Here is a 56,661-nt window from a genome sequence, read left to right on the forward strand (position 1 = left end):
AGCGCCAGGCGATCAGCATATGGATATCGTAGGTTATCGCGCACATCGCTGAGGAGAAAATAAACAGCAGCAGGGAGAGCGCCAGCGGCTTTTTACGACCAATGCGGTCGCTCAGCGGGCCGAAAAACAGCTGCCCAAGGCCGAGGCCGATCAGCGCCGCGGTCAGCGAGAGCTGGGTCTGCGTGCCGGTAGCGCTAAGCTGCTGGGTAATTTCCGGCAGCGCGGGCAGATAGAAGTCGGTACACAGCGGCCCAATGGCGCTGAGCAAACCGAGAACCACAACCCAGGAAAGGGAGATTCGGGGCATACAAGCGGGCTCCTTGTCATCAAACCGGGCGCTGTCGCCCGGTAAAGGTGTTAGCTGGCGCCGCCTCCCAGCGACTGCCAGAGGGTGATGCGGTTTTCCAGGTCCGTTTGCTGGAGGGAGATCAGCGTGGCCTGCGCCGACCACAGCGTTCGCTGGGCGGTCAGCACCGACAGATAATCTCCGACCCCGGCCTGATAGCTCTTCAGCGCGATATTCAGCGATTTCTGCTCCGCCGCGACGTATTTATTCTGCGCGTCCAGCTGTTCACTGAGCGTTTCCCGCCGCGCCAGCGCGTCGGCGACATCTTTGAAAGCGCTCTGAATCGTCTTCTCATAGGTGGCGATCAGCCCCTTTTTCTCCGCTTCAGCGTAGCGCAGCTGCGCCAGGTTGCTGCCGCCGGTAAACAGCGGCAGGCTGATGGACGGCGCGAATGACCATACCTGCATGCCGTGGCTGAACAGCGACGAGAGCGAGTCGCTGCCGACCCCGGCGCTGGCGGTCAGCGAGATGGACGGGAAGAAGTTGGCCCGCGCCGCGCCGATATCGGCGTTAGCGCTCTTCAGGTTATGCTCCGCTTCCTGGATATCCGGGCGGCGCAGCAGTACCGATGAAGAGACGCCCGCCGGCACCAGGGTGATACTGCGATCGCCAAGGCTTTCCAGCGTGCCGGGCAGCAGGCTATCTGGCACGGTTTCCCCGGCCAGCAGGTTGAGCGCGTTTTTATCCTGCGCCACCAGCGTGCGGTAGCTGGCGACGCTGGCGCGCGCCTGCTGGTACACGCTTTCGGCATCGCTCAGGTCGCCAGCCGAGGCGGTGCCGACTTCCATCTGGCGGGTGACGATGCGGCGCGAGTTCTCGGCGCTGGCCATGGTTTCCTGCGCCAGCGCCAGATTGCTGTTATCCGCGGCGAGGGTTATCCACGCGGTGGTCAGATCGGCGATCATCGTCAGACGCGTATTCTGGGCGGTGAATTCGCTGGCAAGCCAGGTTTCCCGCGCGGCGCGCGTCAGGCTTTGGTTCTTGCCAAACAGATCCAGTTCGAAGCTGGAGACCGCGCCGTCGGCTTCCGCTGACGACGACAGGCCGCTGGCCACCGTTTTACTGCGGGTATGGCTCAGCTCGGCGTCGAGGGTCGGAAACAGCGACGCGCGGGTTTCACCAAACTGGGCGCGCGCGGCTTCGATATCGGCCAGCGCTTTCTGCACGTCGCGGTTGCTGGTCAACGCGATACTCACCACTTTTTTGAGGCGGGCGTCATTCACCACCTGCTGCCAGTCGCTGACCACCGCGGTTGCCTCGCCGTGGCTGCCCGGCAGGGTCGCCGGGACCGGCGCGGCCGGACGCTCATAGTTCGGGTCGAGAGAGACGCAGCCCGCCGTCAGGAGCGCAACAAAAACTAAGGTAAAACGAAACATAACTTACTCCTGAGAAGAACGATGGCGGGTGAAGAAGCGTTTCACCAGCACAAAGAACAGCGGCACGAAGAACACCGCCAGCAGCGTCGCGGTCAGGGTTCCGCCGATAATCCCGGTACCGATCGCCACGCGGCTGTTGGCCCCGGCTCCGGTGGCGATCGCCAGCGGCAGCACCCCGGCAATAAACGCCAGCGAGGTCATCACAATAGGGCGTAGGCGGGTCTGCGCAGCGCGCATGGCGGCACGCGACAGGGAATAGCCCTCTTCCACCGCCGATTCGGCGAATTCGACGATCAGGATGGCGTTCTTCGACGACAGGCCGATGGTGGTTAATAGCGCTACCTGGAAGTAAACGTCATTGCTCAGACCGCGCATCCAGGCCGACAGCGCCGCGCCGAGCAGCCCAAGCGGGATCACCATGATCACCGAGAACGGCACCGACCAGCTCTCATACAGCGCCGCGAGGCACAGGAAGACCACCAGAATCGAGATGGCGTAGAGGCTCATCGCCTGGCCGCTGGCGAGTTTTTCCTGCAGCGACATGCCGCTCCACGCCCAGGTGGTGCCGGCCGGCAGGTCATTGGCCAGGGCTTCCATCTTGTCCATTGCCGCGCCGGAGCTGAAGCCGCTGGCGTTTTCGCCCTGGATTTCAAAGGCGGCGGAGCCGTTGTAGCGCACCAGGCTTTCCGGGCCGTATTGCCAGCGGGTGGTAGCGAAGGCGGAGAACGGCGTCATGCTGTCGTCGCTGCCGCGCACGAACCATTTACCGAGGTCGGACGGCACGGCGCGGGCGTCGCTTTCGCCCTGGATATAGACCTTCTTCACGCGACCGCGATCGATAAAGTCGTTAACGTAGGTACCGCCCCAGGCGCTGGAGAGGGTATCGGTGACATCGCTTAACGACAGCCCGAGCGACACGGCTTTGTTGTTATCAATATCCACCTGCAGCTGCGGCATTTGCGGCAGATCGTTGGCGCGTACGGACTGCAGCTCGGTACTTTGATTCGCCGCCGCCAGCAGCTGGCTGCGCATTTTCATCAGGCTATCGCGATCGGTGCCGCCGCTGGCCATCAGTTCGAAGGTGAAGCCATTGCTCTGCCCCAGGCCATCAACCGACGGCGGGGTCATGGCGAACAGGGTGGCGTCGCGAATGCTGCCGAGCTCTTTGGTGGCGCGCAGGGCGATGGCCTGAGCGGTATTTTCTTCGCCTTTACGTTCGGACCAGTTTTTCAGCGACACGAAGGCCATCCCGGCGTTTTGTCCGCTGCCGCTAAAGCTAAAGCCGTCGACGGTAAAGATCACGTCGGTATTGGCTTTCTCTTTCGTCAGGAACCAGTCGGTGACCTGGCGGCGAACCTCGGCGGTACGTACCGCCGTCGCCCCGGCGGGCAGCGTATACTGGACCATGATTTCGCCCTGATCCTCCGTCGGCAGGAAGCTGCCCGGCAGTTTCCACATCGCCAGCGCCATGCCGCCGCAAATCAGGACAAAAGCGCCCATCATCATCGCCGAGCGGCGCAGGCCGCCGACCACACGATGCTGATAGCCCTGCTCGGTGCGTCCCCACAGGCGGTTAAAGGCGCCGAAGAAGCCTTTGGTATGCGGTTTCGAATGGCTTAGCAGCGCGCCGCACAGCGCCGGGGTTAAGGTTAAGGCGACCACTACGGAGAGCATCATCGCCGAGATAATGGTCACCGAGAACTGGCGATAAATCACTCCGGTTGAGCCACCGAAGAAAGCCATCGGCAGGAACACCGCCGAGAGCACCAGGGCAATGGCGATCAGCGCGCCGGAGATTTCGCCCATCGATTTTTCGGTGGCTTCGCGGGCGGGCAGCCCCTCGTCGCGCATGATACGCTCGACGTTTTCCACCACCACGATGGCGTCATCCACCAGCAAGCCTATCGCCAGCACCATCGCGAACAGCGTCAGGGTGTTGATGGAGTAGCCGAACAGCGCCAGCACGCCGAAGGTGCCCAGCAGCACGACCGGAACCGCCACCGCCGGGATCAGCGTGGCGCGGAAGTTTTGCAGGAACAGATACATCACGCAGACCACGAGGATAATCGCCTCGAATAGCGTCTGAATCACATCCTCCACCGAGATTTTGATGAACTCGGTGCTGTCTTTCGGGTAGGCGATATCGTAGCCCTGCGGCATCTGGCGCTGGAACTCGGCAATCTTGTTTTTCACCAGCGTCGCGGTATTCAGGGCGTTAGCGCCCGGCGCCATCATCACCGCGATCCCCGCAGCCGGGTGGCCGTTGAGATTGGCGGAGGCGGTGTAATCTTCGCTGCCCATCTCCACGCGGGCGACGTCGCTCAGGCGCACCACCGACCCGTCGCTCTTGCTCTTGACGATAATCTCTTTGAACTGGGCGACGGTTTGCAGCCGCGACTGGGCACGGACGGTGGCGGTCAGCTGCTGCGCGTTGGTGGCGGGCAGGGCGCCGATTTTACCGGCGGACACCTGCACGTTCTGCGCTTCAATCGCCGATTGTACATCGGATGGCATCAGCGAATAGGAGGCCAGTTTGGTCGGGTCCATCCAGATGCGCATGGCGTACTCTGCGCCGAACACCTGCAGGCTGCCGACGCCCTCAATACGCGCCATTGGGTCCTGCATATTGCTGACCAGCCAGTCGGAGATATCGGAGCTGGTGGCTTTGTTGTTTTTGTCATACACCGCGAGGATCAGCAGGAAGCTGCTCTGCGATTTCTCCACCGTCACGCCGGACTGCTGAACTTCGCTCGGCAGGCGCGACTCCGCCTGCTGCACTTTGTTCTGCACCTGAACCTGGGCGGTATCCGGGTCGGTACCCTGCTCAAAGGTGACGGTAATGCTGACCGAGCCGTCGGAGCTGCTGGTGGACGTAAAGTAGAGCAGGTTGTCCAGTCCGGTGAGCTGCTGCTCGATAACCTGGGTCACGCTGTTTTCCAGGGTTTCCGCAGAAGCCCCGGTGTAGGTGGCGGAGATTTTTATCGCCGGCGGCGCGACGTCAGGGTACTGGGCGACCGGCAGGGTGCGGATAGCCAGAATCCCGGCGAGCATAATCAGAATGGCGATAACCCAGGCGAAGACCGGGCGTCGCACGAAGAAACGGGAGAACATCAGGCGTTGCCTCCGTCATTTTTGACTTCGGCGGCTTTGACCTGCTGGCCCGGCGCCACTTTGCCGGTTCCTTCAACAATCAACCTGTCGCCGCTCTTCAGGCCGTTGACGATCAGCCATTTGTCGCCGTAGGTTTCGCCAGTTTCCACGCTGCGCTGTTCAACCTTGTTATTAGCGTCAACCACCAGCGCGGTGGCATCGCCTTTGGCATCGCGAGTGATGCCCTGCTGCGGGGCGAGGATCGCATCGTTCATGATGCCTTCGTCTATGCGGGCGCGAACGAACATACCGGGCAGCAGCACGTGCTGCGGATTGGGAAAGACCGCGCGCAGCGTGACCGAACCGGTCGATTCATCTACCGCCACTTCGGTCAGCGCCAGGCGACCTTTTTCGCTGTAGGTGCTGCCATCTTCAAGAGTCAGGGTGACGTTAAGGGTATCGCTGTTGCTCGCCAGGCTTTGCTTACGCAGGCGCAGCAGATCGACGCTGGATCGGGTGAGATCGACGTACATCGTATCCAGGCCGCGGATCGTCGCCAGCGCGGTATCCTGATCGGCGGACACCAGCGCGCCCGGCGTGACGGAAGAGATCCCGATGCGCCCGGCAATCGGTGCGGTCACGGTGGTCCAGTTCAGGTTGATGCGCGCGCTTTCCAGCGCCGCTTTTTTCGACTCGACGCTGGCCTTATCCTGGTTACAGGTCGCTATCGCGTCATCGGCGTCCTGACGGGAGACGCCGTTATCTTTGACCAGCACCGCGTAGCGCTGGGCTTTTTGGCAATCGGCGATGACCAGCGCCTGGGCCTGTTTCAGCGAGGCGGCGGCTTCGTTAAACGTCGCGCGATAGCTTGACGGGTCGATTTGGTACAGCGCCTGTCCGGCTTTGACCATATCGCCCTCGGTAAACAGGCGTTTTTGCACGATCCCGCCAACCTGCGGGCGCACTTCTGCGCTAAGCGAGGCGGTGGTGCGTCCGGTCAGGCTGCTCACCACCGGGACAGGTTGGCCTTGTAGGGTTACGACGCCGACTTCCTGCGTCATCTGCTGCGGGGAAGCGTTTTGCGCATTATCGCACCCGCTAAGGAGAAATAATGCTGCTGCGATGGGGGCTAAAGTATATTTCATTATATTTTCTCAGGATGAACGACGTCCGCCCCGCAAATTCACTGGCGGGGTGATAGGCCGGGCGATGATGCATCTCCGGGCAAGCACAAATAACCAAAGGGGAAATAAATATTCCTGTTTGCAGTAAATGACTCTGCGAATACCGCTATTAATTAAGCGGTTTTTCCGACATTTCCCCGTGCGGCGAATACGGTATCAGACGGCGGTTACAGGCGCTGAACCGAGGGATGACGCCTGCTACAGGGCATTTCTCATGGGGTTCTCCATGGTTTGTGTTTTTGAGAATGATCGTTCTCATTTTTTCCCATTATACGTCTGAACCGAATGATGGGAAGATTTTTTACACAAAATTTAGTGCAGGGAATTTAGTCAGGAAATAATGGAGAAAAAAAGGATATTTTGTGAAAGTAGGCTGGTGAATGGTCTATGAAAAATAAAAGATGGAGATAATCAATGACATTAATAATAACAGAGAACATTAATCCCGCCGATCAAGAAGAGCTGCTGACGGGGCTGCGGGAATTCAATCTGCGCTTTCTTGACCCAGCCCAGTTCGGCGAGCTGGGCGTTTATTCACGCGATGCTGCTGGCGAGATGCGCGGGGGATTGATTGCCAAACGCAAGGGCAGCTGGCTGTGTATTGAGTATCTGTGGGTCAGCGAAGCGTCGCGCGGCAGCGGCCTCGGCAGCGAGCTGATGCATGAAGCGGAATCCCAGGCGCGGGAGCGCGGCTGCAGCCATATGCTGGTGGATACGTTCAGCTTCCAGGCGCTGCCGTTTTACCAGAAGCTGGGCTATCAGCTGCACATGTCGCTGCCGGACTTCCCGCACGTGGGTATGCAGCGCCATTATTTGTCGAAAGTATTGTAAAGCAGCCCCCAGGAGACCTCCCGGAGGCGGCGCTGTGCGCCTGTCCGGGCTACCCGAATGCAGGCGGCAGTGAACCGGATTGTATCCCCCGGATCGCAGACGGTTGTAAACCTGTAGCCCGGCTAAGCGCAGCGCGAGCCGGGGAGAATTAGCCGCCGATCCCGCTGCCTATCAGCGCCAGGGCATGGCTGACAATCATCTGCTTGTCCACCGATTGCAGCCGCGGATCGGTGTGGGTGCGGGAAAAAGGTACCAGCACCAGGCTTATCAGCGTGGTAAACAGCAGCTCTGGGGAGAGCGCCGGATTAAGCTTGCCCTGCTGCTGCCAGCGGCGCACCGTCTCCAGCATCTTATGGTACTTTTCATCGCCAAAACGCGCGTGCATCTGCTGGCGCAGCACCGGCATCTCGCCGATGATCTCCTGCATCCACAGCGGCGCGAACCACGCGTTTTTCTCCGCCATGGCCGCCAGGGTTTCAATTAGCAGCGTAAAAGCGGTGACCGGATCGTCGCCATGCGCGACAAAAATCTGCCCGATTTCGCTGCGCAGCGGCATAAAGCGCTCCTCGATCAGCTTTTCCACCAGCGCTTCGCGCGAGCTGAAGTAGTAGTGCAGCATCGCGGGCGTTACCCCCGCCTCTTTGGCGATGGCGTTCAGCGAAATGCGGGCGATCCCGTGGCGGGCAAACAGCGCCAGGGCAATATCCATCAGCTGTTCGCGGTTGGCGGGGCCGGATTTCTGCCCGCGCGGGCGACCGGGGCGACGCGGGGCTTCATTGTCTTTTTGTGCTGACATCCTGTGGCGATCCCTTGACCAGATTCATCATTTCCCTAAATATTAATTATGCATTTAATTAATTTCAAGCGAGTCATGCTATGACATCTGAAATCGCCAGCCAACCGGCGGTGCCCTCGATCCGCCTGCTCTTCAGCGCCCTGCTGCTGGTGATGCTGCTCTCGGCGCTGGATCAGACCATCGTCTCCACCGCGCTGCCGACCATTGTCGGCGAACTTGGCGGTCTGGATAAACTCTCGTGGGTGGTCACCGCCTATATCCTGAGTTCGACCATCGCGGTACCGCTGTACGGCAAATTCGGCGATCTCTTCGGGCGAAAAGTCGTTCTGCAGGTGGCGATTGTGCTGTTTCTTGCCGGTTCCGTTCTTTGCGGGCTGGCGCAAAATATGACCCAACTGGTGCTGATGCGCGGCCTGCAGGGGCTGGGCGGCGGCGGCCTGATGGTGATCAGCATGGCGGCGGTGGCTGACGTCATCCCGCCCGCGAATCGCGGCCGCTATCAGGGGTTATTCGGCGGCGTCTTTGGTCTGGCGACGGTGATCGGACCGTTAATCGGCGGTTTCCTGGTACAGCACGCCTCCTGGCGCTGGATTTTTTATATCAACCTGCCGCTGGGGCTGTTTGCGCTGCTGGTGATCGGCGCGGTCTTTCACAGCAGCAACAAGCGTAGCCAGCACCAGATCGACTGGCTGGGAGCGATCTACCTCAGCATGGCGCTGCTGTGCATCATCCTTTTTACCTCCGAGGGCGGCAGCGTCCGCGCGTGGAGCGACCCGCAGCTGTGGTGCATTCTGGCTTTTGGCCTGGTCGGGATTATCGGCTTTATTCATGAAGAGCGGCTGGCCAGCGAGCCGATTATTCCGCTCTCCTTGTTCCGCAACCGCAGCTTTTTGCTGTGCAGCCTGATTGGCTTTGTGATCGGCATGGCGCTGTTCGGCTCGGTGACCTTCCTGCCGCTCTATTTACAGGTGGTCAAAGAGGCGACGCCGACCGAGGCGGGCCTGCAGCTGATCCCGCTGATGGGCGGCCTGCTGCTGACGTCAATCATCAGCGGGCGCATTATCAGCCGTACCGGTAAGTATCGGGTGTTTCCGATTATCGGCACCCTGCTGGGGGTGGTCGGCATGGTGCTGCTGACGCGCATTACCATCCACTCAGCGATGTGGCAGCTGTATCTGTTTACCGGCGTGCTGGGGGCGGGCCTGGGGCTGGTGATGCAGGTGCTGGTGCTGGCGGTACAGAACGCGATGCCCGCGCAGATGTACGGCGTGGCGACCTCCGGGGTCACGCTGTTTCGATCGATTGGCGGTTCTATCGGCGTGGCGCTGTTCGGGGCGGTATTTACCCACGTGCTGCAAAGCAACCTGCTGCGCCTGCTACCGGAAGGGGCACAGCTGCCGAGGGCGCTGAACCCGGCGGCGGTACAGAATCTCCCGGCGGAGATCCGCCTCGATTATCTGGACGCCTTCGGGTCCGCTATCCATGCGGCGTTTCTGATGGCAGCCTGCATTATGGCGGTGGCGTTTGCGCTCTCCTGGCTACTGAAAGAAGCGCCGCTGAAAACCGGCGCACGCTAGACGGCGGCGGCGATACGCAACAGCGCCTGGCGCAGAGCCGGCGCGGCGAAATCGATGAATTTACGCAGCTTAAGCGGAGCCAGATCCCGGGAGGTGTACAGCAGGTGCACCGGCGCAGGCTCTGGTTCCATCGCCTGCAGGAAAAGCGTCAACTCGCCGCAGGCCAGACCGTCAATCGCCTGGTAGTGCAGCAGGCGCGCCACGCCTGCCCCCAGACGGGCGGCGTCGGCGGCGCTTTCGGGTGTAGTCAGCGACAGCACCGGCTGCAGCGCCACCAGCCGGTCCTCCGCCTCTTCGGCGTTAAAGCGCCAGCCGCGATAAGGCATCGGCGATTCAATACGAACGATCGGTAGCGCGGCCAGCTCGCGCGGGCGTTGCGGCATGCCGTGCTTTTCCAGCAGGGCCGGGTGCGCGCAGGTGACGATGCGCATTTCGCCCAGCCGGGTGGCCACCATCCCGCTGTCCGGTAGCGCGCCGATCCGTACCGCTAAATCAATATGATCGCCCACCAGATCGGCGTTGCGGTCGCTAAGCAGTAAACGGACGCGAATCTGCGGGTAGCGGGCGAGAAAATCCGTCACCACCGGTAAAACATGCTGACGGCCAAACATGGTCGGCGCCGAGAGAACCAGCTCGCCTTTTGGCTCCTGATATTCGCCCGCCGCCTGGCGCTCGGCGTTCTCCACCTCTTCGAGAATGCGCCGCGCGGCGGCGACATAATCGACGCCGGTATCGGTCAGCGTCAGCTTGCGGGTGGTGCGGATCATCAGGCGCACGCCGAGGGTATTTTCCAGTTCGCCAACCTGGCGGCTAACGGTGGTCAGGGGCATATTTAACGCCCGCGCCGCCGCCGACATGCTGCCGAGTTCGGCCACTTTCACCAGCAACGCCATCGCGCTGAGTCGGTCCATAATTATCCCGTTTTTCGGAAAGATGATTGTCATATTGCCACTATTATCTTTTCTGCCTGCACAGTCCATGATGAGTTACGCCGCAACGCATCGGGAGGACCTATGCCAGCAGAATTTCTTGATATCGCCATGACGCCGGACGTGATGGCTGTCCAGCATGAAATGGGCAGCGATGAGCTGTGGCAGTCGCCGCATCGCCAGCGCCGGGGTGAGCGCTTCGGCGCCAGCGAGGAGGCGATGATTGCCACCCGCGACAGCTTCTATCTGGCCACCCTTTCGCAAACCGGCTGGCCCTATATTCAGCATCGCGGCGGCCCGGCGGGCTTTCTGCATCTGCTGGATGACACCACCCTGGCGATGGCGGATTTTTCCGGTAATCGGCAGTACATCACCACCGGCAACCTGCGCGGCAGCGATCGGGCTTGTCTGTTTTTGATGGATTACCCGCGCCGTGCCAGGCTGAAAATCTACGCCACCGTAGAGGTGGTGGCGGCGGATGCCGACCCGCAGCTGCTGGCGCGGGTCGCGCCGGAGAACTATCGGGCCCGGATTGAGCGTATTTACCGTTTTCATTTGCAGGCTTTTGACTGGAACTGCCCCCAGCATATTACTCCCCGCTACACCGCTCAGCAGGTGGCGGAGTATAGCCAGACGCTGCAACAGCGTATTGACGAACTGGAGCGGGAAAATCAGCGCCTGCAGCAGCGTATTCATACAGGAGATTCATGATGACCGAACAACGTCCGCCTCTGCCGCCGTTCACCCGCGAGAGCGCCGCACAAAAAGTCCGTGCCGCTGAAGATGGCTGGAACAGCCGCGATGCCGCTAAGGTCGCGCTGGCCTATACCGTCGAGAGCGAATGGCGCAACCGCAGCGAATTTGTTCACGGCAGAACGCAGATTATCGACTTCCTGCAGCGCAAATGGCGTAGAGAACAGGAGTACCGGCTGATTAAGGAGCTGTGGGCGTGGAGCGATAACCGTATTGCGGTACGCTTTGCCTATGAGTGGCACGACGACAGCGGCAACTGGTTTCGCTCCTACGGCAACGAGAACTGGGAATTCGACGAGCACGGACTGATGCAGACGCGGTACGCCTGCATCAACGATCTGCCCATCACCGAGAGCGAGCGTCTGTTTCACTGGCCCCAGGGCCGTCGCCCGGACGATCACCCGGGGCTGAGCGAGCTGGGGCTGTAAGGCGCGTCCCCGTTCTGCGGAATGAACCTCACCGTTGAAGAGATCCCCGGAGGCGGCGCTGCGCACCTGTCCGGGCTACGCGATCGCAGCCGACGGTGAACCCGTAGCCCGGGCAGGCGCATTGCGCCGCCCCCGGGAGAAAGGCGGAAGATGATTTTATTTCCGGTTGCGGTTTTTGCGTTTAAAACCTCGCCCTAAAGTCGTTATAGTTTCAGACGAAAAATAATAACGATTTTCTATGGACTGACGGGGTTATAACAATGAAATTGCGTTTACGGACAGCCGCCGCCGTGGTGCTGGCGGGTCTGCTGCTGGCGGGCTGCGACCAGAAGGGCAGCGATGCGAAGCACATTAAAGTCGGCGTCATTAACGGCGCGGAACAGGATGTGGCGGAAGTGGCGAAGAAAGTGGCCAAAGAGAAATATGGCCTCGACGTCGAGCTGGTGGGCTTTAGCGGCTCGCTGCTGCCGAATGAGTCCACTAACGCTGGCGATCTGGACGCCAACGTCTTTCAGCATCGCCCGTTCCTCGAACAGGATAATAAAGCCCACAACTATCGTCTGGTGGCGGTGGGCAACACCTTCGTCTTCCCGATGGCGGGCTACTCGCGCAAAATAAAATCCGTCGCCGATCTGAAAGACGGCGCGACCATCGCCATTCCGAACGACCCGACCAATCTGGGCCGCGCGCTGCTTCTGCTGCAGCAGGAGAAGCTGATTACCCTTAAAGCGGGCACCGGCCTGCTGCCGACGGCGGTCGATATCACCGACAACCCGCATCACCTGAAAATTATGGAGCTGGAAGGAGCGCAGCTGCCGCGCGTCATCGACGACCCGAAGGTCGACGTGGCGATCATCAGCACCACCTACCTGCAGCAAACGGGCCTTTCCCCGGTGCGCGACGGTATCTTTATTGAAGATAAAAACTCGCCCTATGTGAATATCATCGTGACCCGCGAAGACAACAAAGACGCGGAAAACGTGAAAGCGTTTATCCACTCCTACCAGTCGCCGGAAGTGGCGAAGGCGGCGGAGACGATCTTCAACGGCGGCGCGGTGCCCGGCTGGTAATTTTTCACACAAGGAGACGTGGCGATGACCCGGCAACGCCAGGCTGATTTGCTGCTCATAGCCGCGACGGTTATCGCCGCCTGCGGATGGATTTTTTCCCGTGAAGCGATTGCTGGCATGCCGGTTTTCGCTTTCCTCGGCCTGCGCTTTTTCTTCGCCGCGCTGCTGCTGCTGCCTTTCTGTCGCGGCCTGCGCGTCGAGAGGCAGCACTGGCCGCGCATGATTATCAGCGGCCTGTGGTTTGCGCTCAACCTGTGCCTGTGGATCTACTCGGTATCGACGACCCCGTCGCTGGGCGAAGGGGCGTTCATTATGAGCCTGTCGATGCTGTTCGTGCCGCTTACCGCCTGGGTGATGATAAAGGCGCGGCCGGCGCGGGCCTACTGGGAGTGTCTGCCGATTGCGGTTGTCGGTCTCGGCTTACTCAGCCTGCATATGCCGATTGCGTTTCACCCCAGCCAGGGCTGGTTTCTGCTGACCGCGCTGGTGCAGTCGATCTGGTTTTGCTACACCAGCAAAAGCGCCCGCGAGGTGCCGCTGATCCCGCTGACCACCGTACAGCTCGGCATTACCGGCATTGTCGGACTGGGGATCTCCGCCGCCGTTGAAAGCTGGAGCCAGCCGTTTACCCTGCCGACTTTCGGCTGGCTGCTCGCCAGCATCGTTATCGCCACCAGCCTGCGCTTCGGCCTGCAAATGAAGGGGCAGAAGTACGCGGCGGTCGCCAGCGCGGCGATTATCATGGTGCTGGAACCGCTGCTGACGGTGATTGCCGCCGCGCTGTGGTACGGCGAACAGCTACCGCTGCAGAAAATTATCGGCGGCCTGCTGATCCTCGTCGCTCAGCTGTGGTTCCGCTGGCGGATGCTGAAGCCGCTACGCTAAACCGATGCGCCGCTGCGCCATCAGATGCAGCAGCGGTACCAGCGATAGCCCGTCCGGCATCTCGCCGCGGGCGATCAGCTGGCCTATCTCTTCGAGGGTAAACCAGCCCGTTTCCATCACTTCGTCCTGATCTTCATCCATTCCCACCCAGGTTAAATCGTGGGCCAGCCAGGTAATAAATAGCTGGTCGCTGCTGCCGTAGGAGGGGTTATAGCGGATAATTTCGTCGGCGCGCTGCGCCTGCCAGCCGGTCTCTTCCCGCAGCTCGCGCACGGCCGCCTCGCGCGGGTCTTCGCCTTCGTCGACGCCGCCGGAAGGAATCGCCCACACAACCTGGTCTATCAGGTAGCGGTAGTGGCGAATCAGCAGCACTTTGTCATCCTGCATCGCCACAATTCCCACCGCCGGGCGAGGATAGTGAATGGAGTAAAAATCCCGCCGATCGCCGGGCGCCATATCAATCCCGACCTTGCGCATGCTGAACCATGGGGTGTCTGCCAGAACCTCGACATCGTGCATATCGGCGGAGGTGAGTTTCTTTTTCATCGTAGCCACTGTTCCTCAAAGTTGAGCGTTCAGCACACCATAGCCGGGAGCCGATGGCAACCGTCGCAGATTGGCCCGATTTCATCGTTCATTGCCCAAACGCCCATATTGCGCCAGGCTTGTGGGACGTACGATGTTCGCCAGATAACCGCGAAGAGGAATGAACATCATGAAAATCACCCATGTGCGTAATGCTACCCAGCTTATTGAATATGCGGGTAAAAAATTTTTGATTGACCCGATGCTTTCAGCCAAGGGCGCCTGGGCGGGCTTCGCCGGTACCGCGCGCAGCGAGTTGCGTAACCCACTGGTGGAATTACCTTTTTCCATTGAAGCGATCGTTGACGTGGATGCCGTTATCGTCACCCACACCCATGATGATCACTGGGACGAGGCGGCGATCGCCGCGATCCCCAAAACCCTGCCTGTTTACGTCCAGCATGACGCCGACGCTCAGCTGCTGCGCGGCCAGGGCTTTCGCGATATTCGTCTGCTCTCTGAGGACAGCACGTTTGCAGACGTTTCGCTGGTGAAAACCACCTCGGGCCAGCACGGCAGCGACCGCACCTATGCGGTGCCGGCAATGGCCGAGCGCCTGGGCGAAGCCTGCGGCGTGGTGCTGCGCCATCCGCAGGAGAAAACTCTGTGGCTGGTAGGGGATACTATCTGGCGCGATGAGGTGGAAGCCGACATGCTCAGGCTGCGCCCTGACGTGGTGGTGCTGAATGCCGGGTATGCGCACGTCATCGGTTTTGGGCCGATCATCATGGGCAAAGAGGATGTGCTGAAGGCGCACTTCACCCTGCCGGAGGCCAAAATCGTCGCCAGCCATCTGGAAGCGGTGAACCACTGTCTGCTCAGCCGCGATGAGCTGCGCCAGTACGTGGCTGACAATCAGATTGCCGAGGCGGTCAGTATCCCTCAGGATGGGGAAAGTATGGTCTTTTAAAAGCGGAGCGGGCGATGAAACTCACGGAAGTGGCGATTGTGGCGGTGGACGGGTTTAGCCCGTTCCACTACTCGGTGCCCTGTATGCTATTTGGCGATACGGTCTCGGAAACCAAACGCTTTAACCTGCATATTTGCGCCGAACGGCCCGGGCTGCTGAGCGCCCGCGATGGATTCGCGCTGAACGCCAGCGGCGATTTTTCCCTCCTGGAGCAGGCGGATATCGTGGTGGTGCCCTACTGGGGGGCGGTAAATCAGCGCCCTCCGCAGTCGCTGCTGGACGGCCTGGTTCGCGCGCGCAATAACGGCGCGCAGATCGTCGGCCTGTGCCTCGGGGCGTTTGTACTCGGCTACGCCGGGCTGCTGGACGACAGGCGCGCGGCGACCCACTGGGAGTTTGAGCAGGATTTTCAGCGCCTGTTTCCGCAGGTGCGGCTGGATATCAACGCGCTGTACGTTGACGATGAGGGGATGATCACCTCGGCGGGTACCGCGGCGGCGCTCGACTGTTGCCTGTATCTCATTCGCCAGCGCTTTGGCAGCCTTGTCGCCAATCAGATCGCCCGGCGGATGATCGTCCCACCGCACCGTGAGGGCGGCCAGGCGCAGTTTATCGCCCAGCCGGTACCGAAAAACACCCGCGACGCGCGGATAAACGGCCTGCTTGAGTATCTTCAGCAGCACATTCGCGAACCGCATAATCTCGACTCGCTGGCGCAGGTGGCGGCGATGAGCCGCCGGACCCTGACCCGCCATTTCGCCAAAGCGACCGGGATGGGCATCGCCGACTGGCTGGCCGCCGAGCGCCTGCGGCGCAGCCAGCACCTGCTGGAGGCGGGGGATTTACCGGTCGGGCAGGTGGCGGAGGAGGTGGGCTATCGCTCCGCCGTGACCTGGCGCCAGCAGTTTAAAGCGCGCTTTGGCGTCAGCCCGGCGGAGTGGCGGCGCACCTTTCGCCGCGGGGCTTAGCCGCCGAGCGTGGCGCTGTCGATGACGAAGCGGTATTTTACGTCGCCTTTCACCATTCGTTCCCAGGCCTCGTTAATCTGGTCGCCGCGAATCAGCTCAATATCGGCGACGATGCCGTGCTCGGCGCAGAAATCGAGCATCTCCTGGGTTTCCGGAATGCCGCCGATCATCGATCCGGCAATTGACCGGCGGCGGAAGATCAGATTAAAGACTTCCGGCGAGGGATGCGGCGAGGCAGGCGCGCCCACCAGCGTCATGGTGCCGTCGCGTTTGAGCAGCGTGGTGAAGGCATCGAGGTTATGCGGCGCCGCCACGGTGTTGAGGATAAAGTCGAAGCTCTTCAGATGGGCGGCCATTTCGTTTTCATTGCGCGAGACCACCACTTCGTCCGCGCCCAGCTCCCGCGCCGCGTCACGCTTGGATTCCGAGGTGGTAAAGGCCACCACGTGGGCGCCCATGGCGTGGGCCAACTTGATGCCCATATGCCCCAGTCCGCCGATGCCAACGATGCCGACTTTCTTACCCGGGCCGACGTTCCAGTGGCGCAGCGGCGAGTAAGTCGTGATGCCCGCGCACAGCAGCGGCGCGACGGCGGCCAACTGCTCTTTGGGATGGCGGACGCGCAGCACGTAGCGCTGATGAACGACGATCTGCTGGGAGTAACCGCCTAAAGTGTGGCCGGGCGCGTCCTGCGTCGGACCGTTGTAGGTGAGCACCATATGGTCGCAGTAGTTTTCCAGCCCGTCCCGGCACTCCTCGCACTCTTTACAGCTGTCGACCATACAGCCAACGCCCACCAGATCGCCCACGGCGTGCCCGGAGACCCGGCTACCCACGGCGGTCACCCGGCCGACGATTTCATGGCCCGGCACGCAGGGATAGAGCGTTCCGGCCCATTCGGCGCGCGCCTGATGTACATCCGAGTGGCAGACGCCGCAATACTCAATGGCGATCTGCACATCGTCCGGCCCCGGTTCGCGGCGGGTGATGGCCATAGACCCCAGCGGCTGGCTGGCCGAGTTCGTTCCAATAGCGTTGATCTGCATAGCAAAACCTCTTCTACATAACGGCGTTGAATAAAACGGAGGGGGGAGAGCGTTTTTTGAGCGGCAGGATCAAGCGTAGCCTGGTTGAGGCGCGATGGGTGGGGGAGAGCTCAAAGGGTTAAAGATGGGCTCACCCCCGTAAACGGAGTGCAGAAAATATCAGGGTGCGACGGGCGTCAGGTAATCCAGCCGCAGCGGTTCGGCAAGCAGGTTATTCATCTGCGCGATAAAATTCTGGAAGTGCGGCAGGGCGACATGCGCGTCCAGCGCTTCCTGATTGCGCCAGGATTCGCGCATATAGAACGTATCCGGCGCGTCGCGCAGCTGAAACAGGGCATAATCGAGGTTGCCCGGCTCCTGACGCGTCGGCAGCAGCAGCGCCTGCAGGGCTTGCCGCAGCGCATCTTGCTGGCCCGGCTTTGCCTTCAGCACTGCGATAATCGAGATCGCTTCGTTGCTCATCTTAAAAGCCCTCCAGCACGATTTTGCCCACCGAACGCCCGGTTTCCAGCTGCGCGTGCGCTTTTTGCAGGTTGGCGGCAGTGATGGCGCCGTAGTGCTCGCCGAGGGTGGTCTTAATGGTGTTGTCGTCTATCAACGCCGCCACGCGGGTCAGCAGCTGATGCTGGGCGATCATATCCGGCGTTGCGAACATCGAGCGGGTAAACATAAATTCCCAGTGCAGGGAGATGCTTTTTGCCTTCAGCGGCACGACGTCGAGGGTTTCCGGGTCGTCAACAAGCGCCAGCTTGCCCTGCGGTGCGAGAGCGGCGATCAGCTGCGGATAGTGCTGGTCGGTATTGGTCAGGCTGGCGACATGGGTCACCGCTTTAACGCCAATCCGCGCCAGCTCGTCGGCGAGCGGTTTGCTGTGATCGATAACATGATGCGCCCCCGCTTCCCGTACCCATTTCTGGCTTTCCGCACGCGAGGCGGTGCCAATGACCGTCATGCCGGTCAGCTTGCTGGCGAGCTGGGTCAGTATCGAACCGACGCCGCCCGCCGCGCCGACGATCAGCAGCGTGTCGCCCGCGTTGCCGCCTTCCTCTACGCCAAGGCGGTGGAACAGCAGCTCCCAGGCGGTGATGGCGGTGAGCGGTAGCGCGGCGGCGGAGGCGTTATCCAGCGAACGCGGTTTGCGGGCGACGATGCGTTCGTCCACTAACTGAAATTCGCTGTTGCTGCCCGGACGACCCAGCGCGCCGGCGTACCACACTTCATCTCCCGCGGCGAACAGCGTCACCGCGCTGCCGACGGCTTTCACCACGCCGACTGCGTCCCAGCCCAGCACACGTGGGGTATCGGCGTTAAACCCGGCGCGGACTTTGGTATCCACCGGGTTGACGGAAATGGCCTTCACTTCAACCAGCAGGTCATGCTCCTCGGCAACCGGCTGCGGCAGCTCGATGTCGGTTAAAAAAGGAATATTGCTGCCTTCGGTCGCTGCGCGAGTAATGGCGATCGCTTTCATACACTCTCCGGTTTTGAATAAGGTTCATCGTTTGAATGTATTGAGGATAGACCGCGGCAGGCGGGGGAAACATGGCCCGACGGCGATAACAGTTATATTGAAAAAGTGAAAATCAGCGGACGCGATAAAAATCGAGCATCACGCCGTCCTGCGTGCGGCCGCCGGAACAGATAAACAGCGAGGTGGTGAGCCAGCGCAGCGCCGGCGTATCCACTTCAAAAGTCGGTACGGTGCGAAAATAGATAGATTCCGGCGGAATATCGCTAAAAAATCGCATATCGTCGCCGAAAAGACGTTCTTTGTACTCTTCGGGTAGGCGGCGAATGCCGTTGTTTTCGATGTATACCGTGCCTTCTTCCACGTGTAATGCATAGCGCGCGGAGAGGCGGCAGGTGCCGTCAGGCTCGATGATCTGGCTGTCGACGCCGCCGGGTAAGACGTGGCCGTTGAGCTCACCGCGTACGATTCCGCTGAGGATAGGGATCAGCTGACGTTTCCCGCTCTGCGGGCTGCGGGAGACAATGACCGGTTTGTCGACCTCAATGGTGATAGAGAAGCTGTGTTTGAGTTCGGGTGTCATCATTGGTCTCCTTTTAAGCCACGTTATCCCGTTAGTGTAAGGATTTAAAGGTGAAGGGAATAACGCAAACATTGGATGGAAATGATTGGCTGGGGAGATGGGAGTGAACAAAAACGGCCGCGATCGCGGCATTATTTGGCGTATTCTGCTGACATAATGCTTTCACACGGACGCGAGGAGTAAAGATGAATACGCTATTTCTGATTGGCCCCGGCGGGGTGGGAAAAAGCACGGTTGGAGCGCTGCTGGCGCAGGCGATGAACTACCGGTTTATCGATCTCGATAGCGAATTTTGCGAGCAGCTTTTAAATATTCGCCAATATATTCAGCGCAATGGATACGAGCGCTATGTGCGTGATAACGCCGCGCTATGCTCTCGCCTGCTGGCGGAGAATCCGCATAAAAAACGAGTGGTGGTGCTCTCCTCGGGATTTCTTGCCACCGATGTCTGCCCGGAGATTGTCGCGGGGAATCGGCAGCTTGTGCGGCAGTCCGGGTATTCCATCCTGCTATTGCCTTCAGAGGATATCGATATCGCTACGCGCATCGTGGTCGCGCGCCAGCTGATGCGCGGCTTTGGTCTGGTCAGAGAAAAAGAAGAGATGAAGTTCCGCCAGCGCTTTAGGGAATATTGTGCATTAGACGATTGCCGGGTGGTTTCGTCTGAGGAGCCGGAGAGGGTGGCTGAGCTGGTGCGGGAGAAGGTGGCTGCGGAACAGCGGAAACAAAAAAGCCTGGAGGCGATGCGTGAGCTGAGTGAACTATCACAGAAGCTGGGATTGTATAACTAAGCATCTTGCAACACAGCCCTGTGGGAGTTGCACAGGCCTAAAGATAATCCCGGATCGCGTAGGCCGGGCAAGGCGCCGGCCGGCAGAAAGGCAAGCACAGCAGGTAAATACCTCTCGTACGCGCAAATAAACACGGCGTTCGCTGGCGCGAATATCGCGGATGCGCTCCAGCACCTCATAGAAATAATCGGGTACAGCCGATGTACCAACAGGCGGATTTTTTAACCGCTCATCGTCCATCACAAAACCTTTGATCAGGTATTCCTGGAGCGTCTGGGTTGCCCACTGGCGGAACTGAGTGCCGCGAGGGGAGCGAACGCGATAGCCAACGGCAAGTATCAGAGGCAAACTAAAGTGTTGAACCTGATAATTTTTTCCATCACTGTCAGTTGTTCGGTAAAACCGAACAACTGAATTTTCCTCAAGTTCGCCTTCTTCAAATATATGCTTTATATGCTCGCTGATGGTGGCTTTCGCTTTACCATAGAGTTCGCAGATCATTGCCTGCGAGAGCCAAAGTGTATCGCTTTCAAAGCGGCATTCAACACGTACTTTCCCATCACCGCTGGCAAACATAACGAACTCGCCTACGGGGGACGACGTTAAGTGTTCATTTGCCATATAGCCTCCGGGTTAACCTGCTTTGGCCCGCATAGTATGTCAGAAGAGCATAAATTTCATTAAACGGACGATTAACCCGGCGTCATTTGGGAGCGGCTATCCAGAAGGTGAAGATTTCCGGGCGTCAGACGAGATGAAGCGTGTTGTTGATGCTCTATTCCGGAAACGGCAAAGCCTGAGGTAGAATGCAAATCAGCTATAATCAACTCCTTGATAGTTGGTGTGGTTAGACCCTCCGGCTGGGTTCCCGCACATCGGAGCGTTGTCTGTACAAGAGGCTTTTAGGTGGCCTCCTATAAGTTAAGATTAGTTGGATAGGTGGCCTCATGTCAATCATAGCGCGCGAAAAAAAACCAAAGGGCGGCGGTCAGTCTCCGCAGTTTAAAATGCGCATTGATCCGGCATTAAAGGAACAGCTGGATGCTGTGGCAGCGGAAGAGGGAGTGAGTCTCGCGAGCTGGTTTAAAGAACTGGCGAGAAGCGCGCTAAAAGCGAAAGGCATTGAACCGAAAGGCTGATTTTCTGGATAAGTTCATATGGATAAAGATGATTGAACTGGCGGAAGATCACAGGAGTTGAACCTGCCCGGGACCGCTGGCGGCCCCAACTGGATTTGAAGTCCAGCCACCTCACCGGAGATGACGATCTTCCGCGCCTCGATTGCTACATGGAGGCGGGGCGCATTATAGCTACTTTCCTGCATTAACCACATACCCAAACGCACTTTTTTACTGTTAAAACTGGACTTTACAGAACCTTCTTAAACAATTCCTTGCAAAATCCGTGGCTTACACTTTTAAACACTCTTTCAGGCTACCGGGATCACATAAAACAAGAAACGTAATTTGATTATGAGATATCGCAATTCATCTTACTGCGCGGATGGTTTACAAAGCATGTAACCGGTACCAACCCGCGGTAGCGCTGAGAGAAGAGTGTGCGATGAAAGATCATATTTTGTCCGTCAAAGAGAAGATTGGCTACGGCATGGGAGATGCCGCGAGCCACATCATTTTTGATAACGTCATGTTGTATATGATGTTTTTCTATACCGATATCTTTGGTATTCCTGCCGGCTATGTCGGCACCATGTTCCTGCTGGCCCGCGCGCTGGATGCGATATCCGACCCCTGCATGGGGCTGCTGGCCGACCGTACCCGCAGCCGCTGGGGGAAATTCCGCCCGTGGATCCTGTTCGGCGCGATTCCGTTCGGCCTCGTCTGCGTACTGGCCTACAGCTCGCCGGACCTGAGCCATAACGGCAAGCTGATATACGCCGCGGTCACCTACACGCTGCTAACCCTGCTCTACACCGTGGTCAACATCCCGTACTGCGCGCTCGGCGGCGTGATTACCGACAACCCAACGCAGCGCATCTCCCTGCAGTCCTGGCGCTTTGTGCTGGCGACGGCGGGCGGCATGCTCTCCACCGTGCTGATGATGCCGCTGGTGAACTTTATCGGCGGCGAAGACAAAGCCTTTGGCTTTCAGGGCGGCATCGCGGTGCTCTCGGTGATCGCTTTCCTGATGCTGGCGTTTTGCTTCTTCACCACCAAAGAGCGCGTCGAAGCGCCGCCGAGCTCTACCTCGATGCGGGAAGACCTGCGCGATATCTGGCGCAACGATCAGTGGCGTGTCGTTGGTCTGCTGACCATCCTCAACATCCTCGCGGTCTGTGTTCGCGGCGGCGCGATGATGTATTACACCACCTGGATCATGGGATCCGCTGGCCTGTTCACCGCCTTTCTCACCACCTACTGCGTCGGCAACCTGATTGGCTCGGCGCTGGCGAAGCCGCTCACCGACTGGAAATGCAAAGTTAGCGTCTTCTGGTGGACCAACGCCCTGCTGGCGGCGTTGAGCGTGGCGATGTTCTTCGTGCCGATGGACGCCGAAATCACCATGTTCGCCTTTATCTTCGTGATTGGCGTGCTGCACCAGCTGGTGACGCCGATTCAGTGGGTGATGATGTCCGACACCGTCGACTACGGCGAATGGTGCAACGGTAAACGCCTGACCGGCATCAGCTTTGCGGGCACCCTGTTTGTGCTCAAGCTGGGCCTTGCGCTGGGCGGCGCGCTGATTGGCTGGATGCTGGCGGGCGGCGGTTACGATGCCGCGGCCAAAACCCAGAACAGCGCCACTATCACCATCATCATCTCATTGTTCACCCTCGCTCCGGCGGTCTGCTATCTGCTGAGCGCGGTTATCGCTAAACGCTACTACACCCTGAAAACCCCGTTCCTGAAAAAAATGATGGCGGAGCTGGCTCAGGGGGCGCGTCGCAACGAGCAGGAATTCATTGCAGCGCCGAACGGCAAAGAATTGCAAAACTAAGAGGAAGCTATTCATGAAAATCAGTGATGGAAACTGGCTTATTCAACCAGGGCTCAATCTGATCCAGCCCGTGCAGGTCTATGAGGTTGAGCAGCAAGGTAACGAGATGGTCGTCTATGTGGCGTCGCGCGAAGTTCGCGAACGCGCCGCCCAACTGGACGTTCCGCTATTTACCGTGCGCTTCTTCTCACCGCAGGAAGGGGTGATCGGCGTACGCATGGAGCACTTCCAGGGCGCGCTGAACAACGGCCCGCATTACCCGCTGAACGTTGTAAAAGATGTGAAGGTGGAAATTCACAACGGCGCTGAATTTGCCGAGCTGAAGAGCGGCAATTTGACCGCACGCGTCACGAAAGGCGACTTCTGGTCGCTGGATTTCCTGCGCGACGGCGTGCGGATTACCGGTAGCCAGCTGAAAAACGACGGCTACGTGCAGGATACGAAAACCAACCGCAACTATATGTTCGAGCGCCTGGATCTCGGCGTCGGCGACACCGTTTACGGCCTCGGCGAGCGCTTTACCGCGCTGGTGCGCAACGGTCAGACGGTCGACACCTGGAACGAAGATGGCGGCACCAGCACCGAACAGTCATACAAAAATATCCCGTTCTATCTGACTAACCGCGGCTACGGCGTGCTGGTTAACCATCCTGAGCGCGTTTCTTTCGAAATCGGCTCCGAGAAAGTCTCTAAGGTGCAGTTCAGCGTCGAAGGCGAGCACCTGGAGTACTTCGTGATCGACGGCCCGACCCCGAAAGAGGTGCTGAACCGCTATACCCGGTTTACCGGGCGTCCGGCGCTGCCGCCAGCCTGGTCTTTCGGCCTGTGGCTGACCACTTCGTTTACCACCAACTACGACGAAGCGACGGTTAACCGCTTTATCGACGGTATGGCGGAGCGTAATCTGCCGCTGCACGTGTTCCACTTCGACTGCTTCTGGATGAAAGCCTTCCAGTGGTGCGATTTCGAGTGGGATCCGCTGACCTTCCCTGACCCGGAAGGCATGATTAAACGGCTGAAAGAGAAAGGGCTGAAGGTCTGCGTGTGGATTAACCCGTATATTGGCCAGCGCTCGCCGGTGTTTAAAGAGCTGCAGGAGAAAGGCTATCTGCTGAAACGTCCGGACGGTTCGCTGTGGCAGTGGGATAAATGGCAGCCGGGCCTGGCGATTTATGACTTCACTAATCCGCAAGCCTGCCAGTGGTATGCCGACAAGCTGAAAGGCCTGGTGGCGATGGGCGTTGACTGCTTCAAGACCGACTTCGGCGAGCGTATCCCGACCGATGTGCAGTGGTTTGATGGTTCCGATCCGCAAAAAATGCACAACCACTACGCCTTCATCTATAACGAGCTGGTGTGGAACGTGCTGAAAGAGACCGTCGGCGAGAAAGAAGCGGTGCTGTTCGCCCGCTCCGCCTCGGTGGGCGCGCAGCAGTTCCCGGTACACTGGGGCGGCGACTGCTACGCCAACTATGAATCAATGGCGGAAAGCCTGCGCGGCGGCCTGTCGATCGGCATGTCCGGCTTTGGGTTCTGGAGCCACGATATCGGCGGCTTCGAAAACACCGCGCCCGCCCACGTCTACAAGCGCTGGTGCGCCTTCGGCCTGCTGTCGAGCCACAGCCGTCTGCACGGCAGCAAATCCTATCGCGTGCCGTGGGCTTACGATGACGAGTCCTGCGACGTGGTGCGTCACTTCACGCAGCTGAAATGCCGCATGATGCCTTATCTGTACCGTCAGGCGGCGCTGGCCAATGAGTTCGGTACGCCGATGCTGCGTTCGATGATGCTGGAGTTCCCGCACGACCCGGCCTGTGACTATCTGGATCGGCAGTACATGCTGGGGGATTCAGTGCTGGTGGCGCCGGTGTTTAGCGAAGCGGGCGATGTGCAGTTCTGGCTGCCGGAAGGTCGCTGGACCCATCTGTGGCGCAACGACGAAGCCCAGGGCAGCCGCTGGCATAAGCAGAATCACGACGTGCTGAGCCTGCCGGTGTACGTGCGCGATAACACTCTGCTGGCGCTGGGCAACAACGACCAGAAGCCGGACTACGCGTGGAACGAAGGTACCGCCTTCCAGCTGTTTAGCCTCGACGATGGTCGCGAAGCCGTCTGTCAGGTGCCGGCCGCGGACGGGTCGGTGGTCTTTACCCTGACGGCGAAACGCCAGGGCAACGTCATCACCGTCAGCGGTGACGGCGAGGCCAGCGGCTGGACACTGTGCCTGCGCAACATCCAGCAGGTGGCGGGCGTGCAGGGCGGCGATCAGGGGGGTAGCGAGCTGGGCGTGGTGGTGACCGCGCAGAGCAATGCATTGACGATTACGCTGTAAGTTTTTGCTTCCTGAAGCACGGGTTCACAGCCATCTGCGGACCCGTAGCCCGGACAAGGCGCGTCAAGCGCCGCCTCCGGGAATGCTATCCGGCTAAAGGCGGTTTACCATTCCCGGGTATATTCATATAGTGAATTGAGATCGCTATCACGTATATTTCTTCCTGAAATGTGATCTGAATTATAATTATTCCTTAATCCCTCTCTTCGTTTTATTTCTGTCCGGATGTCTGGACAAAATTTAGTATTGTTGTTTACGCCTCAGCTACTTATATTTATCCTCAATGATTTATGTAGCGCTCGCGTGGTATCGCGATGTCTCCAGCCATTAATCTGGTATGCAAAAAGGGTAAATAATGCAAATGATTACCTCACGACAGAACAGATTATTGAAATTTCTCCTGCCCCGCAGAGAATACGTTACGCTGATGAAAATTGCTGAATATTTAAATGTTTCAGAAAAAACGGTTCAGCGTGATTTACGCTTTTTAGAACAGTGGTTATCTGAGTGGAAAATGACTATCAACAAACGCTCAGGCGCCGGCGTGATGCTGATCGCTGATAATGTCACCGATCTGCTGCAATTAGACCAATTACTCGGTAACGAGGGGGAGGACAGCGATGTCATGATGAATAACTCCCGGCGTGTGAAAATTGCTTCGCAGCTGTTAAGTGAGACGCCGCGGGAGACATCAATTAATAAGCTCTCTGAGCGTTATTTTATCAGTAGTGCATCTATCGTTAATGATCTGAAAATTATTGAGTCATGGATTGCTCCGCTCGGCTTAACGCTGATTCGTAGCCAGAGCGGGACGCATATTGAAGGCAGCGAAAACAGCGTCCGCCAGGCGATGGCGTCGTTAATTAATGGGGTGATTAATCATAATGAGCCCGGCTGTATTATCCATTCCCGGCTGGACTCAGGAAGCTATAAAGCGCTGGTGCATTATTTTGGTGAGGATGACGTTTTATTTGTTCAGTCATTATTACAGGAAATGGAGCGCAAGCTGTGCTGGTCATTAGGCGAACCGTATTATGTGAATATTTTTACCCATATCCTCATTATGATGTATCGCATTACCCGTGGGAACGCCTTACCGCGGCGTGAACAGGGGCAGCAGATTTTTGATGAGACGATATTTAGCGTTGCCCAGAATATGCTGCGTAAAATTGAACTGCGGATTGACCATTCGCTGCCGGAAGATGAAGTCTGGTTTATTTATCAGTACATCATCTCATCCGGCGTTATGGTGGAAGAGCGTGATGACGTCAGCATGGCGCGCTATATGCACTCAAGCGATGAGGCCAGACAAATCACGAGTCGCCTGATTAGCGTCTTTTCTACCATGATTGATATCGATTTAACCGCCGATCGCGCGTTATACGATGGTCTGCTCATTCATATAAAGCCGCTCATTAACCGCCTTAATTTTCGGATTTATATTCGTAACCCTCTGCTTGAGGATATCAAGGGTGAGCTGACGGACGTATGGCCGCTCACCCAGCGGGCCGTCAATCAGGTTTTCAGCGGCTGGGGCGAGTGCGCGGTTTCCGACGACGAGGTTGGCTATCTCACCGTTCATTTCCAGGCGGCGATGGAAAGGCAGGTCGCCAGCAAGCGCGTTCTGCTGGTTTGTTCTACGGGAATCGGCACATCTCATCTGTTGAAAAGTAGAGTGTTGAGAGCGTTTCCTGACTGGACCATCGTCGGCGTAGTTTCGGCAAGCAGCCTGCATACCCTTCAACCGCAGGACAAGATTGAACTGGTTATTTCGACGATTAATCTGCCGGAAATAGCTTTGCCGGTAGTCTATGTTAGCGCATTTTTTAATGATGCCGATATCCGACGGGTTACGGAGAAAATCATTACCGACAAATTACATCGCGCGGCAATATCTGCTGTAGATAATGAAGTTTTATATCCATGAGGTAAAGAATATGGACATAACCAGGATTTTAAACACCAAACGCGTTTTGTTAGATATGCACGCTACGAATAAAGCGGAAGCCATCGAGGAGTTAACCGACTTATTACAAAAAGACGGGGCGATAAGCTGTCGCGAAACCTTTATTCAGGATGTCTGGCAGCGTGAGTCGGAAGGCTCAACGGGGTTTGAAAATCATATTGCGATCCCGCATGGAAAGTCGTCCGCCGTTGTTAATACCACCCTTGCCATTGGCCGCACCCGGCAGGATATCGCTTGGGAAACGCTGGACGGCAGCCAGGTACGCTGCATTATTTTATTTGCCGTTCGTCTGGAAGATCAAAATACCACCCATATTCGCTTATTGTCTCAGGTCGCTGGCGCGCTGGCGGATGATGACATTATTGAACAACTGCTCAAAGAAACCAGTCCGCAGAGGATTATTGATCTGTTTAACCAATATGCCGAGTCGGATATTTACTAACAATAACTAGCGGAGTCCGAGATGAATATTGTCTGTGTTGCTGCCTGTACCGCAGGTATTGCTCATACTTATATTGCACGTGAGAAACTGATTAAAGGCGCGAAAGCGCTGGGCCACAATGTCAAAGTCGAAACCCAGGGAACCATTGGTACTGAAAATGAACTGGCGGCGGAAGATATTGACGCTGCGGATGTCGTTATTCTTGCCATTGATGTGAAAATCAAAGGCGAAGAGCGTTTTAAAAATAAACGGATTGTCAGAGTAAAAACGGAAGTCGTGATTAAGTCGCCGATTCAGTTTATCGAAAAGGTCGAAAAATCCTTAGCGAATGCCTGATCCTTAATCTGGAGGGATCTACCATGAGTGAGAATAAAACTCCCGTCTCACAGGAAATTAAGAAGCATTTATTAACCGGTATTTCATGGATGATACCGCTGATCGTCGCCGCCGGGATCTGTATCGCGCTGGGACAAGTCCTTGGCGGGACGAACGTCGGCGAGAAAACCGGCACCATTCCGTGGATGTTAAACCAAATCGGCGGCTGGGGAATGGGGCTGATTGTACCCTTGATCTGCGCCGCTATCGCTTACTCCATTGCCGATCGTCCTGGATTTGCTCCGGGTTTGATCGTGGGTTTTGTCTGCGGGCAAATTCATACCGGTTTTATTGGCGGCATGCTGGGCGGCTTCCTCGTGGGCTACACGGTACTGGCGCTGAAGCACTATATTCGGCTGCCGAAGTCGATGCAGGGGCTGATGCCGATTATGGTGCTGCCGGTATTAAGCACCATTATTAGCGGTTTGCTGATGATGACTCTGATCGGCAAGCCCATTGCCTGGCTGCAGGACGCGCTGATCCACCTGCTGGAGTCGATGCAGGGCGGCTCGCGTTTCCTGCTGGGCGCCATCCTTGGCGCCATGGCGACCTTCGACTTCGGCGGTCCGGTGAATAAAACCATGTCGCTGTTTGCCGATGGTCTGCTGGTCAGCGGCGTTTACGGCCCGGAAGCGGTGAAGTTTGTGGGTTCGATAATCCCGCCGTTCGGTATCACCCTCTCGTTCCTGCTGACCCGCCATAAATATACCCGTGCCGAACGCGAAGCCCTGAAGGCCGCGTTCCCGATGGGGATCTGCATGATCACCGAAGGGGTGATCCCCATCGCCGCCCGGGATCTGCTGCGCGTCGTGGGATCCTGCGTGGTGGCGTCAGCGGTGGCCGGTGGCCTGATCATGACCTGGGGCGTCGAGAGTCCGGTGCCGCACGGTGGGATGTTCGTGGTGCCGCTCTTTACGCATCCCCTGCTGTTCTGCCTCTCTCTGGCGATTGGCACCGTGATTTGCGGCGTGATGCTCTCGCTGTGGAAAAAGCCGGTAACCGAGCGCGATGAAGAGTTTGATGAGCTGAACGACCAAAAGGTCAAAGACGACGAAATCACCTTTACCCTCGAATAAACGGAGGCCCTATGTTTGCCGATATGAAAAGTATGGTGATCAAAGCCTGGCGTGAACGGTATGCCCTGCTGGCGATTAACTGCATGAACCTGGAAAGCGCACGCGCGGCGGTGCGCGTGGCGGAAAAACATCGCGCGCCGATTATTCTCAACCTGTATCAGGGTCACCTGTCGCACTTTCCGGCGACGACGGCGGCGGCGGTAGTCAGGGTACTGGCGGAAGAAGCGAGCGTACCCGTGACGTTAAGTCTCGATCACGGCAAAGACCCGATAAAAATACGTCAGGCTTTCCGCGCCGGATTTAGCGGGTTAATGATCGATGCTTCGGCGTTCGCGCTGGCGGAGAACATCCGCCAGACCCGAGCGGTCGCTGAACTGGCCGCCAGCGTTGGGCTGTGCGTGGAGGGCGAACTGGGGCACCTGGCGGATGCGCCGCGCTACGACCAGGCCAGCAATGCCGATTTAATGACCCAGCCGCAGGACGTCTCTCCCTTTATCGAACAGACCGGGATTGACCTGCTGGCGGTCTCCGTGGGAACCGCCCACGGTATGTACGCCCCCGGCGTAACACCGATGCTCGATTTCGACCGCCTGGCGCAGATACAGCGCGCGTCATCCGTGCCGCTGGCGCTGCACGGCGGGAGCGGTACGCCGTTCGAGCAGCTGCAACGTTGCCCGGAATTCGGGGTCGCAAAAATCAACGTTGGGGCGGCGGTATTTGAAGCGGGGAAAGCGGCGCTGCTGCACACCCTGTGCCACGACAGCACCATTGAGCTGGCCGATGCGCTATCGGTGATGGAGCAGGCCAGCGCTGACGCCATCGTCCCCTATTTACGCGCATCCGGCTCTATCAACAAAGCCTGATTAACTTTCAGTAATGCCTTCCATGCCGGCGCCCGTATGCCCTGGCAAGGCTTACTACACCCTGAAACTGGAGAATAACGATGTTAGTTTCAATGCACGAATTACTTAAACCCACCCGTGAACACGGTTTTGCTATCGGCGCATTTAACGTGGCGGATAGCTGTTTTATTCGCGCCGTGGTGGAAGAGGCGGAAGCGACAAATACGCCGGCGATTATTTCCATTCACCCCAGCGAGCACGATTTTGTTGGCGACGCGTTTTTTAGCTACGTGCGGGATATCACCCAGCGCAGCCGCGTGCCTTTCACCCTGCATCTGGATCATGGCGCATCGGTGGAACATGTTTTACGTGCTATCCAGTGCGGCTTCACCTCGGTGATGATCGATGGCTCGTTGCTGCCCTATGAAGAAAACGTGGCCCTGACCCGCGAGGTGGTGCGGCTGGCGCACGCGGTAGGCGTGTCGGTGGAAGGTGAACTGGGGACCATCGGCCAGACCGGGACTTCCGTGGAAGGCGGCGTGTCAGAAGTGACCTATACCGACCCGGCGCAGGCGGAAGATTTCGTCGCCCGCACCGGCGTGGATACGCTGGCGGTGGCGATTGGCACCGCGCACGGTATCTATCCGAAGGAAATGCAGCCGAAGCTGCAGATGCACATTCTGCGCGATATCGCCGGACGTCTGTCGATTCCGCTGGTGCTGCACGGCGGTTCGGCTAATCCGGATACGGAAATTGCGGAATCCGTTACGCTTGGCGTCGGCAAAATCAATATTTCCAGCGATATGAAGTATGCCTATTTCCAGAAAGCGCGCGAAATTCTGGCAAAAGAGACCTGGTGGGATCCGAATGTGATTTACCCGGAGCCGATTAACGCCGCGCGCGAGGTGATTCGCCACAAAATGAAGCTGTTTGGCTCAACCGGCAAGGCCAGCCTGTACTAATCCCGCGGCGGGGCGGGGAAACCTGCCTCGCTATGAATAAGGAGGCCGGTATGAAGTATTTGGGGCTGGATATCGGCGGGAGCAAAATCGCTGCCGTAGTGATGGATGAACAGGGCCATGAATGGAGGCGTTTTCGCGTTGAAACGCGAAAACAGACCCGGCAGCAGTTTATTGCAACGCTGGTGGAGTTAATCACCGCGATTGGTGATGATCTGGCTCAGCCTTTGGCTATCGGTATCGCCCTGCCGGGGAGTATCTCCCCGCAGAGCGGCAAGATCCGCAATGCCAATATTCAGGTCATCAACGGCTGCCGCTTACAGGATGAGCTTGAGCAGCGCCTGGGCCAGCCGGTTGTGCTGGCGAACGATGGCAACTGTTTCGCTTTATCAGAGGCCTGCGATGGCGCAGGCGCCGATTATTCACTGGTATTTGGCATGACGCTGGGGACCGGATGCGGGGGCGGTATTGCGCTTAATCGCCAGATTTTCCCCGGCGCGTCAGGGATTGCGGCGGAGTGCGGGCATATCACGCTGCCGGGATATCAGGAGGTCAACGATGGGCCGCCCGCGCGCTGCTATTGCGGAAAATATAACTGCGTCGAGTCCTTTATTTCCGGCACCGGGCTGAGCGCGCGCTATCGTCTGCTGACCCAAGAGGCGCTCAGCAGTCAGGCTATTATCGCCCGGGCGCTGGAGGGCGAGCATGCCGCCTGCGAGCAGGTGCTGCGCTTTCGCCAGCAGCTGGCGCGGACGCTGGCGACGGTGGTGAATCTTATCGATCCCGGCGTGATTGTTCTCGGCGGCGGTCTGTCTAACGTGGCGCTGCTGGTGAACGACCTGGAGGCGGATGTCGCCCCGCTGGTGTTTACCGACCATTTCATTACCCCCATCGTGCCTGCCCGACATGGCGACAGTAGCGGCATGCGCGGCGCAGCCTGGCTAGCCGTCCGAAGCGGAGTCGAAAATGAAACGTTCACAGATTAACTACGCGATTGATAAAGCGCACGCTATCGCCGAGTCCTTTCGCATTTGCTTACCCGAGTTTGCCAGCTTTACCGCCGATATCTGGGCGAAAAAGCGGACTGAAGAGTGGCGAGAAGTTCGGGATCTACAGCTTGGCTGGGATATTACCGATTTTGGCAGCGGCCGTTTTCAGGAAACCGGACTGACGCTGTTGACCCTGCGCAATGGCGCGCCGGGCGATTCGCGCTATCCCAAACCCTACGCCGAGAAGATGTTGCAGATTCAGCAGGATCAGCAAACCCCCTGGCATTTTCATTATCACAAAATGGAAGACATTCTGAACCGCGGCGGTGGCCGGCTCTGTCTGCAGCTGGCATGGGCAACAGAAGATGAACGGCTGGATATGCAGCGCAGCGTGAGCGTCGCGGTTGATGGCCGCCAGCGCACGCTGAAACCGGCAGAAACCCTGGTTCTTAACCCCGGACAGGGTGTTTGCTTGCCGCCCACGCTGTACCACCGTTTTTGGGCTGAAAACGCGCTGGTGATGGGCTGGGAAATTTCGATGGTGAACGATGATAAGCGCGATAACCGTTTTCTGGAAGAGAGCGGCCGCTTCCCGATGATTCAGGAAGATGAACCAAAAAAATGGTTATTGTGCAGTGAGTATGGGTGCTGAAAAAAGATAGACATTGCCGAATCCACCACCCTCTTTAGCGGAGGGTTTTTTTATTCCATTTTGTCTAAAAAAGTAACGTTCATTTCATTCTGGTGATTGATGACACAGACGCCAGCGCCGCCGGGTGATAGCGTAGTTTAGCGCTGAGAGGAGCCCGGTATGGATTTAGAAAACATCTTTCGTGACGTGAAGCTAAGCAAAACGGAAATGACCGTGCTGCGTTTTATTCAGAACGATCCTGAGCAATGCGTTCGCGAGGGGATCCGCGCCGTGGCGGAGCACTGTTATAGCAATCCCTCTTCGCTGGTGCGCCTGGCGAAGAAGCTGAAATTCAGCGGCTGGCTGGAGTTGGTCTATTTTATTAAATTCAATATCACCATGCCCAAACTCGATGTGACCAACGACATCGATTATATGAGCATTCAGCCGGCGGAGCGGATAGCTCCGCTGCTGGAAAGCCTGCAACATCACCGCATTTTGATTCACGGTAGCGGCTTTTCGCAGCTGATCGCCCAGTATATCTACAATAAATTTTTGGTGACCGGGGTGAATGCCAGCCTGGCGCTGTGGCCGGATTACGAAATTCTCGAGCAGAAGAACGCCGCCAAATTTGATTCGATCTGGATTATTTCCAAATCCGGACGCAGCAGTTCGGCGCTGAACTGGGTGAAAGCGCTGGAAGGCAAGGAGATTAACCTGGTCTGCTTTACCGGCGATTATCAAAGCCCGCTGGCGCAGGCGGCGGATACGGCGTTTATCATTCATGACCCGCAAAAGTTTGATGACGATATTTACTGGAGCAATCCGTTTTTCGGCTACTGCATACTCGGCTTTGAGCGGCTGCTGAAGATGTGGTTTATGCAGGCGGGCCTTCCCGGAGGCGGCGCCTGACGCGCCTGTCCGGGCTACCCGGCCCGCAGTCGGCGGCGAACCCGTAGCCCGGATAAGGCGTTAGCCGCCATCCGGGGGATTTTACCGGACGTTTATTGCCAGTCGGCGAACTGCTTATCGTCGAGATAGGCTTCAACCAACGTTTTCGCCAGCGAATACGAGCCGACCAGCGGATGCGCCATTAGCGCCCGTACCGCCAGCGATTTATCGCGCTGCAGAATCGCCGCCACCGCCAGCCGCTCATACTCTTTCACGCTGGCGATCATATTTTTCTGCGCCGTCGGCACATGCTTCGGTGTCACTGGCTTCAGGCCGTCTTTACTCAGGTCGCAGCTGATCTCAATCACATCATCCGGGCGCAGGAAGTCCAGCGTGCCGTTGTTCGACATCGACACCACGATACGCTTGGTGGCGGTGCTGTTGACCGCCTCCAGAATATCCAGCGCCACGCCCGCGTAGCCGCCGGTATCCGGCTCCTCGATAAACTGCTTTAAGGTCAACGGCTCGCGGGTATGGAATTTTTCCTGCTGCGACTCGTTCTGCATATAGCTATTTTCCCGGCGCAGATAGTGCTTCATCCAGAGGGTAAACGCCGCTTCCGGGTTGGCTTTCACATCCACGGTCCGCAGCTCTTCGCGCATATCGTGATTGATGCGGGCAATCTGCTCGCCGCGGGTTTCCGGCGCGTTCTGAATCGCTTTTAAAGCCACTTCGCGATAGTAGTAGTAATAAAGATATTCATTCAGCAGCTGCTTATCGCACAGCTGAACCAGCTCCGGTGAAAAGTACTGCATTGCCGTCTTGCGATACAGGTCCGGGCTGGCGATCAGGCGCTCGGTGACATCCTCGCCGCGCACGGTGAAGTGGGTAAACCAGGAGAAGTGGTTCAGCCCGTAGCACTCGACGCCGAGATCGCGCTCGTCGCAGCCGAGGATTGCCGGCAGCTCGCGAATCAGCTCCGACGGCGCGTCGCAGATGCCGTACACCCGACGCTTAAAGCCGGATTTGATAATCGCCTCGGTGACCAGGCCCGACGGGTTGGTGAAGTTAAACAGAATGGCGTCTTCGGCGGCATGTTCTTCAATCAGGCGGCAGTAGTTGAGAATCGCCGGAATGGAGCGCATCGCCATGGCGAATCCGCCCGCCCCGGTGGTCTCCTGGCCCAGCGTATTGTGCTCCAGGGCGATACGCTCGTCGCGGATCCGGCTCTCATCGCCGCCGACCCGCAGGGTGGTGATCACATAGTGGCTATTTTTCAGCGCCGGCACCGGGTCGCTGGTCACGCTGAAGTGAATATCCGGGCGAATAGCATTAAACACATAGCGGGCAATCTCGCCGAATATCGCCAGGTTCTCCGCGGAGCTGTCGAGAAATACCACTTCCGTTAACCCAATGCGGTGCGCATTATATGCCAGAGATTTTGCCAGAAACGCAGAGCGAACGCCGCCCCCGCCTAATACGGTTAATTTCATAAATCACTCCCAATTAATTTTCTGCTAGCCAGCTATCAACCCGGGAACGAACCTGTCCCACTTTGACGCCGTAAATAACCTGAACTTCATTTCGATTTCGTACTACGCCATTTGCGCCGGTGCTTTTTAATATCGTATCGTCAACCAGATCCATATTATGAATAGCGACGCGCAGGCGGGTGAAACAGTTGTCGACGGAAATAATGTTCTCTTTACCACCCAAGCCATTGATAATTTCGTTAGTCACCGACTGCGGTTCGCCCATTTTTTTACGATAATCCGCCTTGCTATATAACTTCACGTTTTCATCGTCTTCACGACCCGGCGTTTTGAGATTCAACTTAACGACCAGGGTGCGGAAGATAACGTAGTAGACGGCGAACTGACCGATCCCGATAAGCACGTAGCCGGGCCAGCGCGTCAGGGATACCGGCAGCGGCAGGTTGTAAATCAGGAACTCAATCAGCCCGGAAGCGCCCCAGGGACGCACGGTAAAGATGTCGCAAATCGCCTGCGAGGCCGCGGTTAAGGTGGCGTGGATCACCCACAGCAGCGGCGAAACGAACAGGAAGGTAAACTCAATCGGCTCGGTGATGCCGGTGAGCATGGAGGTGATAATGGCCGGTAGCAGAATCGCTTTGGCCATCATTTTTTTCTCCGGTTTCGCCGTGTGGTAAAACGCCAACGAGGCGCCGGCCAGGCCGAAGATGGTGGTCATCCCCTGCTGCGAGAAACGCAGCGCCTCGTTCATCACCGGGGTTAAATCCGGGTGGCGCATATAGGCGAGGAAAATCGCCTGGGTACCGGAGACGACCTGGCCGTCGACGCTCAGCGTGCCGCCGATTTGCGTGAGCTGGAACGGCGACCAGACGAAGTGGTGCAGGCCGGTGGGGATGAGGAATTTTTCAAAGAAGCCGTAAACGAAGACTCCCGCTACGCCGGCGTTTTTCATAAAACCGGTCAGCGCCGCGATGCCGTGGGTCATAAACGGCCAGAACCAGGTAAAGGCGATGGCGTAGAAAATGACGACCGGCGTCATCGCCACCAGCGTCAGCTTGGCTCCGCCGTACATGGAGAGCGCGCCGGGCAGTTCAATCGTCGAGACTTTGTTATGCACCCAGGCGATGGTGCAGCCGAGAATAATCCCGAGGAAAACCCCCATATCGACCACCACAAAGCCCAGCAGCTGAGTCTGCCCGGTACCGTAATATTCGCCGTTAATTTTTTCCGCAAGGCCGTGGGTATGCTCCAGCCACGAGTGGTTAGCGCCAAGAAACATGATAAAACACATTACCGAAACCAGCGCGACTTCGGTTTTTTTATCTTTTGCCAGACCATAGCTAATGCCGACGCAAAAGAGTAATCCCAGATTGCCGAATAAAGGCCAGAAGGTATCGCCGAGGAGCTGTCCGAGCTGGTGTAAAAAACTGGTCTCCGAAATTAATGTTGGGTTAGTTAAGACTGAACTGAGTGCCAAAATTAAGCCAATGACCGGCAAGAACAATACTGCGCCGATCATTGCTCTGGAGAATTTTTGCATATTCTCCAGAATACGCTGACGTATTACGGACATGGTTGTTCCTTTATTTTTGTAGGTTCAGGGACTTTAATTATTTTTTTAACTTCCAGTATTTTTGTTATAGCAAGTCCGTTATTTGAAAGGAACAGGTTGCGGGAAATAGGTACAAACAGCCGCTTAATGGCAACAGGTTTCGCGAACGGAACAGGCCCCTCTCCCGTGGGGAGAGGGGGGAGGGAGAGGGAAAGTCAGGGAGTCGTTGTCGCCGGTGCTGAAGGGGGCTGGGTGCTGGAGACCTCCCCGTTGCGCATCACCTGCGCCACCTGCTGTTTCTCCATATTTATCGCGCTAAGCTGCCCGTTGACGGTCGGCTTCAGCGGCACATCCGCCTGCACGCTGCCGGTCGCCGTCAGCTGAAGGTTCCCGTCGCCGGAAACCGGCAGCGCGGGCCAGCCCCACGCCTGCAAAATATTCAGCGGCACGCCGCGACCGTTGAGGCTCAGGTTGACCTGGCGCTGCGGGAGCTGCGACACCGCCGCGGTGGCTTGCAGGATCCCACGCTCGGTAAAGGCGCTGAGCTCGTTAACGTTCACCGTTGAGGCGTTGGCGCTCAGCTTCAGCGACGGGCGGCGGACGTCAATCCGGTTAAACGTCGCGGCGGCGGCGTTCAGCGTCGCGCTACCGCTCCACACGCCCCAGCTGCGGTTTTTCACCAGCTGCAGCTCGCCGCCGTAGCCGTCAAGCGCGGTGATTTGCCACGGGAACGCCGGTTCAATATCGATAATCAGGTTGCGGCTGGCGCTGAACTTTCTCAGCGTCAGGCTTTGCAGCCAGTCGGGCAGCGGCGCCATCCACAGCTGCTTCCAGTTGTCCGGCAGGGTGTATTCCAGCCCGGCGAACGCCGCGTCATCCAGCACCAGGGCGCGGCCGGCGCGCAGCCAGTTGCCGGATGTGCGTACCATGCCGCCCTCCCAGCGTGAGGTGAACTGGCGCAGCGCGATGCCCTGCGGTGAGAACCCGGCGTTAAGGATCGGGTCGAGGAAGTGCAGCGAGCCGTAAATAAACTCGTTGGCGTTCATCGACAGCGTACCCTCCTGGCTTTGCCAGTCGCCGCGGCTCAGGGTGAGGTTGCGCAGATTAAGGTCGAGACCGGCGATCGCCCAGTCAGGCCCCTGCAGGCTAGCGTCGGTGACATCAAGGCGGCCAATCTGTAGCGAGGGCAGGGTAGTCAGCGGCGCGAAAAAGTCGGCGAGGGATTTATCGCTTTGCAGGCGGATTTCGCTGAGGCGCAAATTATCGACCTGCCAGCCGCCGTCGGCGCTGCGTTTCGCCGTGCCGGTGAGCGTACCGCGGGCGACGTCCGCTCCAATGGTCGAGAGGGACACTTCGCCGTTATCAATATTCCCCTGAATCAGCACGTTGCTGGCTTCAATACCGTTGAGCGTCATCGAACCGGCGCTGATCTGAATCTGCGTTTTCTTGCCGAGCACGTTGCCCGCTTCCGGCGCCCACGGGCTGACGCCGCCGGTGACGCGCTGCGCGCTCAGATCCCAGTCGCTCTCCGGGCTGTTGAACGCCATATTGCGCAGCTGCAGACGGTCGGCGGCGAACGGCAGCGCCGCAGAGGAAGGGGAAAAGTTTAGCGTGCCGTCACTGAGGACGATTTCGTCGGCATGCAGCGGGTCGCTAAACTGGCGGCTGCTAAAACCAATATCCACCGTTTGCGCCACCAGCGTGGCGGGTTTGCCGTCGCGGCCGAGGGTGACGTTTTGCAGCTGCAGGTGCATCGGCGAGGAGAAATTATGGTTCATCTTGTTGAAAGAAACCTTCCAGCCGGTGCCGTCGCTTAGCCAGGCGCTGGCCTGGCGCCCACCCCACTGGGTTTGCAGCAGGAAGTAAGCGGCAATAATCACCACCAGCAGGGCAATCAGCAGCCAGAGAATCAGCTTTCTGAGAAATTTCATGATCTTCGATCCTGAGCGAGGCACATAAGGCTGTTATGCCCGAATTATGCGCAATCCTCAAGACAGGAATTGTGTAATGAGATGATGTGAGATTGATGATGCAGACGCCCCGGCCAGCATCGCGCGGCCGGAGCGTCAGAGAGGATCAGTTTTTCTCTGGCGGGAAAATCAGATTCAGCACAATCGCCGTGATACCGCCAGCAGCGATACCCGAGGAGAGCAGGTTCTTCAGCCAGTCAGGGGCGAACTGCAGGATCAGCGGCTGCTGGGAGACGCCAAGGCCGACGGCCAGCGACAGGGCGATAATCAGGATCGCCCGGCGGTTCAGCGGCTCGCGGGAGACGATACGCACGCCGGAGGCGGCAATGGTGCCGAACATGACCAGCGTCGCGCCGCCGAGCACCGGCTCAGGAATATGCTGTACAAAACCGCTCACCGCCGGGAACAGCCCGAGCACGATCAGCATCAGCGCGACCACGAAACCGACATAGCGGCTGGCGACGCCGGTCAGCTGTATCACGCCGTTGTTCTGGCCAAAGCAGGAGTTCGGGAAGGTATTGAATACCGCCGAGACGAAGGAGTTCAGGCCGTTAGCCAGCACGCCGCCCTTCAGACGCTTCATATAGAGCGGGCCGGAAACCGGCTGCTCGGAGACGTCAGAGGTGGCGGTAATATCGCCGATGGTTTCCAGCGAGGTAATCATAAACACCAGCATCAGCGGCAGCAGCAGGTTCCAGTCGATGCCCAGCCCGTAGTACAGCGGCGTAGGCACCATAATCAGGCTGCTTTCCGTCGGCGCGGTATTGGCCGGCAGCATATCGAGCAACCATGCCGCCAGGTAGCCGGCCGCCATCGCGATAACCAGCGAAGCGATGCGCAGATATGGGTTGCGCTGGCGGTTAAGGATAATGATCAGCGCCAGCACGATGCCCGCCAGCAGCAGATTTTTCGGCGCGCCGAAGGTGTGATCGGCCATAGCCGCGTAGCCGCCGCCGATGGAGGTCAGGCCAACCTGAATCAGCGACAGGCCGATAATCATCACCACCACGCCGGAGACCAGCGGGGTAATAATGCGGCGGGCGAGATGCAGGACGCGGGAGAGAACCATCTCCGTACAGCTGGCCAGCATCAGGGTGCCGAACAGCGCGGCCATCATGGTCGGAACATCGGCGCCGCCGGTTTTCAGCGCGGTGCCGCCCATGATCAGCGGCGCGACGAAGTTAAAGCTGGTGCCCTGAATTGAGAGCAGACCGGAGCCGACCGGGCCCCAGGCTTTGATTTGAATGATGGATGCCACGCCGGAGGCGAAAAGGGACATGCTGATGATGTGTTGCGTATCCTGAGCCGGAAGGCCCAGGGCCTGGCAAATTAACAGCGCCGGAGTGATGACCGCGACAAACATCGCCAGCAGGTGCTGGAACGCGGCGAACAGGGTTTGCGGTAGCGGCGGGCGGTCTTCGAGGCGGTAGATTAATTCGCTGGTTTGCTTGTGCGCAACCGGTTGCGCATTTTCTGACTCTGCGGTGTTAACGGACATCACAACAATCCCAAAGGTGGCAAAGCGGGGATTTTATCGGACTGTAGACCAAAAGCAAACGTTTGCCACTCGTTAGCGATAAATATTTATACAAGGAATAGGCAACAAACATTTATTAACATTTTGTATGCTTGATCGCATCAATATCCCTACAAAATATCTTTTCCTGTCCTTTTTTCCACACTTCTGCTTAAAATCCCTTCCCGATTACTCATGATGAGAAGCAATCGACACCGGGAATATCGTCGCGTGTGAATGGATCATGCGCCTATAAGGAGCTCTTTTTTATGTTTCATCTCGATACCTTATCGACGCTCGTTGCCGCAACTTTAGTGTTGCTACTGGGTAGAAAACTCGTTCAAACCGTTCCTTTCCTCAAGAAATACACCATTCCTGAGCCCGTCGCGGGCGGCCTGCTGGTCGCGCTGGCGCTGCTGGTATTAAAGAAAAGCATGGATATCGAAATTGATTTCGATATGAGCCTGAAAGATCCGCTAATGCTGGCGTTCTTCGCCACTATCGGCCTCAACGCCAACCTCGCCAGCCTGCGGGCTGGCGGTAAAGTCGTGGGGACGTTCCTGATTGTGGTGGTGGGGCTGCTGCTGCTGCAAAACGCCCTCGGTATCGGCATGGCGAAGCTGCTGGGCCTCGACCCGTTGATGGGGCTGCTGGCCGGTTCGATTACCCTTTCCGGCGGCCACGGCACTGGCGCGGCGTGGAGTAAGTTGTTTGTTGAGCGCTATGGTTTCGCCAACGCCACCGAAGTGGCGATGGCTTGCGCAACCTTCGGCCTCGTCCTTGGCGGCCTGATCGGCGGGCCGGTGGCGCGCTATCTGGTTAAGCACTCTTCTTCCCCTGACGGCACACCGGACGATCAGCTCGCGCCGACCGCGTTTGAAAAGCCGGATATGGGGCGCATGATCACCTCGCTGGTGCTGATTGAGAGCATTGCGCTGATCGCCATCTGCTTAACGGTAGGGAAGATCGTTGCGCAACTGCTGGCGGGAACCGTATTTGAACTGCCCACTTTCGTTTGCGTATTGTTTATCGGCGTGATCCTGAGCAACAGCCTGTCGGCGCTGGGGCTGTATCGCGTGTTCGATCGCGCGGTGTCGGTGCTGGGTAACGTCAGTCTGTCGCTGTTCCTGGCGATGGCGCTGATGAGCCTGAAGCTGTGGGAGCTGGCGTCGTTGGCGCTGCCGATGATTGCCATTCTGGCGGTGCAGACGGTAGCGATGGCGCTGTATGCGGTGTTTGTGACCTACCGGATGATGGGTAAAAACTACGATGCCGCGGTGCTGGCCGCCGGCCACTGTGGTTTCGGCCTCGGCGCGACGCCGACGGCGATTGCCAACATGCAGGCGATAACCGACCGTTTCGGTCCGTCGCACATGGCGTTTCTGGTGGTGCCGATGGTGGGCGCGTTCTTTATCGATATCGTTAACGCGCTGGTGATTAAGCTCTATCTGCTGCTGCCGGTATTCGGCTGATAAAAACCCGGAGACGCTGCGCTACAGGCCAGCGCGGTTTTTGGTTTTGGTAGCCCGGCTAAGGCGTTTACGCCGCAAGCCGGGAATACCTCAACAAACTTACGCTTCGTCGTGCTCTTCCCACGCCAGCGCGCGTTTTACCGCTTTCTTCCAGCCGCTGTAGCGATAGTTACGCTCGGTGGTTTCAATTCCCGGACGGAACTCGCGCTCGATAACGGCTTTCTCCTGCAGCTCATCCAGATTCTGCCAGAAACCGACCGCCAGACCGGCCAGATAGGCTGCGCCCAGCGCGGTGACTTCACGGACTTCCGGGCGCTCCACGCGGGTGCCGAGAATATCGGACTGGAACTGCATCAGGAAGTTGTTGGCGACCGCTCCGCCATCAACGCGCAAGGCGTGCAGTCGGATCCCCGAGTCAGCCTGCATCGCTTCCAGCACGTCGCGGGTCTGATAGGCAATCGACTCCAGCGTGGCGCGAATAATGTGGTTGGAGTTTACGCCGCGGGTCAGGCCGAAGATCGCGCCGCGGGCGTACGGGTCCCAGTACGGCGCGCCGAGGCCGGTAAAGGCCGGAACGACGTACACGCCGTTGGTATCCTTCACTTTGGTGGCGAAATATTCGGAATCGAACGCGTCGCTAATCAGCTTCATCTCATCGCGCAGCCACTGAATGGAGGCGCCCGCCATAAACACCGCGCCTTCCAGCGCATAGTTCACCTCACCGCGCGGACCGCAGGCGATGGTGGTCAGCAGGCCGTGCGTTGACGTCACCGCTTTCTCGCCGGTATTCATCAGCATAAAGCAGCCGGTACCGTAGGTGTTTTTCGCCATTCCTTCTTTAACGCACAGCTGGCCGAACAGCGCAGCCTGCTGGTCGCCGGCGATACCGGCGATCGGAATACGCGTCCCGCCCTTACCGCCGATATTGGTCTGGCCGTACACTTCGGAAGATTTGCGCACTTCCGGCAGCATGGCGCGCGGGATATCCAGCGCGTCGAGCATTTTGTCGTCCCAGTCCAGCTCGTGGATATTGAACAGCATGGTACGCGAGGCGTTGGTGTAGTCGGTCACGTGAACGCGTCCCTGGGTCATTTTCCAGATAAGCCAGGTATCTACGGTGCCGAACAGCAGCTCGCCGCGTTTAGCGCGCTCGCGCGCGCCTTCGACGTGGTCAAGGATCCACTTCACTTTGGTGCCGGAGAAGTAGGGGTCAACCACCAGGCCGGTGGCCTTGCGGATGTACTCTTCCATGCCGTCGCGCTTGAGCTGCTCGCAGATTTCGGCGGTACGGCGGCACTGCCAGACGATAGCGTTATAAATCGGCTTGCCGGTTTCACGCTCCCACACGATGGCTGTTTCACGCTGGTTGGTGATACCGATCGCCGCGATTTCATCGGAGCTAATATCGGCTTTTGCCAGCACTTCGACCAGCGTAGAGCTTTGCGATGCCCAGATCTCCATCGGGTCGTGTTCAACCCAGCCTGGGCGCGGATAAATTTGTTCGAATTCTCGCTGAGAGACGCTGACGATATTGGCATCGTGATCCATTACCACGGCGCGGGAGCTGGTGGTGCCCTGGTCGAGCGCTACGATATATTTTTTGTCGGTCATAGTATGAGTCCCGTAGTCAGATTACAGCGAAGCTTTGTGTTGCGTCGTAGAGGGGGATGCGGCTTCTTTCTCTTCGACGACGCAGGTGTCGCAAGGCAGGTGGCGGCCAATCAGCTTGCGGTAGCAAAATGCGCCCAGCGCAGCACCGACGATTGGCGCGCACAGCGGCACCAGGAAATAAGGAATATCTTTGCCGCCGGTGAAAGCGACATTGCCCCAGCCTGCCAGCCAGGCGAAGGCTTTCGGTCCGATATCACGCGCCGGGTTCATGGCGAAGCCGGTCAGCGGGCCCATGGATGCGCCGATAACGGCGATCAGCAGACCAATCAGCAGCGGCGCCAGCGGGCCACGCGGCACGCCGTTGCCATCGTCGGTCAGCGCCAGAATGACGCCCATCAGGATAGCGGTAATCACCATTTCTACCGCGAAGGCCTGCACAAAATTGATATGCGGGTTCGGGTAAGTAGAAAAAATGCCTGCCAGCTCGAGACTTTCGACGCTACCGCGCACCATATTGTGGGTATGTTCGAAATCGAAGAAAAGATTGTAATAAAGCCCGTAAACTAAAGCCGCAGCGCAAAAGGCGCCAGCGAATTGCGCAATGATAAAAGGAACAACTTTACGACCGTCAAAACAGGCGAACAGCCACAGCGCGATGGTGACCGCCGGGTTAAGGTGCGCACCGGAAACCCCTGCGGTCAGGTAAATCGCCATGGCGACGCCCAGACCCCAGATGATGCTGATTTCCCATTGACCGAAGCTGGCTCCCGCGACCTTAAGCGCAGCGACGCACCCAACGCCGAAAAAGATCAACAACCCGGTACCGAGGAACTCTGCGATGCACTGGCCTTTTAGTGTTGATGTTTGGCTCATAATCGAATCCTGAAGCGTAGTGATGATTATTGTATGTGTGAAGGTCGCAGGCGACCACGCTGCCATGTAGGCATAGTGTTAATTTATCGTTAACGAACAAAAACGAGAAATATCGAAATTCAAATGTGTGTACCACGTCAAGAAAATGAGCGTTTTCGCGCCATAAACGCGTGTTCGGTCGTTTGCGGGAGCGTTTCACCGCGCATTTTTTTACGCCTTGATTAACAATTACGAAAAACTGCCGGGTAAAAGCGGCGAACGGACCAGGTAAAGGCTGAAAAGTGTCGCAAACCGCAATCTACGCGGGTTGTCGCTGGACAGGGGCGACGGGGCTTCATACAATCGACTACATCACCACTGTAGTGCGCTAATTTTCGTTAAGGCGTCAACGCGTATACGAAACGGACGGTTTCTATCAACGCCTTGCAAGTTCAGGAGAGGTATGACGATGTCATTAGAAGTGTTTGAGAAATTAGAATCTAAAGTTCAGCAGGCGATTGATACCATCACTCTGTTACAGATGGAAATCGAAGAGCTGAAAGAGAAGAACAACACGCTGGCGCAGGAAGTACAGAGCGCACAGCACAGCCGTGAAGAGCTTGAGCGTGAAAACGGTCAGCTGAAAGAACAGCAGCAGGGCTGGCAGGATCGTCTGCAGGCGCTGCTGGGCCGTATGGAAGAAGTCTAACGCTTCCCGCCCTCTCCCGTTCGGGAGGGGGCAACACTTCCCCGTTCTATATACTCGCAAGTTATAGCCAATCTTTTTTTATTCTTTAATCATCAGTCCGCTTTCTGGCACGCTTAATCCATCACAACACTACATAAAGAGAGCGGTGCGATGAATAAGTGGGGCGTGGGGTTAACTCTGTTGCTGGCATCCGCCAGCGTTCTGGCAAAAGACATTCAACTATTAAACGTTTCTTACGATCCGACGCGCGAGCTGTACGAACAGTACAACAAAGCTTTTAGCGCCCACTGGAAGCAAGAAACCGGCGACAACGTGGTGATTCGTCAATCCCACGGCGGCTCCGGCAAACAGGCGACCTCGGTGATCAACGGTATTGAAGCCGACGTGGTGACCCTTGCGCTGGCCTATGACGTCGATGCAATTGCCGAACGCGGCCGAATCGACAAAAACTGGCTGAAACGTCTGCCGGATAACTCCGCGCCGTATACCTCCACCATCGTGTTCCTCGTACGTAAAGGCAACCCGAAGCAGATTCACGACTGGAACGACCTGATTAAACCAGGCGTGTCGGTGATTACCCCGAACCCGAAAAGCTCCGGCGGCGCGCGCTGGAACTATCTGGCGGCCTGGGGCTACGCCCTGCACCAGAACAATGGCGACCAGGCGAAGGCGCAGGAGTTCGTAAAAGCGCTGTTTAAGAACGTCGAAGTGCTGGATTCCGGCGCCCGGGGCGCGACGAACACCTTCGTAGAGCGCGGGATAGGCGATGTGCTGATCGCCTGGGAAAACGAAGCCCTGCTGGCGACCAATGAGCTGGGTAAAGATAAATTTGAGATCGTGACGCCGAGCGAATCGATTCTCGCCGAGCCGACGGTTTCCGTGGTGGATAAAGTAGTCGACAAGAAGGGCACTCGCCAGGTGGCGGAAGCGTATCTGAAGTACCTCTATTCGCCGGAAGGCCAGGAGATTGCGGCGAAGAACTTCTATCGCCCGCGTGACCCTGAAATAGCGAAAAAATACGCCGATGAGTTCCCGAAACTGAAGCTGTTCACCATTGATGACGTGTTTGGCGGCTGGACGAAAGCGCAGAAAGAGCACTTCTCCAACGGCGGCACCTTCGACCAGATCAATCAGCGTTAAATAGCCTCTTCTTATTCCCGGCAGCGGTGAGTTTGTCGGGAATAGGGGGTAGCCCGGACAGGCGCATAGCGCCGCCTCCGGGAAAACACACCGAACCTCTTCCTGTTTTCATTTAGTCATCAAACTGCGTTACTCTTCCGTTTCTGGCTGAGACAGGAAAATAGAATGCGAAGAGTACGATACCTTTTATTAGCGCTGCTGGTGGCGGTTGTGGCGGCGATAGCCGGCGGCTACTACTGGCTCCATTCCGGCAACCCTGATGCGTTGCGCAAAATTGTTCTACAACAGTGCGTCCCCAATCAACAGCAGCGCCAGAATCCCGCGCCCTGCGCGGAAGTGAACCTGAAGGGCGGCTATGTCCTGTTTAAAGACCGCAATGGCCCGCTGCAGTATCTACTGATGCCCACTTACCGCATTAACGGCACCGAAAGCCCGCTGCTGCTCAATCCCCTGACGCCGAACTTCTTCTGGCAGGCCTGGCAGGGGCGTGAAATCATGAGCCAGCATCGTGGTTCCGCCGTATCGGATGACGCGGTCTCCTTGACCATCAACTCGCGCAGCGGACGCACGCAAAATCATTTCCATATCCATATCTCCTGCCTGCGTCCCGATGTCCGTACTCAGCTGGACAAGGAAGCGCCCGCTATCAGCAGTCGCTGGTTGCCGCTGCCCGGTGGACTACTGGGCCACGAATATCTGGCGCGCCGGGTCACCGAAACGGAGCTGGCGCAGCGCAGCCCGTTCCTGATGCTGGCTGAAGAGGTGCCGGAAGCGCGCGAACATATGGGGCGTTTCGCGCTGGCGATGGCGAAGCAGAGCGACGGCTCGCTGGTGCTGCTGGCGACCGAGCGTAACCTGCTGACGCTGAATCGCGCATCGGCGGAAGAGATTCAGGACCATAGCTGCGCCATTCTGGCATCCCGTTAATTTCCTTTACGTTCCCGCCATTCATTATCTCCTTGATTCCTATCCCGGTTTAACGTCGGGGTAGGATCGGGTGTATAAAAATATGTGAAACCGATCAAAAGATATAAAGGTATACCTTTATATCTTTTTGAGGATCGTTACACTCTCTTCATAGCCTCCATTGCGTGTCTGACTGGTGGCTTATTTATAAAAACGTTTTTATTTCATGTAGTGACATCATTAATTGTTCCCTCTATTTGCGCGGCTAAGCGTAAAGGAATATCAACATGAAACTTTCTATCGTGGAAAAAATCGGCTTCGGCGCAGGAGATATGGCGATAAACGTTGTGATCATCGCCATGCAGCTGCTTCTCGCCTATTTTTATACCGATATCTACGGCCTGAGCGCCGCTGATGTCGGCGTACTTTTCGTGGTTGTGCGGATGATCGATGCCATTATCGATCCGGCCATGGGCGTCCTTACCGATAAGCTGAATACGCGCTGGGGACGCTATCGCCCGTGGCTGCTGTGGTTTGCCATCCCTTTTGGCTTCGCCGTTTATTTAATGTTTATCACGCCTGATATGGTTTATATGGCCAAGCTGGCGTGGGCCTATGGCACCTATATTCTGATGACCCTGGTCTATACCGCTATCACTATTCCCTATATCTCGATGATTGGCGTGATTACCAGCGATCCCGTGGAACGGCTAAGCGCAAACGGCTATCGCTTTGTGATGACCAAAATTGCCGCTTTCCTGGTCACTATTGTCGTCCCGATGCTTGCCGTCTGGCTGGGGCAGGGCAACAAGGCGCTGGGTTACCAGTTTTCTATGGGGCTAATGGGCGCGATGGGGGCCCTGCTGTTTATCTTCTGTTTTCTCACCACCCGTGAACGTAGCGAGCCGGAAATTACTTCGCTATCGGTAGGGAAGCAGTTTAAGTATCTGTTACGTAACGATCAGTGGATTATTCTTGGGGTTGTTATTTTATTGCTGATGTGCGGTTACGTTATTCGCGGTTCCGTCGCGGCCTATTATGCCAAGTATTATCTTAATGGCGGCGATAGCCTGATTTCACCTTTTCTGACTACCGGCGTTGTCGCCTCTATTCTGGCGATGATCGCCACCACCTGGATAACCAAGTTCTGGGATAAAATTAAGATGTTCCGCTACACCCAGATTATTACCTTTGTACTAAGCGCGATGATGTATTTCTTCGTCGGGCGTGAAAATCTTATCCTGGCATTTACGTTCTATTTTCTTATTAATTTCTTCTGCGATATGCAAATGCCGGTGTTCTGGTCCTCTATCGCCGAAGCGGTGGATTATGGCGAAAAGAAAACCGGGCTGCGGGTATCCGGCCTCGCGTTTGGCGGCATTCTCTTCTTCCAGAAGTTTGGTATGGGGATCGCGGGGGGCGTACTGGGATTTCTGCTGAGCCACTTTGGCTATCAGGCCGACGTTGAACAGAGCGCGCGTTCGCTCACCGGTATTGCGCTGATGATGACGCTCATTCCGGCACTGTTCCATCTTGCGGTTGGGCTGCTTATGAAAAAGTATCTGATTAATAACGAATATTATCGTGATATTCAGCTCGCCCTTGCGCAAAAACAGGCATAAGGAGGCGTAAATGAATGCCATGAATAAGGTTTGGGCGATCGGAGACGCCTCCGTAGACCTGGTACCGGAAAAACAGAACAGCTACCTGAAATGTCCCGGAGGCGCTTCGGCGAACGTGGGGGTCTGCGTTGCCAGGCTGGGCGGAACGTGCGGTTTTATCGGCTGCCTTGGCGACGATGACGCCGGGCGTTTCCTGCGCCAGGTTTTTCAGGATAACGGCGTCGATGTCTCTTCGCTGCGGCTGGATGCGAGCCTGACCAGTGCGGTACTGATCGTCAATCTGACGGCTGACGGCGAGCGCAGCTTTACCTATCTGGTGCATCCGGGGGCTGATACCTACGTTTCACCTCAGGATCTGCCGACGTTCAGAAAATACGAATGGTTTTACTTTAGCTCCATTGGTCTCACCGACAGTCCCGCTCGCGAGGCATGTCTTGAGGGCGCGCGAAGAATGCGGGAGGCCGGCGGCTACGTTCTGTTTGATGTCAACTTGCGCAGCAAGATGTGGCGCAATACCGCTGAGATCCCTGACCTGATCGCCCGCTCCGCTGCGCTGGCGTCTATCTGCAAAGTCTCGGCCGATGAGCTGTGTCAGCTGAGCGGCGCCAGCCACTGGCTGGATGCGCGGTATTACATGCGCGATCTGGGCTGTGATACCACCATCATTTCGTTGGGGGCCGAAGGGGCGTTGCTCATCACCGCCGAGGGAGAGTTCCTTTTTCCCGCCCCGCGCGTGGAGGTCGTCGATACCACCGGAGCTGGCGATGCCTTTGTCGGCGGCCTGCTGTTCACGCTTTCCCGCGAAAACTACTGGAATCATGCCTTGCTGGCGGAGGCCATCAGCAATGCCAACGCCTGCGGCGCAATGGCGGTGACGGCAAAAGGGGCAATGACCGCTCTGCCGTATCCCGACCAGCTCAATACTTTTCTGTCCAGCCGTTCGCTGGCACAAGCCATGACCGTGAAATAAGGAGTCATCATGCACGTTGATCAAAACAAAATACTGGGATGCCTGGTAGGCGCCGCTGCAGCGGACGCGATGGGCGCGGCGACGGAAGTACGGACCCAGCAGCAAATTAAGGACTATTTCGGCGGCTGGGTAACGACCTTTCAAAAACCGCCAGCGGATACGTTTGGCCGCTGCAACGAAGCGGGTATGTGCACGGATGATTTTATTCAGGCGAAATACATTATGGACGCGCTGCTGCGTCATCAGCGCCAGGTCAGCGATGAGGCGATGCGCGAGGCCTTCCAGCAGTGGCTGGATTACCCTTACTACGCCAACTTTACCGGCCCGACGACGCGTGCGGCAATGAAAGCGATATTCAATGACAATCGTGCCTCCTTGCAGGGCGATCTTGAAGGCGAAAAGCAGTCGGTACAGATTATTAATAAGGGAAACGCGGAAGCCACCAACGGCGCCGCCATGAAGATTTGGCCGGCGGCGGTGCTGCATCCGGGGGATATTGACGCGGCGATTCACTGCGCGCTGCAGATTTGCCGCTTTACGCATAATAACGTGCTGGCGATGTCCGGCGCAGCGGCGATGGCGGCGGCAACCAGTGAAGCATTAAGATCGCAGACCAATGCGGACACCATTATTGCCGCCGGTATTTATGGCGCGCAAAGAGGCTATCTGCTGGCGCAGGAGCAAGGAGCGATGATGGTGGCAGGCCCATCCGTTGCCCGACGCATCGAGCTGGCCGTGGCTATCGGTCAACGCCATCGTCATTGGGAAACGGCGGTGGTGGAACTTGCCGATATTATTGGTTCCGGGCTGCACGTCAGTGAAGCCGTACCGGCGGCCTTTGGCCTGTTCGCGTGTTGTCCGAATTCTGCCGTAGATGCTATTATCTCCGGCGTTAATATCGGCAATGATACTGATACTGTCGCTACCATGGTTGGAGCGATTTCCGGCGCATTCCATGGCGTGGAGGCTTTTCCCGCCGATTATTTAACGACCGTGGATCGTATGAATCATTTCGATTTGGCACAACTGGCCAGGCAAATCGCAGGGTAGCGAATTCACCCTGCCGGGGACGGTAAAACGTCCCCTGCTGGCGAAGACGTGAGGTGCGCAGTTTGCAGGTTGATAAAACGAGCTTTACTCCGCTTTATAAGCAACTATTTTTTATCATCTGTCAGCAGATTCAGAATGGGTCCTTGCCGTTAGGCAGCCAGCTGCCGACGCAAAAAGAGGTTGCCAGAGCCTATAACGTCTCGCTCATCGTGGTTAAACAGGCCTGGAGCGAATTAATCAATGCGGGCATTATTTCGTCCCAGCGCGGAAGCGGATCGGTAGTGTGCTCAGTGCCGGAGGGAGTGAGCTACGGCCACACGTTTCGCGGCATTACCAGCGATCTTCAGGATGCCAGCGTCGAGATAGAGAACCGTATTCTTGAGATTGCGCCGCGTCGCGCGCGTGACGCTCAGGCAGATGGTTTGAGCCTGCCCGCCCATCATCATTATCTCTATATCTCGCGTATTCGTTGCCTGAATAATCGTCCGTTTAACCATGAAAAGATCTATCTCGATCTTAGCTTCTTTCCCGATCTGCAGCTCACGCCAGAGGCGCTGGAACATACGTCGCTTTATTCGCTATTAAACGTCACCAGTGACTCGGCGATTGAAAAGGTTGAGGCGATCTTACCTTCCCCCGACCTGTGCGAAAAACTGCAGATCGCGGCGAATAAACCACTATTATCCGTCGCCAGACAGACGTTTCAGGCCGGGCATAACAGCCCTTTTGAATATTGCCGTTATTACGTGCTGTCGGAATACTTTGGCGAAATTCATTATCACTAATCTGCCCGCACCGGTGTTGTCATAACCCCACTATATCTGGCGTTTACCTGTCCTGTTGTCCGTCGTATTCTTGCTGAAAAAAACGACAGGAGACAGGTATGTCGCTCTGGTTTTCCCACCCTCTGTTCCTTCCCTCTATCATCGTCGGCATCACTATTCTCCTCTGGGCGACCTCTTTACTACCGGAGTTTATGACCGCGCTGCTGTTTTTTGCCGCGGCGATGATCGCCAAAATCGCGCCGCCGGAGGTGATTTTCGGCGGCTTTGCCTCATCGGCGTTCTGGCTGGTGTTCAGCGGCTTTGTGCTGGGGATCGCTATCCGCAAAACCGGACTTGCGGACAGGGCGGCGCGGTCGCTTTCGTCGCGGCTGACCGACTCCTGGCCGCTGATGGTCGCCAGCGTGGTGCTGCTCAGCTATGCCTTGGCGTTTGTGATGCCGTCCAATATGGGACGTATCGCGCTGCTGATGCCGATTGTGGCGGCAATGGCCAGGCGTGCCGGTATTGAAGAGGGGACGCGCCCGTGGTTTGGCCTGGCGCTGGCGGTGGGGTTCGGTACCTTCCAGCTGTCTGCCACCATCCTACCCGCCAACGTCCCGAATCTGGTGATGAGCGGCGCGGCGGAGGGATCATATGGTATTCACCTGAATTACCTGCCCTATTTACTGCTGCATACGCCGGTGCTCGGCTGGCTCAAAGGCGCTGTGCTGATTGCATTAATATGCTGGCTGTTTCCCGGAAAACCGCACCCGCCGCGCGACATGACGCCGCTGCCGCCGATGAGCCGCGATGAGAAGCGCCTGGCGTGGCTGCTGGCGGTGGTGCTGACGCTCTGGGTGACCGAAAGCTGGCACGGCGTGGGGCCGGCCTGGACGGGGCTGGCGGCGGCGGTGGTAACGCTGCTGCCGCGGGTCGGCTTTATCAGCGGCGAGGAGTTTTCCAGCGGCGTGAATATCCGCACCTGTATTTACGTTGCCGGCATTCTCGGGCTGGCTATCACCGTGACCCAAACTGGTATCGGCGGCGTGGTGGGCAATGCGCTGCTGCAGATTATGCCGCTGGATAAAGAGAGTCCGTTTACCAGCTTTCTCGCGTTGACCGGCATTACCAGCGCGCTGAACTTTATCATGACCGCCAACGGCGTACCGGCGCTGTATACCACCTTCGCGCAGAGCTTCTCCGATGCGACCGGCTTCCCGCTGCTGAGCGTGATTATGATTCAGGTGCTGGGGTACTCCACGCCGCTGCTGCCGTATCAAGCGTCACCGATTGTGGTGGCGATGGGGCTGGGGAAAGTGCCTGCAAGGGCGGGAATGCTGCTGTGTATCGCGCTGGCGGCGGTGAGCTATTTGATTCTGCTGCCGCTGGACTATCTATGGTATCAGGCGTTGGGGAAACTATAGCGGGGTAAAAAACCCGGCTTGCGCTGTGCTGAGCCGGGCTACAAATATTGCAGATTTCTGGTCAGTAGCCCGGTTGCGAAGCGCGACCGGGGGTAGCCTTTAAAGCGAATTACGCTTTTTTCGCGGCTTCTGCTGCTTTAACGATCACCGCGAAAGCGTCAGCTTTCAGGGATGCGCCGCCAACCAGCGCGCCGTCGATGTCCGGCTGGGTGAACAGCTCCGCTGCGTTGCCCGCGTTAACGGAACCGCCGTACTGGATGATCACTTGTTCAGCCACTTTCGCATCGGCTTTCGCGATGTGATCGCGAATGAATTTGTGCACCGCCTGGGCCTGAGCCGGGGTAGCGGATTTGCCGGTACCGATCGCCCATACGGGTTCGTAAGCGATAACCACGCCTTCGAAGGCCGCCGCGCCCTGAGTTTTCAGAACGGCGTCGATTTGACGGGCGCACACTTCTTCGGTTTTGCCCGCTTCGTTTTCCGCTTCGGTTTCACCGATGCACAGAACCGGGATCAGACCCTGCTCTTTCAGTACCGCGAATTTTTTAGCGATCAGCTCGTCGGACTCTTTGTGGTAGGTACGACGCTCGGAGTGGCCGATGATGATGTACTGAGCGCCGATGTCTTTCAGCATTTCAGCGCTTGTTTCGCCGGTGAATGCGCCGGACAGGTTCAGGTCAACGTTCTGCGCGCCCAGGTGAATGTGGCTGCCGGCAGCGGCTTGTTTCGCCAGGTCGATGTACATTTCAGGCGGAGCAATTGCAACTGCACAGCCGGTCACGCCAGCCAGTTCGGTACGCAGGTTCGCGACCAGTTCGTTTACCATGTGGCGGCTGCCGTTCAGTTTCCAGTTACCCATCACTAAAGGATGTCGCATTTTTATTCTCCACGCTTCAAAGCGAATTAAGGAATATAGCCGCCCCCGAGGGCAGCATGGTCTGTGAAACAGTATAGAGATTCATCACTGGAAAGGCTTTGCTTTTTGTCATTTATTGTTGTTTTCCAGCGTTTCAGATAGCGCCAGCTTAATCGGTTCAACAGCGAAGGTCAGCCCCTTTTCGCCGTTGTCCGCCACCACATAGCGCACCGCGCCTTCGGTTTCGCTGAAGTAACGTTTGCCTTTTCCGGCGGTCAGCAGTTTTTGCAATTTTTGCTGGCTTTGCGTCTGACTTAGCGTGGGCACAAAAGCGCGCATCACGGCGCTCATATACTCCAGGGCCCTGGCTTTCGCCGCTTTCTGCTGTGGCCCCTGAATCGGTAGCCAGGTTATTTGCATCGATTTAATTTTGAGGGTTCCACGTTCAAGCGCGGTCGACGCGTAGAGGTTCTCATTGATCTTGGTGGCGGCGCGGGTCAGGTTCGCCTGGTCTTTGCTGGCGGCGACGGCGCGAAATTCATTGAGCGTTAGCTTCGGGTTATCGCGATTGAATTTTTCCCGAAACTCGCTGATGGAAATATCAAAGACCGGCGCGCCGGAGAGAAGATAGGGTGCCGTAGCGCTGGCGTCTGACTCGGCGGACAACGCCTTTTGGCCAACGGATAACGCCGCCAGCCCAATCAAACATAAGGTTGCCCACTTCTTCATGCCCATCTTCCCTTTTTTTATCTGCTGACGATTAAAACGAGAACCGTCACGCTTGTCAAAAAGTCACGCCTTCAGGGTAAACTACGTCGGTGATGATGATAAGGAATAAAACATGACCCTACAGCAGTGGCTATTCTCAATTAAAGGGCGGATTGGACGTCGCGACTTCTGGATCTGGATCGCTATCTGGATAGTGACCATGAGCGCGTTGTTCACGCTGGCCGGCAGTAATCTTCTTAATCTACAGACGGCGGCTTTTATTCTGGTGTGCCTGCTGTGGCCGACGGCGGCGGTGACTATTAAACGCCTGCACGATCGGGGTAAATCCGGGCTTTGGGCGCTGCTGATGATTCTGGCGTGGATGCTGCTGGCGGGCAACTGGTCAATGCTGCCTGGGGTCTGGCAGTGGGGCGTCGGGCGGTTTATACCGACGCTGATTATCGTCATGATGCTGATCGACCTGGGCGCGTTTGTCGGCACCCAGGGCGCGAATAAGTTTGGTAAAGAGACGCTGGACGTGCGCTGGAAAGCGGAATCCTGATTACCAGTAGTGTTCGGCGGTCATATGACCCGGTCGGCGACGCAGGTGCTTGCTCATCTGCCGGGTCTCTTTCAGCAACTGCTGAGTGTCGCGCACCATCTGCGGGTTACCGCACAGCATAACGTGGCTGCTCTCGGCGTTCATCGGCAGGCCGACGGCCTCTTCCAGCGCGCCGGTTTCAATCAGGAACGGGATGCGCCCCGTGAGCATGCCCGGCGCGGTTTCCCGGCTCACGACCGACTGGATGCGCAGCTTGCCCGCATAGCGCGCTTCCAGCGCCTGCATCTGCGGCAGATAGCTGAGATCGGCGGCATATCGCGCGGCGTGCACCAGTACCAGGTTTTCAAAACGATCCAGGTCTTTCCCTTCTTCGAGAATCGACAGGTACGGGCCAATCGCCGTGCCGGTAGCGAGCATCCATAGCGTGTCGCAATCCGGTACCTCTTCCAGGACGAAGAAACCGGCGGCTTCGCTGACAATCTGCACTTCGTCGCCCGGCTTCAGTGCCGCCAGCCGTGGGCTGAGCTTGCCCTCCGGAACCGTCACCAGGTAGAACTCAAGATCGGGATTGCCGGGGGCGTTGACGTAGGAATACGCGCGCTGCACGCGTTCACCGTCAATGTCCAGGCCCAGCTTGGCAAACTGACCTGCGGTAAACGGCGCAACCGGTGCGTGAACGGTGAGGCTAAACAGCGCATCCGTCCAGTTTTGAACTTTTACGACTTTGCCTGTAACCCAGTTTGCCATAGCGTCTCTCCTCTCAATCCTGTTAGCGTATCTTCACCGCGACGAAAGCAGATTTCCAGCCCGAAAAGGCTGGAAAGCTCTATTGATCAAATGTTTTACAGGATGTGCAGCTGGATATCCGGATCTTTGCGATCGAGATAATGAATCGACTGAATACGGCGAATTGTGCGGGATTTGCCGCGGATCAGCAGGGTTTCGGTGGTGGCCATATTGCCTTTACGGGTGATACCGTCCAGCAGATCGCCTTTGGTGATGCCGGTCGCCGAGAAAACGACGTTGTCGCTGCGCGCCATATCGTCCAGGCGCAGCACTTTTCCGGCTTCAATGCCCATTGCTTTGCAGCGTACCAGCTCGTTTTCGCCGATGCGGCGGTTCTCTTCGCTGTCGCCCTTCACGTGGTGACGCGCCAGCAGACGGCCGTTCATATCGCCGTCCAGCGCGCGGATCACCGCTGCGGAAACGACGCCTTCCGGCGCGCCGCCGATACCGTACATAACGTCAACTTCGCTGTCCGGCATGCAGGTCAGAATAGAGGCGGCAACGTCGCCGTCGGGGATGGCGAACACGCGCACGCCCAGCTTTTGCAGCTCAACAATGACGTCGTCATGGCGCGGCTTGGCTAAGATGGTGACCGTTAATTCGCTCAGCGGCTTATTCAGCGCGCGGGCGATGTTATGCAGGTTCTCCGCCAGCGGCAGGTTCATATCGATGGTACCTTTCGCCCCCGGGCCGACAATCAGCTTTTCCATGTACATATCCGGCGCGTTCAGGAAGCAGCCCTTATCGCCTACCGCCATGACCGCCAGCGCGTTGGCCTGGCCCATCGCCGTCATGCGGGTGCCTTCGATGGGATCGACGGCGATATCTACCGCATCGCCGTGGCCGGTACCGACGCGCTCGCCGATGTACAGCATCGGCGCTTCGTCGATTTCACCTTCGCCAATCACAATGGTGCCGTCGATGTTGATCAGGTTGAGCATAATGCGCATGGCGTTGACGGCGGCGCCGTCGGCGGTGTTTTTATCACCACGGCCTAACCACTTGTAGCCTGCCAGCGCGGCGGCTTCGGTGACGCGCGAAAATTCGATGGCCAGTTCTCGTTTCATAATCCACTCATCTGAATAAAAATTATGCGCAGCGTGGCGAGATGACGTTCGCGCTACGCGTTGGAATAGCGTTCGGTTTCCGGCATCCAGCGCTCAATCAGCGCCTGGGCCTGCTGGGGATAGCGTTCGTGAATATGGCGGGCGATGCGCTGAACTTCCGGGATCATGGCCTGATCGCGCAGTAAGTCCGCGACTTTAAATTCAGCGTTGCCGGTCTGGCGGGTGCCGAGCAGCTCGCCGGGACCGCGAATTTCCAGGTCTTTCTGAGCGATGACGAAACCGTCGTTGCTGTCGCGCAGAACCTGCAGGCGCTTCTGGGCGGTTTTTGACAGCGGCGATTTATAGAGCAGCACGCAGTGGGAGGCTACCGCGCCGCGCCCGACGCGGCCTCTGAGCTGGTGCAGCTGCGCCAGGCCCAGACGCTCCGGGTTTTCGATGATCATCAGACTGGAATTGGGCACATCCACGCCGACTTCAATCACCGTGGTGGCGACCAGTAGATGCAGCTCGCCCTGCTTGAACGCGCTCATCACCGCCTGCTTCTCGGCGGACTT

The 56,661-nt window shown here is 57.5% G+C and carries 53 protein-coding genes, 1 tRNA gene and 1 pseudogene (2 of these 55 cut by a window edge); 31 read left to right on the forward strand and 24 right to left on the reverse strand.

Translation table 11 applies throughout. The features are described from left to right. The 4 genes in view from ACE3MN_RS00280 to ACE3MN_RS00295 are tightly spaced (at most 50 nt apart) and all read right to left on the reverse strand, a layout consistent with a single transcriptional unit that may run on beyond the window. Positions 1-307, reverse strand: the start of a protein-coding gene (locus ACE3MN_RS00280) for a multidrug effflux MFS transporter (protein ID WP_049090424.1). It extends 860 nt beyond the left edge of the window; 307 of the gene's 1,167 nt are visible here — the first part of the coding sequence; it begins with the start codon at positions 305-307; its stop codon lies beyond the left edge, outside the window. A 50-nt stretch (positions 308-357) separates the two neighbouring features. Continuing rightward, complete coding sequence (locus ACE3MN_RS00285) at positions 358-1,722, reverse strand: efflux transporter outer membrane subunit (protein WP_024359678.1); 1,365 nt, start codon at positions 1,720-1,722, stop codon at positions 358-360. 3 nt (positions 1,723-1,725) lie between these two features. Then, on the reverse strand, positions 1,726-4,833 hold the full coding sequence (eefB, locus tag ACE3MN_RS00290; RefSeq protein ID WP_102650136.1) for a multidrug efflux RND transporter permease subunit EefB: 3,108 nt from the start codon (positions 4,831-4,833) through the stop codon (positions 1,726-1,728). After that, on the reverse strand, positions 4,833-5,957 hold the full coding sequence (locus tag ACE3MN_RS00295; RefSeq protein WP_049131596.1) for an efflux RND transporter periplasmic adaptor subunit: 1,125 nt from the start codon (positions 5,955-5,957) through the stop codon (positions 4,833-4,835). The genes eefB and ACE3MN_RS00295 overlap by 1 nt, the downstream gene beginning before the upstream one ends. 453 nt (positions 5,958-6,410) lie before the next feature. Between ACE3MN_RS00295 and ACE3MN_RS00300 the strand changes: the two genes are divergently transcribed. After that, complete coding sequence (locus tag ACE3MN_RS00300; protein ID WP_004133148.1) at positions 6,411-6,827, forward strand: GNAT family N-acetyltransferase; 417 nt, start codon at positions 6,411-6,413, stop codon at positions 6,825-6,827. Positions 6,828-6,975: 148 nt separating this feature from the next. On the opposite strand, the gene ACE3MN_RS00305 is transcribed toward ACE3MN_RS00300, so the two are convergent. Further along, complete coding sequence (locus tag ACE3MN_RS00305; protein WP_004133150.1) at positions 6,976-7,623, reverse strand: TetR/AcrR family transcriptional regulator; 648 nt, start codon at positions 7,621-7,623, stop codon at positions 6,976-6,978. An 80-nt stretch (positions 7,624-7,703) separates the two neighbouring features. On the opposite strand from ACE3MN_RS00305, the gene ACE3MN_RS00310 reads away from it, so the two are divergent. Next, entirely contained in the window at positions 7,704-9,200 is a 1,497-nt protein-coding gene (locus ACE3MN_RS00310) for an MDR family MFS transporter (protein ID WP_024359680.1), read from the forward strand. On the opposite strand, the gene ACE3MN_RS00315 is transcribed toward ACE3MN_RS00310, so the two are convergent. Then, a complete protein-coding gene (locus tag ACE3MN_RS00315; protein WP_004133154.1) occupies positions 9,197-10,111 on the reverse strand; it encodes a LysR family transcriptional regulator in 915 nt (304 codons plus the stop codon). The two genes, ACE3MN_RS00310 and ACE3MN_RS00315, sit on opposite strands and share 4 nt — an antisense overlap. Before the next feature lie 102 nt (positions 10,112-10,213). On the opposite strand from ACE3MN_RS00315, the gene ACE3MN_RS00320 reads away from it, so the two are divergent. The 4 genes from ACE3MN_RS00320 to ACE3MN_RS00335 all read left to right on the forward strand — a co-directional run bounded on the left by ACE3MN_RS00320 (position 10,214) and on the right by ACE3MN_RS00335 (position 13,265). Then, a complete protein-coding gene (locus tag ACE3MN_RS00320) occupies positions 10,214-10,840 on the forward strand; it encodes a pyridoxamine 5'-phosphate oxidase family protein (RefSeq protein WP_049087017.1) in 627 nt (208 codons plus the stop codon). Next, complete coding sequence (locus tag ACE3MN_RS00325) at positions 10,840-11,310, forward strand: DUF1348 family protein (RefSeq protein WP_064343351.1); 471 nt, start codon at positions 10,840-10,842, stop codon at positions 11,308-11,310. Before ACE3MN_RS00320 ends, ACE3MN_RS00325 begins: the two co-directional genes overlap by 1 nt. A 260-nt stretch (positions 11,311-11,570) precedes the next feature. After that, positions 11,571-12,380: a lipoprotein NlpA gene (gene nlpA / locus ACE3MN_RS00330; RefSeq protein ID WP_004137625.1), complete on the forward strand. Its 810-nt coding sequence runs from the start codon at positions 11,571-11,573 to the stop codon at positions 12,378-12,380. Between the two features lie 24 nt (positions 12,381-12,404). Continuing rightward, positions 12,405-13,265, forward strand: a complete 861-nt coding sequence (locus tag ACE3MN_RS00335) for a DMT family transporter (RefSeq protein ID WP_375364222.1) — start codon at positions 12,405-12,407, stop codon at positions 13,263-13,265. On the opposite strand, the gene ACE3MN_RS00340 is transcribed toward ACE3MN_RS00335, so the two are convergent. Beyond that, the gene (locus tag ACE3MN_RS00340; RefSeq protein WP_375364223.1) at positions 13,257-13,811 is read right to left on the reverse strand and encodes an NUDIX hydrolase; all 555 of its coding nucleotides are present in this window, start codon (positions 13,809-13,811) and stop codon (positions 13,257-13,259) included. The genes ACE3MN_RS00335 and ACE3MN_RS00340 overlap by 9 nt on opposite strands. Positions 13,812-13,980: 169 nt before the next feature. Between ACE3MN_RS00340 and ACE3MN_RS00345 the strand changes: the two genes are divergently transcribed. Further along, positions 13,981-14,760, forward strand: a complete 780-nt coding sequence (locus ACE3MN_RS00345; RefSeq protein ID WP_221026828.1) for an MBL fold metallo-hydrolase — start codon at positions 13,981-13,983, stop codon at positions 14,758-14,760. A 14-nt stretch (positions 14,761-14,774) separates the two neighbouring features. Next, positions 14,775-15,728, forward strand: a complete 954-nt coding sequence (locus ACE3MN_RS00350; protein WP_082237939.1) for a GlxA family transcriptional regulator — start codon at positions 14,775-14,777, stop codon at positions 15,726-15,728. On the opposite strand, the gene ACE3MN_RS00355 is transcribed toward ACE3MN_RS00350, so the two are convergent. The 4 genes from ACE3MN_RS00355 to ACE3MN_RS00370 all read right to left on the reverse strand — a co-directional run bounded on the left by ACE3MN_RS00355 (position 15,725) and on the right by ACE3MN_RS00370 (position 18,825). Further along, positions 15,725-16,774 (reverse strand): NAD(P)-dependent alcohol dehydrogenase, encoded by a 1,050-nt coding sequence (locus ACE3MN_RS00355; RefSeq protein ID WP_024359686.1) that lies wholly within the window; start codon positions 16,772-16,774, stop codon positions 15,725-15,727. The genes ACE3MN_RS00350 and ACE3MN_RS00355 overlap by 4 nt on opposite strands. Positions 16,775-16,933: 159 nt before the next feature. Then, entirely contained in the window at positions 16,934-17,236 is a 303-nt protein-coding gene (locus ACE3MN_RS00360) for a putative quinol monooxygenase (protein ID WP_029669864.1), read from the reverse strand. Position 17,237: 1 nt separating this feature from the next. Continuing rightward, positions 17,238-18,245, reverse strand: a complete 1,008-nt coding sequence (locus ACE3MN_RS00365; protein ID WP_375364224.1) for a zinc-binding alcohol dehydrogenase family protein — start codon at positions 18,243-18,245, stop codon at positions 17,238-17,240. 112 nt (positions 18,246-18,357) lie between these two features. Further along, the gene (locus tag ACE3MN_RS00370; protein ID WP_049087047.1) at positions 18,358-18,825 is read right to left on the reverse strand and encodes a DUF3237 domain-containing protein; all 468 of its coding nucleotides are present in this window, start codon (positions 18,823-18,825) and stop codon (positions 18,358-18,360) included. Positions 18,826-19,010: 185 nt separating this feature from the next. Between ACE3MN_RS00370 and ACE3MN_RS00375 the strand changes: the two genes are divergently transcribed. Further along, positions 19,011-19,616 (forward strand): shikimate kinase, encoded by a 606-nt coding sequence (locus ACE3MN_RS00375; protein WP_024359690.1) that lies wholly within the window; start codon positions 19,011-19,013, stop codon positions 19,614-19,616. A gap of 93 nt (positions 19,617-19,709) precedes the next feature. On the opposite strand, the pseudogene ACE3MN_RS00380 reads toward ACE3MN_RS00375, so the two are convergent. Continuing rightward, a pseudogene (locus ACE3MN_RS00380) lies at positions 19,710-20,237 on the reverse strand (virulence RhuM family protein); the annotation flags it as partial. A 326-nt stretch (positions 20,238-20,563) separates the two neighbouring features. Between ACE3MN_RS00380 and ACE3MN_RS00385 the strand changes: the two are divergent. Beyond that, positions 20,564-20,755 carry a toxin-antitoxin system HicB family antitoxin gene (locus ACE3MN_RS00385; protein ID WP_004855540.1) on the forward strand — a complete coding sequence of 64 codons (192 nt, stop codon included), beginning with the start codon at positions 20,564-20,566 and terminating at the stop codon, positions 20,753-20,755. Positions 20,756-20,793: 38 nt separating this feature from the next. Here the strand turns inward: ACE3MN_RS00385 and ACE3MN_RS00390 are convergent. After that, a tRNA-Sec gene (locus ACE3MN_RS00390) sits at positions 20,794-20,888 on the reverse strand. Between the two features lie 291 nt (positions 20,889-21,179). Between ACE3MN_RS00390 and ACE3MN_RS00395 the strand changes: the two genes are divergently transcribed. The 11 genes from ACE3MN_RS00395 (at position 21,180) to ACE3MN_RS00445 (ending at position 33,098) form a co-directional block, all read left to right on the forward strand. After that, positions 21,180-22,574 carry a glycoside-pentoside-hexuronide family transporter gene (locus ACE3MN_RS00395; RefSeq protein WP_049087305.1) on the forward strand — a complete coding sequence of 465 codons (1,395 nt, stop codon included), beginning with the start codon at positions 21,180-21,182 and terminating at the stop codon, positions 22,572-22,574. A 13-nt stretch (positions 22,575-22,587) separates the two neighbouring features. Continuing rightward, the gene (gene yicI, locus ACE3MN_RS00400; protein WP_375364225.1) at positions 22,588-24,906 is read left to right on the forward strand and encodes an alpha-xylosidase; all 2,319 of its coding nucleotides are present in this window, start codon (positions 22,588-22,590) and stop codon (positions 24,904-24,906) included. 355 nt (positions 24,907-25,261) lie between these two features. Continuing rightward, positions 25,262-26,833 carry a BglG family transcription antiterminator gene (locus ACE3MN_RS00405; protein ID WP_116944060.1) on the forward strand — a complete coding sequence of 524 codons (1,572 nt, stop codon included), beginning with the start codon at positions 25,262-25,264 and terminating at the stop codon, positions 26,831-26,833. A gap of 10 nt (positions 26,834-26,843) precedes the next feature. Further along, entirely contained in the window at positions 26,844-27,314 is a 471-nt protein-coding gene (locus tag ACE3MN_RS00410) for a PTS sugar transporter subunit IIA (RefSeq protein WP_004126743.1), read from the forward strand. Between the two features lie 21 nt (positions 27,315-27,335). Beyond that, positions 27,336-27,650 carry a PTS fructose transporter subunit IIB gene (locus ACE3MN_RS00415; protein ID WP_004126741.1) on the forward strand — a complete coding sequence of 105 codons (315 nt, stop codon included), beginning with the start codon at positions 27,336-27,338 and terminating at the stop codon, positions 27,648-27,650. Between the two features lie 23 nt (positions 27,651-27,673). Beyond that, entirely contained in the window at positions 27,674-28,765 is a 1,092-nt protein-coding gene (locus ACE3MN_RS00420; protein WP_004137659.1) for a PTS fructose transporter subunit IIC, read from the forward strand. A gap of 11 nt (positions 28,766-28,776) precedes the next feature. Further along, positions 28,777-29,628 (forward strand): class II fructose-bisphosphate aldolase, encoded by an 852-nt coding sequence (locus ACE3MN_RS00425; protein ID WP_004137661.1) that lies wholly within the window; start codon positions 28,777-28,779, stop codon positions 29,626-29,628. An 80-nt stretch (positions 29,629-29,708) separates the two neighbouring features. Continuing rightward, a complete protein-coding gene (locus ACE3MN_RS00430) occupies positions 29,709-30,569 on the forward strand; it encodes a ketose-bisphosphate aldolase (protein ID WP_375364226.1) in 861 nt (286 codons plus the stop codon). Between the two features lie 50 nt (positions 30,570-30,619). Beyond that, positions 30,620-31,552 (forward strand): ROK family protein, encoded by a 933-nt coding sequence (locus ACE3MN_RS00435; RefSeq protein ID WP_102650140.1) that lies wholly within the window; start codon positions 30,620-30,622, stop codon positions 31,550-31,552. Next, entirely contained in the window at positions 31,533-32,207 is a 675-nt protein-coding gene (locus ACE3MN_RS00440) for a D-lyxose/D-mannose family sugar isomerase (protein ID WP_024359696.1), read from the forward strand. The genes ACE3MN_RS00435 and ACE3MN_RS00440 overlap by 20 nt, the downstream gene beginning before the upstream one ends. Positions 32,208-32,366: 159 nt before the next feature. Continuing rightward, on the forward strand, positions 32,367-33,098 hold the full coding sequence (locus ACE3MN_RS00445) for a MurR/RpiR family transcriptional regulator (protein ID WP_004126732.1): 732 nt from the start codon (positions 32,367-32,369) through the stop codon (positions 33,096-33,098). A gap of 92 nt (positions 33,099-33,190) precedes the next feature. On the opposite strand, the gene ACE3MN_RS00450 is transcribed toward ACE3MN_RS00445, so the two are convergent. The 4 genes from ACE3MN_RS00450 to ACE3MN_RS00465 form a co-directional block, all read right to left on the reverse strand. After that, entirely contained in the window at positions 33,191-34,570 is a 1,380-nt protein-coding gene (locus tag ACE3MN_RS00450) for a glycoside hydrolase (protein ID WP_024359698.1), read from the reverse strand. 13 nt (positions 34,571-34,583) lie between these two features. Then, positions 34,584-36,143 (reverse strand): PTS transporter subunit EIIC, encoded by a 1,560-nt coding sequence (locus tag ACE3MN_RS00455; protein WP_004137673.1) that lies wholly within the window; start codon positions 36,141-36,143, stop codon positions 34,584-34,586. A 194-nt stretch (positions 36,144-36,337) separates the two neighbouring features. Then, entirely contained in the window at positions 36,338-38,053 is a 1,716-nt protein-coding gene (locus ACE3MN_RS00460) for an AsmA family protein (RefSeq protein WP_102650141.1), read from the reverse strand. 145 nt (positions 38,054-38,198) lie between these two features. Beyond that, a complete protein-coding gene (locus ACE3MN_RS00465; protein ID WP_004137676.1) occupies positions 38,199-39,590 on the reverse strand; it encodes a nucleobase:cation symporter-2 family protein in 1,392 nt (463 codons plus the stop codon). A 287-nt stretch (positions 39,591-39,877) separates the two neighbouring features. Here ACE3MN_RS00465 and gltS point away from each other — a divergent pair, with 287 nt between their 5' ends. Next, complete coding sequence (gene gltS, locus ACE3MN_RS00470; protein ID WP_024359700.1) at positions 39,878-41,080, forward strand: sodium/glutamate symporter; 1,203 nt, start codon at positions 39,878-39,880, stop codon at positions 41,078-41,080. Positions 41,081-41,179: 99 nt separating this feature from the next. On the opposite strand, the gene glpK is transcribed toward gltS, so the two are convergent. Both glpK and ACE3MN_RS00480 read right to left on the reverse strand, forming a co-directional pair. Further along, positions 41,180-42,691 (reverse strand): glycerol kinase GlpK, encoded by a 1,512-nt coding sequence (glpK, locus tag ACE3MN_RS00475; protein ID WP_004126722.1) that lies wholly within the window; start codon positions 42,689-42,691, stop codon positions 41,180-41,182. A gap of 21 nt (positions 42,692-42,712) precedes the next feature. Continuing rightward, entirely contained in the window at positions 42,713-43,564 is an 852-nt protein-coding gene (locus ACE3MN_RS00480) for an MIP/aquaporin family protein (RefSeq protein WP_004106970.1), read from the reverse strand. Positions 43,565-44,006: 442 nt separating this feature from the next. On the opposite strand from ACE3MN_RS00480, the gene zapB reads away from it, so the two are divergent. From zapB to ACE3MN_RS00520, 8 genes are all read left to right on the forward strand, one after another. Then, the gene (gene zapB / locus ACE3MN_RS00485; protein WP_009652751.1) at positions 44,007-44,252 is read left to right on the forward strand and encodes a septal ring assembly protein ZapB; all 246 of its coding nucleotides are present in this window, start codon (positions 44,007-44,009) and stop codon (positions 44,250-44,252) included. Positions 44,253-44,402: 150 nt separating this feature from the next. Then, positions 44,403-45,392 (forward strand): sulfate ABC transporter substrate-binding protein, encoded by a 990-nt coding sequence (locus tag ACE3MN_RS00490; RefSeq protein WP_004137680.1) that lies wholly within the window; start codon positions 44,403-44,405, stop codon positions 45,390-45,392. A 165-nt stretch (positions 45,393-45,557) separates the two neighbouring features. After that, positions 45,558-46,319 carry a CDP-diacylglycerol diphosphatase gene (locus ACE3MN_RS00495; RefSeq protein ID WP_102650142.1) on the forward strand — a complete coding sequence of 254 codons (762 nt, stop codon included), beginning with the start codon at positions 45,558-45,560 and terminating at the stop codon, positions 46,317-46,319. A gap of 266 nt (positions 46,320-46,585) precedes the next feature. Further along, positions 46,586-47,920 carry an MFS transporter gene (locus ACE3MN_RS00500; protein ID WP_049086947.1) on the forward strand — a complete coding sequence of 445 codons (1,335 nt, stop codon included), beginning with the start codon at positions 46,586-46,588 and terminating at the stop codon, positions 47,918-47,920. 10 nt (positions 47,921-47,930) lie between these two features. After that, complete coding sequence (locus tag ACE3MN_RS00505) at positions 47,931-48,890, forward strand: aminoimidazole riboside kinase (protein WP_049086948.1); 960 nt, start codon at positions 47,931-47,933, stop codon at positions 48,888-48,890. A gap of 9 nt (positions 48,891-48,899) precedes the next feature. Beyond that, positions 48,900-49,940, forward strand: coding sequence for an ADP-ribosylglycohydrolase family protein (locus tag ACE3MN_RS00510; RefSeq protein ID WP_024359703.1), 1,041 nt, complete (start codon positions 48,900-48,902; stop codon positions 49,938-49,940). 62 nt (positions 49,941-50,002) lie between these two features. After that, the gene (locus tag ACE3MN_RS00515) at positions 50,003-50,725 is read left to right on the forward strand and encodes a GntR family transcriptional regulator (RefSeq protein ID WP_004137691.1); all 723 of its coding nucleotides are present in this window, start codon (positions 50,003-50,005) and stop codon (positions 50,723-50,725) included. Between the two features lie 98 nt (positions 50,726-50,823). Then, a complete protein-coding gene (locus ACE3MN_RS00520) occupies positions 50,824-52,128 on the forward strand; it encodes an SLC13 family permease (RefSeq protein ID WP_004137693.1) in 1,305 nt (434 codons plus the stop codon). 109 nt (positions 52,129-52,237) lie between these two features. Here ACE3MN_RS00520 and tpiA read toward each other — a convergent pair whose 3' ends face one another. Next, on the reverse strand, positions 52,238-53,005 hold the full coding sequence (gene tpiA / locus ACE3MN_RS00525) for a triose-phosphate isomerase (RefSeq protein ID WP_004126701.1): 768 nt from the start codon (positions 53,003-53,005) through the stop codon (positions 52,238-52,240). 108 nt (positions 53,006-53,113) lie between these two features. Continuing rightward, positions 53,114-53,713, reverse strand: coding sequence for a DUF1454 family protein (locus tag ACE3MN_RS00530; protein ID WP_004137694.1), 600 nt, complete (start codon positions 53,711-53,713; stop codon positions 53,114-53,116). A 112-nt stretch (positions 53,714-53,825) separates the two neighbouring features. On the opposite strand from ACE3MN_RS00530, the gene ACE3MN_RS00535 reads away from it, so the two are divergent. Continuing rightward, positions 53,826-54,254 (forward strand): DUF805 domain-containing protein, encoded by a 429-nt coding sequence (locus ACE3MN_RS00535; RefSeq protein WP_004855519.1) that lies wholly within the window; start codon positions 53,826-53,828, stop codon positions 54,252-54,254. On the opposite strand, the gene fpr is transcribed toward ACE3MN_RS00535, so the two are convergent. From fpr to recG, 3 genes are all read right to left on the reverse strand, one after another. Then, on the reverse strand, positions 54,255-55,001 hold the full coding sequence (gene fpr, locus ACE3MN_RS00540) for a ferredoxin--NADP(+) reductase (RefSeq protein WP_004137698.1): 747 nt from the start codon (positions 54,999-55,001) through the stop codon (positions 54,255-54,257). A 95-nt stretch (positions 55,002-55,096) separates the two neighbouring features. After that, positions 55,097-56,107 carry a class II fructose-bisphosphatase gene (glpX, locus tag ACE3MN_RS00545; protein ID WP_098363581.1) on the reverse strand — a complete coding sequence of 337 codons (1,011 nt, stop codon included), beginning with the start codon at positions 56,105-56,107 and terminating at the stop codon, positions 55,097-55,099. A 53-nt stretch (positions 56,108-56,160) separates the two neighbouring features. Next, positions 56,161-56,661: the 3' end of an ATP-dependent DNA helicase RecG gene (gene recG, locus ACE3MN_RS00550; protein WP_024359705.1), read on the reverse strand. Its footprint extends 1,581 nt past the window's final position; only the last 501 of its 2,082 coding nucleotides appear in the window; the start codon falls outside the window, past its right edge; its stop codon occupies positions 56,161-56,163.

The sequence above is a fragment of the Klebsiella grimontii genome (assembly GCF_042137965.1).
Lineage (GTDB): Bacteria > Pseudomonadota > Gammaproteobacteria > Enterobacterales > Enterobacteriaceae > Klebsiella > Klebsiella grimontii.

Bases quoted from the DNA above. Each gene is read 5' to 3' on its own strand.
- ACE3MN_RS00395 (WP_049087305.1), top strand. From the start codon at position 21,180: ATGAAAGATCATATTTTGTCCGTCAAAGAGAAGATTGGCTACGGCATG.
- ACE3MN_RS00385 (WP_004855540.1), top strand. From the start codon at position 20,564: ATGTCAATCATAGCGCGCGAAAAAAAACCAAAGGGCGGCGGTCAGTCT.
- zapB (WP_009652751.1), top strand. From the start codon at position 44,007: ATGACGATGTCATTAGAAGTGTTTGAGAAATTAGAATCTAAAGTTCAG.
- ACE3MN_RS00455 (WP_004137673.1), bottom strand. From the start codon at position 36,143: ATGTCCGTAATACGTCAGCGTATTCTGGAGAATATGCAAAAATTCTCC.
- ACE3MN_RS00375 (WP_024359690.1), top strand. From the start codon at position 19,011: ATGAATACGCTATTTCTGATTGGCCCCGGCGGGGTGGGAAAAAGCACG.
- nlpA (WP_004137625.1), top strand. From the start codon at position 11,571: ATGAAATTGCGTTTACGGACAGCCGCCGCCGTGGTGCTGGCGGGTCTG.
- ACE3MN_RS00320 (WP_049087017.1), top strand. From the start codon at position 10,214: ATGCCAGCAGAATTTCTTGATATCGCCATGACGCCGGACGTGATGGCT.
- ACE3MN_RS00405 (WP_116944060.1), top strand. From the start codon at position 25,262: ATGCAAATGATTACCTCACGACAGAACAGATTATTGAAATTTCTCCTG.
- ACE3MN_RS00440 (WP_024359696.1), top strand. From the start codon at position 31,533: ATGAAACGTTCACAGATTAACTACGCGATTGATAAAGCGCACGCTATC.
- ACE3MN_RS00315 (WP_004133154.1), bottom strand. From the start codon at position 10,111: ATGGACCGACTCAGCGCGATGGCGTTGCTGGTGAAAGTGGCCGAACTC.
- gltS (WP_024359700.1), top strand. From the start codon at position 39,878: ATGTTTCATCTCGATACCTTATCGACGCTCGTTGCCGCAACTTTAGTG.
- ACE3MN_RS00495 (WP_102650142.1), top strand. From the start codon at position 45,558: ATGCGAAGAGTACGATACCTTTTATTAGCGCTGCTGGTGGCGGTTGTG.
- ACE3MN_RS00345 (WP_221026828.1), top strand. From the start codon at position 13,981: ATGAAAATCACCCATGTGCGTAATGCTACCCAGCTTATTGAATATGCG.
- ACE3MN_RS00460 (WP_102650141.1), bottom strand. From the start codon at position 38,053: ATGAAATTTCTCAGAAAGCTGATTCTCTGGCTGCTGATTGCCCTGCTG.
- ACE3MN_RS00480 (WP_004106970.1), bottom strand. From the start codon at position 43,564: ATGAGCCAAACATCAACACTAAAAGGCCAGTGCATCGCAGAGTTCCTC.
- ACE3MN_RS00500 (WP_049086947.1), top strand. From the start codon at position 46,586: ATGAAACTTTCTATCGTGGAAAAAATCGGCTTCGGCGCAGGAGATATG.
- ACE3MN_RS00520 (WP_004137693.1), top strand. From the start codon at position 50,824: ATGTCGCTCTGGTTTTCCCACCCTCTGTTCCTTCCCTCTATCATCGTC.
- glpX (WP_098363581.1), bottom strand. From the start codon at position 56,107: ATGAAACGAGAACTGGCCATCGAATTTTCGCGCGTCACCGAAGCCGCC.
- ACE3MN_RS00415 (WP_004126741.1), top strand. From the start codon at position 27,336: ATGAATATTGTCTGTGTTGCTGCCTGTACCGCAGGTATTGCTCATACT.
- yicI (WP_375364225.1), top strand. From the start codon at position 22,588: ATGAAAATCAGTGATGGAAACTGGCTTATTCAACCAGGGCTCAATCTG.
- ACE3MN_RS00350 (WP_082237939.1), top strand. From the start codon at position 14,775: ATGAAACTCACGGAAGTGGCGATTGTGGCGGTGGACGGGTTTAGCCCG.
- ACE3MN_RS00530 (WP_004137694.1), bottom strand. From the start codon at position 53,713: ATGAAGAAGTGGGCAACCTTATGTTTGATTGGGCTGGCGGCGTTATCC.
- ACE3MN_RS00490 (WP_004137680.1), top strand. From the start codon at position 44,403: ATGAATAAGTGGGGCGTGGGGTTAACTCTGTTGCTGGCATCCGCCAGC.
- ACE3MN_RS00325 (WP_064343351.1), top strand. From the start codon at position 10,840: ATGACCGAACAACGTCCGCCTCTGCCGCCGTTCACCCGCGAGAGCGCC.
- ACE3MN_RS00450 (WP_024359698.1), bottom strand. From the start codon at position 34,570: ATGAAATTAACCGTATTAGGCGGGGGCGGCGTTCGCTCTGCGTTTCTG.
- ACE3MN_RS00300 (WP_004133148.1), top strand. From the start codon at position 6,411: ATGACATTAATAATAACAGAGAACATTAATCCCGCCGATCAAGAAGAG.
- ACE3MN_RS00535 (WP_004855519.1), top strand. From the start codon at position 53,826: ATGACCCTACAGCAGTGGCTATTCTCAATTAAAGGGCGGATTGGACGT.
- fpr (WP_004137698.1), bottom strand. From the start codon at position 55,001: ATGGCAAACTGGGTTACAGGCAAAGTCGTAAAAGTTCAAAACTGGACG.
- ACE3MN_RS00420 (WP_004137659.1), top strand. From the start codon at position 27,674: ATGAGTGAGAATAAAACTCCCGTCTCACAGGAAATTAAGAAGCATTTA.
- ACE3MN_RS00355 (WP_024359686.1), bottom strand. From the start codon at position 16,774: ATGCAGATCAACGCTATTGGAACGAACTCGGCCAGCCAGCCGCTGGGG.
- tpiA (WP_004126701.1), bottom strand. From the start codon at position 53,005: ATGCGACATCCTTTAGTGATGGGTAACTGGAAACTGAACGGCAGCCGC.
- ACE3MN_RS00310 (WP_024359680.1), top strand. From the start codon at position 7,704: ATGACATCTGAAATCGCCAGCCAACCGGCGGTGCCCTCGATCCGCCTG.
- ACE3MN_RS00465 (WP_004137676.1), bottom strand. From the start codon at position 39,590: ATGTCCGTTAACACCGCAGAGTCAGAAAATGCGCAACCGGTTGCGCAC.
- glpK (WP_004126722.1), bottom strand. From the start codon at position 42,691: ATGACCGACAAAAAATATATCGTAGCGCTCGACCAGGGCACCACCAGC.
- ACE3MN_RS00370 (WP_049087047.1), bottom strand. From the start codon at position 18,825: ATGACACCCGAACTCAAACACAGCTTCTCTATCACCATTGAGGTCGAC.
- ACE3MN_RS00365 (WP_375364224.1), bottom strand. From the start codon at position 18,245: ATGAAAGCGATCGCCATTACTCGCGCAGCGACCGAAGGCAGCAATATT.
- ACE3MN_RS00445 (WP_004126732.1), top strand. From the start codon at position 32,367: ATGGATTTAGAAAACATCTTTCGTGACGTGAAGCTAAGCAAAACGGAA.
- ACE3MN_RS00360 (WP_029669864.1), bottom strand. From the start codon at position 17,236: ATGAGCAACGAAGCGATCTCGATTATCGCAGTGCTGAAGGCAAAGCCG.
- ACE3MN_RS00285 (WP_024359678.1), bottom strand. From the start codon at position 1,722: ATGTTTCGTTTTACCTTAGTTTTTGTTGCGCTCCTGACGGCGGGCTGC.
- ACE3MN_RS00340 (WP_375364223.1), bottom strand. From the start codon at position 13,811: ATGAAAAAGAAACTCACCTCCGCCGATATGCACGATGTCGAGGTTCTG.
- ACE3MN_RS00305 (WP_004133150.1), bottom strand. From the start codon at position 7,623: ATGTCAGCACAAAAAGACAATGAAGCCCCGCGTCGCCCCGGTCGCCCG.
- ACE3MN_RS00425 (WP_004137661.1), top strand. From the start codon at position 28,777: ATGTTTGCCGATATGAAAAGTATGGTGATCAAAGCCTGGCGTGAACGG.
- ACE3MN_RS00295 (WP_049131596.1), bottom strand. From the start codon at position 5,957: ATGAAATATACTTTAGCCCCCATCGCAGCAGCATTATTTCTCCTTAGC.
- eefB (WP_102650136.1), bottom strand. From the start codon at position 4,833: ATGTTCTCCCGTTTCTTCGTGCGACGCCCGGTCTTCGCCTGGGTTATC.
- ACE3MN_RS00510 (WP_024359703.1), top strand. From the start codon at position 48,900: ATGCACGTTGATCAAAACAAAATACTGGGATGCCTGGTAGGCGCCGCT.
- ACE3MN_RS00430 (WP_375364226.1), top strand. From the start codon at position 29,709: ATGTTAGTTTCAATGCACGAATTACTTAAACCCACCCGTGAACACGGT.
- ACE3MN_RS00410 (WP_004126743.1), top strand. From the start codon at position 26,844: ATGGACATAACCAGGATTTTAAACACCAAACGCGTTTTGTTAGATATG.
- ACE3MN_RS00335 (WP_375364222.1), top strand. From the start codon at position 12,405: ATGACCCGGCAACGCCAGGCTGATTTGCTGCTCATAGCCGCGACGGTT.
- ACE3MN_RS00505 (WP_049086948.1), top strand. From the start codon at position 47,931: ATGAATGCCATGAATAAGGTTTGGGCGATCGGAGACGCCTCCGTAGAC.
- ACE3MN_RS00435 (WP_102650140.1), top strand. From the start codon at position 30,620: ATGAAGTATTTGGGGCTGGATATCGGCGGGAGCAAAATCGCTGCCGTA.